The sequence below is a fragment of the Pseudomonas sp. UMAB-08 genome (assembly GCF_900095225.1).
Taxonomy (GTDB): Bacteria; Pseudomonadota; Gammaproteobacteria; order Pseudomonadales; family Pseudomonadaceae; genus Aquipseudomonas.
The window spans coordinates 226,870-283,367 of record NZ_LT607416.1 but is presented as its reverse complement, the minus strand read 5'-3'; the positions used below and the strand labels follow the sequence as shown (position 1 = coordinate 283,367).

The 56,498-nt window shown below is 58.6% G+C and carries 57 protein-coding genes and 1 tRNA gene (2 of these 58 only partly in view); 3 read left to right on the top strand and 55 right to left on the bottom strand.

Annotated elements, in window-relative coordinates; genetic code table 11:
- From hscA to trmJ, 8 genes are all read right to left on the bottom strand, one after another.
- A protein-coding gene (hscA, locus tag K0F75_RS06995) for a Fe-S protein assembly chaperone HscA (protein WP_219061128.1) crosses the window boundary here: on the bottom strand, window positions 1-1,178 show its 5' portion. 685 nt of this gene lie to the left of the window's left edge; 1,178 of the gene's 1,863 nt are visible here — the first part of the coding sequence; it begins with the start codon at window positions 1,176-1,178; its stop codon lies off the left edge, out of view.
- A 42-nt stretch (window positions 1,179-1,220) separates the two neighbouring features.
- Entirely contained in the window at window positions 1,221-1,742 is a 522-nt protein-coding gene (gene hscB / locus K0F75_RS06990) for a co-chaperone HscB (RefSeq protein ID WP_219061127.1), read from the bottom strand.
- 8 nt (window positions 1,743-1,750) lie between these two features.
- Entirely contained in the window at window positions 1,751-2,074 is a 324-nt protein-coding gene (gene iscA, locus K0F75_RS06985) for an iron-sulfur cluster assembly protein IscA (protein WP_219061126.1), read from the bottom strand.
- Window positions 2,075-2,118: 44 nt separating this feature from the next.
- Entirely contained in the window at window positions 2,119-2,505 is a 387-nt protein-coding gene (iscU, locus tag K0F75_RS06980) for a Fe-S cluster assembly scaffold IscU (RefSeq protein WP_219061125.1), read from the bottom strand.
- Between the two features lie 47 nt (window positions 2,506-2,552).
- Complete coding sequence (locus K0F75_RS06975) at window positions 2,553-3,767, bottom strand: IscS subfamily cysteine desulfurase (protein ID WP_219061124.1); 1,215 nt, start codon at window positions 3,765-3,767, stop codon at window positions 2,553-2,555.
- A gap of 44 nt (window positions 3,768-3,811) precedes the next feature.
- On the bottom strand, window positions 3,812-4,303 hold the full coding sequence (gene iscR, locus K0F75_RS06970; RefSeq protein ID WP_219061123.1) for a Fe-S cluster assembly transcriptional regulator IscR: 492 nt from the start codon (window positions 4,301-4,303) through the stop codon (window positions 3,812-3,814).
- Between the two features lie 177 nt (window positions 4,304-4,480).
- The gene (cysE, locus tag K0F75_RS06965; protein ID WP_219061122.1) at window positions 4,481-5,257 is read right to left on the bottom strand and encodes a serine O-acetyltransferase; all 777 of its coding nucleotides are present in this window, start codon (window positions 5,255-5,257) and stop codon (window positions 4,481-4,483) included.
- Window positions 5,257-6,030: a tRNA (cytosine(32)/uridine(32)-2'-O)-methyltransferase TrmJ gene (trmJ, locus tag K0F75_RS06960; protein WP_219061121.1), complete on the bottom strand. Its 774-nt coding sequence runs from the start codon at window positions 6,028-6,030 to the stop codon at window positions 5,257-5,259. Before trmJ ends, cysE begins: the two co-directional genes overlap by 1 nt.
- Before the next feature lie 143 nt (window positions 6,031-6,173).
- Between trmJ and suhB the strand changes: the two genes are divergently transcribed.
- A complete protein-coding gene (gene suhB, locus K0F75_RS06955) occupies window positions 6,174-6,989 on the top strand; it encodes an inositol-phosphate phosphatase (RefSeq protein WP_219061120.1) in 816 nt (271 codons plus the stop codon).
- Between the two features lie 106 nt (window positions 6,990-7,095).
- Here the strand turns inward: suhB and K0F75_RS06950 are convergent, their stop codons facing one another.
- The 6 genes from K0F75_RS06950 to queA all read right to left on the bottom strand — a co-directional run bounded on the left by K0F75_RS06950 (window position 7,096) and on the right by queA (window position 13,196).
- Window positions 7,096-7,638 carry a glycine zipper 2TM domain-containing protein gene (locus K0F75_RS06950; RefSeq protein ID WP_219061119.1) on the bottom strand — a complete coding sequence of 181 codons (543 nt, stop codon included), beginning with the start codon at window positions 7,636-7,638 and terminating at the stop codon, window positions 7,096-7,098.
- A 121-nt stretch (window positions 7,639-7,759) separates the two neighbouring features.
- The gene (gene secF, locus K0F75_RS06945; protein WP_219061118.1) at window positions 7,760-8,671 is read right to left on the bottom strand and encodes a protein translocase subunit SecF; all 912 of its coding nucleotides are present in this window, start codon (window positions 8,669-8,671) and stop codon (window positions 7,760-7,762) included.
- Between the two features lie 9 nt (window positions 8,672-8,680).
- Window positions 8,681-10,549: a protein translocase subunit SecD gene (gene secD / locus K0F75_RS06940; RefSeq protein WP_219061117.1), complete on the bottom strand. Its 1,869-nt coding sequence runs from the start codon at window positions 10,547-10,549 to the stop codon at window positions 8,681-8,683.
- Window positions 10,550-10,612: 63 nt separating this feature from the next.
- A complete protein-coding gene (yajC, locus tag K0F75_RS06935; protein ID WP_219061116.1) occupies window positions 10,613-10,948 on the bottom strand; it encodes a preprotein translocase subunit YajC in 336 nt (111 codons plus the stop codon).
- A 53-nt stretch (window positions 10,949-11,001) separates the two neighbouring features.
- Window positions 11,002-12,117 carry a tRNA guanosine(34) transglycosylase Tgt gene (gene tgt / locus K0F75_RS06930; protein WP_219061312.1) on the bottom strand — a complete coding sequence of 372 codons (1,116 nt, stop codon included), beginning with the start codon at window positions 12,115-12,117 and terminating at the stop codon, window positions 11,002-11,004.
- 14 nt (window positions 12,118-12,131) lie between these two features.
- Complete coding sequence (gene queA / locus K0F75_RS06925; RefSeq protein WP_219061115.1) at window positions 12,132-13,196, bottom strand: tRNA preQ1(34) S-adenosylmethionine ribosyltransferase-isomerase QueA; 1,065 nt, start codon at window positions 13,194-13,196, stop codon at window positions 12,132-12,134.
- Between the two features lie 108 nt (window positions 13,197-13,304).
- Between queA and K0F75_RS06920 the strand changes: the two genes are divergently transcribed.
- Both K0F75_RS06920 and K0F75_RS06915 read left to right on the top strand, forming a co-directional pair.
- Window positions 13,305-13,389 (top strand) — tRNA-Leu (locus K0F75_RS06920).
- Between the two features lie 175 nt (window positions 13,390-13,564).
- Entirely contained in the window at window positions 13,565-14,827 is a 1,263-nt protein-coding gene (locus K0F75_RS06915; protein ID WP_219061114.1) for a tyrosine-type recombinase/integrase, read from the top strand.
- 30 nt (window positions 14,828-14,857) lie between these two features.
- Here K0F75_RS06915 and K0F75_RS06910 read toward each other — a convergent pair whose 3' ends face one another.
- The 41 genes from K0F75_RS06910 to K0F75_RS06715 all read right to left on the bottom strand — a co-directional run.
- Complete coding sequence (locus K0F75_RS06910) at window positions 14,858-15,340, bottom strand: DUF1353 domain-containing protein (protein WP_219061113.1); 483 nt, start codon at window positions 15,338-15,340, stop codon at window positions 14,858-14,860.
- Complete coding sequence (locus tag K0F75_RS06905) at window positions 15,337-15,711, bottom strand: hypothetical protein (RefSeq protein WP_219061112.1); 375 nt, start codon at window positions 15,709-15,711, stop codon at window positions 15,337-15,339. The genes K0F75_RS06910 and K0F75_RS06905 overlap by 4 nt, the downstream gene beginning before the upstream one ends.
- A gap of 26 nt (window positions 15,712-15,737) precedes the next feature.
- Window positions 15,738-16,808, bottom strand: a complete 1,071-nt coding sequence (locus K0F75_RS06900; protein WP_219061111.1) for a reverse transcriptase/maturase family protein — start codon at window positions 16,806-16,808, stop codon at window positions 15,738-15,740.
- A gap of 315 nt (window positions 16,809-17,123) precedes the next feature.
- A complete protein-coding gene (gene avd, locus K0F75_RS06895) occupies window positions 17,124-17,474 on the bottom strand; it encodes a diversity-generating retroelement protein Avd (protein ID WP_219061110.1) in 351 nt (116 codons plus the stop codon).
- Window positions 17,471-18,040, bottom strand: coding sequence for a hypothetical protein (locus K0F75_RS06890; protein WP_219061109.1), 570 nt, complete (start codon window positions 18,038-18,040; stop codon window positions 17,471-17,473). Before K0F75_RS06890 ends, avd begins: the two co-directional genes overlap by 4 nt.
- Window positions 18,041-18,112: 72 nt before the next feature.
- Entirely contained in the window at window positions 18,113-20,719 is a 2,607-nt protein-coding gene (locus tag K0F75_RS06885; protein ID WP_219061108.1) for a hypothetical protein, read from the bottom strand.
- An 18-nt stretch (window positions 20,720-20,737) separates the two neighbouring features.
- On the bottom strand, window positions 20,738-21,118 hold the full coding sequence (locus tag K0F75_RS06880; RefSeq protein WP_219061107.1) for a phage tail protein: 381 nt from the start codon (window positions 21,116-21,118) through the stop codon (window positions 20,738-20,740).
- Window positions 21,111-22,391 (bottom strand): hypothetical protein, encoded by a 1,281-nt coding sequence (locus K0F75_RS06875; RefSeq protein ID WP_219061106.1) that lies wholly within the window; start codon window positions 22,389-22,391, stop codon window positions 21,111-21,113. Before K0F75_RS06875 ends, K0F75_RS06880 begins: the two co-directional genes overlap by 8 nt.
- The gene (locus tag K0F75_RS06870) at window positions 22,384-23,865 is read right to left on the bottom strand and encodes a hypothetical protein (protein WP_219061105.1); all 1,482 of its coding nucleotides are present in this window, start codon (window positions 23,863-23,865) and stop codon (window positions 22,384-22,386) included. Before K0F75_RS06870 ends, K0F75_RS06875 begins: the two co-directional genes overlap by 8 nt.
- Window positions 23,866-23,868: 3 nt before the next feature.
- Entirely contained in the window at window positions 23,869-24,162 is a 294-nt protein-coding gene (locus K0F75_RS06865; RefSeq protein WP_219061104.1) for a hypothetical protein, read from the bottom strand.
- A 71-nt stretch (window positions 24,163-24,233) separates the two neighbouring features.
- Entirely contained in the window at window positions 24,234-25,943 is a 1,710-nt protein-coding gene (locus K0F75_RS06860) for a glycoside hydrolase family 19 protein (RefSeq protein ID WP_219061103.1), read from the bottom strand.
- Between the two features lie 1,121 nt (window positions 25,944-27,064).
- The gene (locus tag K0F75_RS06855) at window positions 27,065-27,976 is read right to left on the bottom strand and encodes a hypothetical protein (RefSeq protein ID WP_219061102.1); all 912 of its coding nucleotides are present in this window, start codon (window positions 27,974-27,976) and stop codon (window positions 27,065-27,067) included.
- Window positions 27,963-29,516 carry a hypothetical protein gene (locus tag K0F75_RS06850; protein ID WP_219061101.1) on the bottom strand — a complete coding sequence of 518 codons (1,554 nt, stop codon included), beginning with the start codon at window positions 29,514-29,516 and terminating at the stop codon, window positions 27,963-27,965. Before K0F75_RS06850 ends, K0F75_RS06855 begins: the two co-directional genes overlap by 14 nt.
- Before the next feature lie 46 nt (window positions 29,517-29,562).
- The gene (locus K0F75_RS06845) at window positions 29,563-29,970 is read right to left on the bottom strand and encodes a hypothetical protein (RefSeq protein WP_219061100.1); all 408 of its coding nucleotides are present in this window, start codon (window positions 29,968-29,970) and stop codon (window positions 29,563-29,565) included.
- Window positions 29,971-29,977: 7 nt separating this feature from the next.
- Window positions 29,978-36,421: an SNF2-related protein gene (locus K0F75_RS06840; RefSeq protein ID WP_219061099.1), complete on the bottom strand. Its 6,444-nt coding sequence runs from the start codon at window positions 36,419-36,421 to the stop codon at window positions 29,978-29,980.
- Between the two features lie 13 nt (window positions 36,422-36,434).
- A complete protein-coding gene (locus K0F75_RS06835; protein ID WP_219061098.1) occupies window positions 36,435-39,494 on the bottom strand; it encodes a hypothetical protein in 3,060 nt (1,019 codons plus the stop codon).
- A gap of 140 nt (window positions 39,495-39,634) precedes the next feature.
- Window positions 39,635-40,111 carry a hypothetical protein gene (locus K0F75_RS06830; protein WP_219061097.1) on the bottom strand — a complete coding sequence of 159 codons (477 nt, stop codon included), beginning with the start codon at window positions 40,109-40,111 and terminating at the stop codon, window positions 39,635-39,637.
- A 12-nt stretch (window positions 40,112-40,123) separates the two neighbouring features.
- Entirely contained in the window at window positions 40,124-40,663 is a 540-nt protein-coding gene (locus tag K0F75_RS06825; RefSeq protein WP_219061096.1) for a hypothetical protein, read from the bottom strand.
- Window positions 40,660-41,550 carry a hypothetical protein gene (locus tag K0F75_RS06820; RefSeq protein ID WP_219061095.1) on the bottom strand — a complete coding sequence of 297 codons (891 nt, stop codon included), beginning with the start codon at window positions 41,548-41,550 and terminating at the stop codon, window positions 40,660-40,662. Before K0F75_RS06820 ends, K0F75_RS06825 begins: the two co-directional genes overlap by 4 nt.
- Before the next feature lie 8 nt (window positions 41,551-41,558).
- On the bottom strand, window positions 41,559-41,927 hold the full coding sequence (locus tag K0F75_RS06815; protein ID WP_219061094.1) for a hypothetical protein: 369 nt from the start codon (window positions 41,925-41,927) through the stop codon (window positions 41,559-41,561).
- Window positions 41,927-42,427 (bottom strand): hypothetical protein, encoded by a 501-nt coding sequence (locus K0F75_RS06810; protein ID WP_219061093.1) that lies wholly within the window; start codon window positions 42,425-42,427, stop codon window positions 41,927-41,929. The genes K0F75_RS06815 and K0F75_RS06810 overlap by 1 nt, the downstream gene beginning before the upstream one ends.
- Before the next feature lie 128 nt (window positions 42,428-42,555).
- Window positions 42,556-43,251 (bottom strand): glycoside hydrolase family 19 protein, encoded by a 696-nt coding sequence (locus K0F75_RS06805; protein WP_219061092.1) that lies wholly within the window; start codon window positions 43,249-43,251, stop codon window positions 42,556-42,558.
- Window positions 43,248-43,517 (bottom strand): phage holin family protein, encoded by a 270-nt coding sequence (locus K0F75_RS06800; RefSeq protein ID WP_219061091.1) that lies wholly within the window; start codon window positions 43,515-43,517, stop codon window positions 43,248-43,250. The genes K0F75_RS06805 and K0F75_RS06800 overlap by 4 nt, the downstream gene beginning before the upstream one ends.
- Entirely contained in the window at window positions 43,514-43,903 is a 390-nt protein-coding gene (locus K0F75_RS06795) for a putative holin (RefSeq protein WP_219061090.1), read from the bottom strand. The genes K0F75_RS06800 and K0F75_RS06795 overlap by 4 nt, the downstream gene beginning before the upstream one ends.
- 243 nt (window positions 43,904-44,146) lie before the next feature.
- Window positions 44,147-44,920, bottom strand: coding sequence for a hypothetical protein (locus K0F75_RS06790; RefSeq protein ID WP_219061089.1), 774 nt, complete (start codon window positions 44,918-44,920; stop codon window positions 44,147-44,149).
- Complete coding sequence (locus K0F75_RS06785; RefSeq protein ID WP_219061088.1) at window positions 44,917-45,705, bottom strand: hypothetical protein; 789 nt, start codon at window positions 45,703-45,705, stop codon at window positions 44,917-44,919. Before K0F75_RS06785 ends, K0F75_RS06790 begins: the two co-directional genes overlap by 4 nt.
- Before the next feature lie 57 nt (window positions 45,706-45,762).
- The gene (locus K0F75_RS06780; protein WP_219061087.1) at window positions 45,763-46,479 is read right to left on the bottom strand and encodes a hypothetical protein; all 717 of its coding nucleotides are present in this window, start codon (window positions 46,477-46,479) and stop codon (window positions 45,763-45,765) included.
- Between the two features lie 10 nt (window positions 46,480-46,489).
- Complete coding sequence (locus K0F75_RS06775) at window positions 46,490-48,124, bottom strand: hypothetical protein (RefSeq protein WP_219061086.1); 1,635 nt, start codon at window positions 48,122-48,124, stop codon at window positions 46,490-46,492.
- Between the two features lie 11 nt (window positions 48,125-48,135).
- On the bottom strand, window positions 48,136-48,720 hold the full coding sequence (locus K0F75_RS06770) for a hypothetical protein (RefSeq protein WP_219061085.1): 585 nt from the start codon (window positions 48,718-48,720) through the stop codon (window positions 48,136-48,138).
- Between the two features lie 13 nt (window positions 48,721-48,733).
- Window positions 48,734-50,407, bottom strand: coding sequence for a hypothetical protein (locus K0F75_RS06765; protein WP_219061084.1), 1,674 nt, complete (start codon window positions 50,405-50,407; stop codon window positions 48,734-48,736).
- Window positions 50,408-50,576: 169 nt separating this feature from the next.
- Entirely contained in the window at window positions 50,577-50,807 is a 231-nt protein-coding gene (locus tag K0F75_RS06760; protein ID WP_219061083.1) for a DUF2829 domain-containing protein, read from the bottom strand.
- Entirely contained in the window at window positions 50,804-50,929 is a 126-nt protein-coding gene (locus tag K0F75_RS25620) for a hypothetical protein (protein ID WP_257604275.1), read from the bottom strand. The genes K0F75_RS06760 and K0F75_RS25620 overlap by 4 nt, the downstream gene beginning before the upstream one ends.
- A 61-nt stretch (window positions 50,930-50,990) precedes the next feature.
- Window positions 50,991-51,257, bottom strand: coding sequence for a Gp49 family protein (locus K0F75_RS06755; RefSeq protein ID WP_219061082.1), 267 nt, complete (start codon window positions 51,255-51,257; stop codon window positions 50,991-50,993).
- A gap of 69 nt (window positions 51,258-51,326) precedes the next feature.
- The gene (locus tag K0F75_RS06750) at window positions 51,327-51,491 is read right to left on the bottom strand and encodes a hypothetical protein (RefSeq protein WP_219061081.1); all 165 of its coding nucleotides are present in this window, start codon (window positions 51,489-51,491) and stop codon (window positions 51,327-51,329) included.
- Window positions 51,492-51,956: 465 nt separating this feature from the next.
- Window positions 51,957-52,475 carry a hypothetical protein gene (locus K0F75_RS06745; RefSeq protein WP_219061080.1) on the bottom strand — a complete coding sequence of 173 codons (519 nt, stop codon included), beginning with the start codon at window positions 52,473-52,475 and terminating at the stop codon, window positions 51,957-51,959.
- Window positions 52,465-53,520: a hypothetical protein gene (locus tag K0F75_RS06740; RefSeq protein WP_219061079.1), complete on the bottom strand. Its 1,056-nt coding sequence runs from the start codon at window positions 53,518-53,520 to the stop codon at window positions 52,465-52,467. The genes K0F75_RS06745 and K0F75_RS06740 overlap by 11 nt, the downstream gene beginning before the upstream one ends.
- Window positions 53,520-53,861, bottom strand: a complete 342-nt coding sequence (locus K0F75_RS06735) for a hypothetical protein (RefSeq protein WP_219061078.1) — start codon at window positions 53,859-53,861, stop codon at window positions 53,520-53,522. The genes K0F75_RS06740 and K0F75_RS06735 overlap by 1 nt, the downstream gene beginning before the upstream one ends.
- Complete coding sequence (locus K0F75_RS06730; RefSeq protein WP_219061077.1) at window positions 53,858-54,343, bottom strand: hypothetical protein; 486 nt, start codon at window positions 54,341-54,343, stop codon at window positions 53,858-53,860. Before K0F75_RS06730 ends, K0F75_RS06735 begins: the two co-directional genes overlap by 4 nt.
- Window positions 54,340-55,074 (bottom strand): hypothetical protein, encoded by a 735-nt coding sequence (locus tag K0F75_RS06725; RefSeq protein WP_219061076.1) that lies wholly within the window; start codon window positions 55,072-55,074, stop codon window positions 54,340-54,342. The genes K0F75_RS06730 and K0F75_RS06725 overlap by 4 nt, the downstream gene beginning before the upstream one ends.
- On the bottom strand, window positions 55,067-55,909 hold the full coding sequence (locus K0F75_RS06720; RefSeq protein ID WP_219061075.1) for a hypothetical protein: 843 nt from the start codon (window positions 55,907-55,909) through the stop codon (window positions 55,067-55,069). Before K0F75_RS06720 ends, K0F75_RS06725 begins: the two co-directional genes overlap by 8 nt.
- A 144-nt stretch (window positions 55,910-56,053) precedes the next feature.
- Window positions 56,054-56,498, bottom strand: the final stretch of a protein-coding gene (locus K0F75_RS06715) for a BRO family protein (protein WP_257604274.1). The gene runs 545 nt beyond the window's last position; only the last 445 of its 990 coding nucleotides appear in the window; the start codon falls outside the window, past its right edge — the gene reads right to left on this strand; it ends in the stop codon at window positions 56,054-56,056.

Below are 56,498 nucleotides of genomic sequence, written 5' to 3'. Positions count from 1 at the left end.
ATCACATCAAGCAGCAACAGCTCTTCACCGTCACGCTTGTTCCCTGCCAGCGTATCAGCCTGGATCGCAGCGCCAATGGCCACTACTTGATCCGGGTCGATCTTGGTCAGTGGCTGACGACCGAACAGCTCGGCGACAGCCTCTCGCACACGCGGCACACGGGTCGAACCGCCGACCATGACCACAGCTTCAACTTCTTCAATCTCGATGCCGGCATCGCGAACCGCGCGCCGACACGCCTTCAGGCTGCGCGCCAGCATGGGCTCAATCAGCGCATCGAAGGCCTGGCGGGTCAGCACAGAATGCCAATCGCCATGCACGACTTCGACCGAATCGACTTCAGTCAACGCTTCTTTGGCCGCGCAAGCGGTTTGCAGCAGGCTGCGCTGCGCAGACGGATCGAGGTCGGCAGAAAGACCGGCTTCGCTCACGATCCAACTGGCAATCGCATGATCGAAGTCATCGCCACCCAGCGCCGTATCGCCACCGGTTGCCAAGACTTCAAAAACGCCGCCCGTCAGACGCAAAATGGAAATATCGAATGTACCGCCGCCCAGGTCATAAATAGCAACCACGCCTTCAGCGTGTTGATCCAAACCATAAGCCACCGCAGCAGCAGTAGGCTCGTTGAGCAAGCGCAGAACGTTAAGACCCGCCAACCGGGCCGCGTCTTTGGTAGCCTGGCGCTGGGCGTCGTCGAAATAGGCCGGAACGGTAATCACCGCACCCACCAGCTCGCCACCCAAGCTTTCTTCCGCACGCTGACGCAGGACCTTGAGAATTTCAGCCGACACCTGCACCGGGCTTTTTGGCCCCTGAATGGTGTCGATGAACGGCATGTGCGATTCGCCACCCACAAATCGATAAGGCAGTTGCTCACCGAGTTGTTTGACGTCCGACAGTCCACGCCCCATCAGGCGCTTGACGGACGATACGGTGTTGAACGGATCGATAGCGGCGGCGTTTTTGGCGCTCTGCCCTACTTCGACCCGATCAGCGTGGTAGCGAACGACGGACGGCAAGATGACCTGCCCTTCGCCATCGGCCAGCGGCTCGGAAAGTCCACTGCGCAATGCAGCGACCAGCGAATTGGTAGTGCCCAAGTCAATCCCAACCGCCAGACGACGCTGATGTGGTTGGGGACTTTGGCCGGGTTCGGCGATCTGCAGTAGGGCCATACTTATCGAAATTCACAGGCGTGCGGCCAGGGCAGCACGGGGTTAATCGTCGAGGCGCTCTTCAAGCTGGCGCACTTCGTAGGTGAGCTTGTCGAGGAACTGCATACGCCGCATCAGCCGTTCGGCCAATTCACGTTGTGCAGGATCATCCCAACAGGCAGCGAAGCTTTCGTTCAGTTCATCCTGAGCAACTTTGAGCCGGCGCTTGAATACTGCAACACCCGCCAGGTCGGCATCATCCTGCAAATCCTCAAGTTCTTCACGCCATTGCATCTGCTGCATGAGGAACTCGGGGTCTTGCACGGTGACTTCCAACGGCAACTCATTGCCCCCCAGCGTCAACAAGTAACGCGCCCGTTTCGGAGCGTTCTTGAGCGTCTGATAGGCCTCGTTGAGACTGGCAGAGTGTTCTAGCGCCAGCCGCTGCTCACGCTCGGAGGCGTCAGCAAAACGGTCTGGATGTACGCTGCGCGCCAACTCACGGTAGCGCGTCGCCAACTGATCGAGATCCAAACGGAAACTTGGCTTGAGCTCGAATAAGGCGAAATGACAAGGAATACCCACGATTAGCCTCAGATATTGAAGCTTTCGCCGCAGCCACATTCACCGCGCGCGTTCGGGTTGTTGAACTTGAAGCCTTCGTTCAACCCTTCCTTGACGAAATCGAGCTCTGTACCGTCGAGGTAGACCATGCTTTTCGGATCGATGATCACTTTGACGCCGTGCAATTCGAACACAGTGTCTTCGCTGCCCGCCTCATCGACGAACTCCAACACATAGGCCAGACCGGAACAGCCCGTGGTGCGAACACCCAGGCGAACGCCGTCACCTTTGCCGCGCCCATCAAGGGAGCGACGTACGTGTTGAGCGGCAGCTTCTGTCATGCTGATAGCCATCGAAACTCCTTACTTGAATCAAGCTTCGTTAAAAAAGGCTCTGTTCAGAGCAAGCCTTTCTTTTGCTTGTAATCGCGAACAGCCGCCTTGATAGCGTCTTCTGCGAGTACCGAGCAGTGGATCTTCACGGGCGGCAACGCCAGCTCTTCAGCCAGCTGAGTGTTTTTGATGGTCTCTGCTTCATCCAGAGTCTTGCCTTTCATCCACTCGGTCGCCAGGGAGCTGGAGGCGATAGCCGAACCGCAACCGTAGGTCTTGAACTTGGCGTCTTCGATGATGCCGTGCTCGTTGACCTTGATTTGCAGGCGCATTACGTCGCCGCACGCCGGTGCGCCGACCATGCCGGTGCCAACATCAGGATCTTCCGCGTCCATCTTGCCGACGTTACGCGGGTTTTCGTAGTGGTCAATGACCTTTTCGCTGTATGCCATGGTGCTAATCCTCTCTCATCAGGTAGCCGCTCTTGCAGGCGACTTAATTAGTGCGCAGCCCACTCGATCTTGGAGATGTCGATACCGTCTTTGTACATATCCCACAGCGGCGACAAAGCGCGCAGCTTGGTGACGGACTCGCATACTTTATGCGCGGCGTAGTCGATTTCTTCTTCGGTGGTGAAACGGCCGAAGGTGAAGCGAATCGAGCTGTGCGCCAGTTCATCGTTGCGGCCAATGGCGCGCAGGACGTAGGACGGCTCCAGCGAAGCCGAGGTACAAGCGGAACCGGACGAAACCGCCAGATCCTTGAGCGCCATGATCAACGACTCGCCTTCGACGTAGTTGAAGCTCAGGTTCAGGTTGTGCGGTACACGGGAAATCATGCTGCCGTTGATGTACAGCTCTTCCAGACCCTCAACCTGCTTGAGGAAGCGAGCGCTCAGAGCCTTGATGCGTACGTTTTCAGACGCCATGTCTTCTTTGGCAACACGGAAAGCTTCGCCCATACCAACGATCTGGTGAGTCGCCAATGTCCCCGAACGCATGCCACGCTCATGTCCGCCACCGTGCATGGTCGCTTCAATGCGAACGCGCGGTTTGCGGCTCACGTAGAGCGCGCCAATACCTTTAGGGCCATAGGTTTTGTGGGCCGAGAAAGACATCAGGTCAACCTTGAGGTTGGCCAGGTCGATTTCGACTTTACCCGTGGACTGGGCCGCATCGACGTGGAACAACACACCGCGCGAACGGGTCAGCTCACCGATGGCCGAGATGTCGTTGATAGTGCCGATTTCGTTATTGACGTGCATGATCGAGACCAGAATGGTGTCGTCGCGCAAAGCCGCTTCAACCATTGCAGGCGTGATCAGACCGTCTTCACCAGGCTCGATGTACGTGACTTCGAAACCTTCACGCTCCAGTTGGCGCATGGTGTCCAAGACCGCTTTGTGTTCGATCTTGTTGGTGACCAGGTGCTTACCCTTGCTGGCGTAAAAGTGCGCAGCGCCTTTGATCGCAAGGTTGTCGGACTCGGTAGCACCGGAGGTCCAGACGATTTCACGCGGGTCGGCGTTCACCAGGTCAGCGACCTGACGGCGGGCATTCTCCACTGCCTCTTCAGCTTTCCAGCCAAAGACGTGGGAACGCGATGCCGGGTTACCGAAGTTTCCGTCAACCAGCAGGCATTCACTCATTTTCTGCGCGACGCGCGGATCGACCGGGGTAGTCGCGGAGTAATCGAGGTAAATCGGCAATTTCATTGAATATCTCCTATCAGGCAGGCGCGCCGCGCATTCATCTGCGTTCATTCGACGGCGGACGTTTCAATCTTATCCAGCTGGGGCGTTCTGCATGTATTTCGACGCAGATCCTGGCGCTGAGCGACTTCTTGTACCTCACGGCGAGTCACAAGGTCAGCCAGGCTTATACCGCTAAGAAAATCGTGAATCTGCGAACTCAGGTCACACCACAAGTGGTGAGTCAGGCAGGTATCGCCCGCATGGCAATCACCCAGACCCTGGCAACGTGTTGCATCGACCGACTCATTGACCGCGTCGATCACCTGCGCGACCTGGATACCTTGCATGTCACGGGACAACTGGTAACCACCACCAGGCCCCCGCACGCTCGACACCAGATTACTGCGACGCAGTTTGGCGAACAGTTGCTCTAGGTAGGACAGGGATATGCCTTGCCGCTCGGAGATATCGGCCAGAGACACTGGCCCGTGCTGCGCATGTAATGCCAGGTCAAGCATGGCGGTTACAGCGTATCGGCCTTTTGTAGTCAGTCGCATGGCATGTACCACGGAGGTTCGGAATGACTGCGAGTATGCTATTCCCGAGTATTTAAGTCAACTATAAGACCGAGTAAATCAGTCGGGATTACCCGCAAACAACGGCGACATCATAACAAACGCAGGGGTGCATTGGCACACCCCTTAGGTCTAGTACCGGCGAGCCCGATCAGCCCCTCAGCCAGCCTTGGTTTCGCCGCCGTCTTTCACGCAGTCAAACACCTCGTCGTGCAACGCAGGCAGCTCTTTGGCGCAGTAATCACTGCCCAACGCGTTAAGCGCACCGCACATACCTTCCAGCCTGGCGTCGACCGCCTGCAGATGATCAAGCAGCTGACCAATCGCCCGCGCCACAGGGTCGGGCATATCTTCGCTGACGCCATAGGCATCGAAACCGAGCTTTTCAGCGATGGCTTTACGTTTGGCTTCCACGTCGTCGTCGGACTTGATGATGATCCGCCCCGGGATGCCCACCACAGTGGCACCGGCCGGCACCGCCTTGGTAACCACCGCATTGGAACCGACCTTGGCACCCGCACCGACCGTGAACGGCCCCAGCACCTTGGCACCCGCCCCGACAACCACGCCCGACTCGAGCGTCGGGTGGCGCTTGCCCTTGTTCCAGCTGGTTCCGCCCAGCGTCACCCCCTGATAGAGCGTGACGTCGTCGCCGATTTCCGCGGTTTCGCCAATCACAATGCCCATCCCGTGATCGATAAAGAAGCGCCGCCCAATCGTCGCCCCCGGATGAATCTCAATGCCGGTCAACCAGCGACCGAAGTTGGACACCACGCGCGCCAGCCACTTCCAGTCAAGGGTCCACAGGTAATGCGACAAACGATGCAGCCAGATTGCGTGCATGCCGGGGTAGCAGGTCAGCACCTCAAAAGCGTTGCGCGCAGCAGGATCGCGATGGAACACACTTTGAATATCTTCTCGCAAACGCTCGAACATCATTGATCCTTCCGCTTATGGGGCTCGCCGCGCGCCACTTTCTGCGTCTCGGTAAGTATGCCCCGCAAAATATTCATCTCCGACCGGTACACCGCACGACGACCGAACAGGCGACGCAAGCGTGCCATCAGGTGACGCGGGTTTTCCGTGTCGAGAAAACCGATATCGACCAGCGTGGACTGGAGATGGCCGTAAAACAGCTCCATCTCATCCATAGTGACTTCTTCCACACTGCGCGCAGAGGCTACTTCGACCTTCTCGACCTTGGTCGGCTGCCCTTGCGCAGCGAGCCAGGACATCCGCACCTCATAGGCCAGCACCTGCACCGCAGCCGCCAGATTGAGCGAACTGAACTCAGGGTCCGAGGGGATGTGGATGTGATAGTGACATCGCTGCAGCTCTTCATTGGTCAGGCCGGCATATTCACGACCGAACACCAGCGCCACCTCCGCGCCCTGCGCCGCCTGCTCGGACGCCATCACCCCGCACTCGCGAGGATCGAGCAGCGGCCAGGGGATTCGCCGATCACGCGCACTGGTGCCCAGCACCAGATTGCAGCCGACCAGCGCGTCTTCCAGGGTCGCGACGACCTGCGCGTTTTCCAGGATATCGCTTGCGCCAGAAGCCCGCGCATCCGCTTCATGGTTAGGGAAAACCAGTGGATCGACCAGCACCAGGCGTGAAAGCCCCATGTTTTTCATGGCACGAGCAGCTCCACCGATATTACCGGGGTGACTGGTACCGACCAGGACAACACGAATATTTTGCAGCAATGCAAGTTCTCACAGACGGGAGAAAGGGGAGCAAATCTTACAGAACCACCCCCATTAACGCTATGGACGCTATGCACGCTGGAAATAATTGATGCTACGCCCTACAATGTTCGGCTTTCTTTAACGACCTAGGTGAAACGTCCATGCAGCCCATGCTGAATATCGCGCTGCGCGCCGCCCGCAGCGCCAGTGAATTGATTTTCCGCTCCATCGAGCGCTTGGATACCATCAAGGTCGACGAAAAAGACGCGAAGGATTACGTCACTGAAATCGATCGGGCTGCCGAGCACAACATCATTGCTGCCCTGCGCAAGGCTTACCCGACTCACGGTATCCTTGGCGAAGAAAGCGGCATGCACGAAGGCAGCGGCGAAGGCACAGAGTACCTGTGGATCATCGACCCGCTTGATGGCACCACCAACTTCGTACGCGGCGTTCCGCACTTCGCAGTCAGCATCGCCTGCAAATACCGTGGCCGTCTTGAACATGCCGTGGTTCTCGACCCGGTCCGTCAGGAAGAATTCACCGCCAGCCGTGGCCGTGGCGCCGCGCTTAACGGTCGCCGTCTGCGCGTCAGCCAGCGTAAAAGCCTCGAAGGCGCCCTGCTGGGTACCGGCTTCCCGTTCCGCGAAGGGCAAATGGACAACCTGGAAAACTACCTGGGCATGTTCCGCAGCCTGGTCGGTCAGACCGCCGGCATTCGCCGCGCAGGCTCCGCCAGCCTCGACCTCGCCTATGTAGCTGCCGGTCGTTTCGATGCGTACTGGGAGTCGGGCCTGTCCGAGTGGGACATGGCAGCGGGCGCACTGCTGATTCAAGAAGCCGGCGGCCTGGTGAGCGATTTCACTGGCGGTCACGAGTTCCTTGAAAAAGGTCATATCGTTGCAGGCAACACCAAGTGCTTCAAAGCTGTGCTGACCTCGATCGCACCGCACCTGCCGGCCTCGCTGAAGCGCTAAGCCCCAGGGTCGACAACAAAAACCGGCGTTCGCCGGTTTTTTTATACCCCGCATAAACAAAAAAGCACCCGAAGGTGCTTTTCTTTGATGCCGATACTGACGCGTATTACTGAGCGCCTTGACCCAATACCAGCTGACCTTCTTTGTTGACCGGAATCTGGTTACCCGGATCACGGTCCATACGCACTTGACCGACCTTGTCGTTCAGTTTGTATTTCACGTCATAACCCACGACCTTATCGCTGATGTCATTGACCGTATTGCAGCGGGTCTGAGTCGTGGTGTACGTGTCTCTGTTCTGCATGCCTTCCTGAACTTTGTTGCCTGCGTAACCACCGCCCACTGCACCGGCGACCGTCGCGATTTTTTTGCCGTTACCGCCACCCACCTGATTACCAAGCAAGCCACCGGCCACAGCACCCAGCACGCTACCCATGATCTGATGCTGATCCTTGACCGGCGCCTGACGGGTGACCGCTACGTCTTTGCACACTTCACGCGGGGTTTTGACCTGCTCTTTGATGGGTTGCACACCCAACACCTCTGCATACTCAGGGCCGCTTTTCACCAAGTTATACGTGGCGACAGCACCCCCGGCAGTCACGCCGACAGCACCCAGCACAGCACCAATTAGCAACGACTTGTTCACTTGAACCTCCTGGTAACCTCGCGCGAAATTTCCCACGCTACTCCCAGCCTTGGAGTACGAAAAAGGGCGTGAGTTCAACACTCACGCCCTTCTGGGTCAAAACCGGTAAAGCATTCAGGCTTTACGGACGCTCATCAACCTTGTCAGCCACAACAGGAGGAATCAGATCCTCGGTGCTCAGGTTCAACCAGATCAACACCACGTTGGCGATATAGATGGAGGAGTAAGTACCCGCCAGTACACCGATGAACAATGCGACGGAGAATCCGTGCAGGCTGTCGCCACCGAAAACCCACAACGCCACGATTGCCAGCAAGGTGGAGATCGAGGTCGCCATGGTCCGCAACAGGGTTTGCGTGGTGGAGATGTTGATGTTTTCAATCAACGACGCCTTGCGCAGTATCCGGAAGTTTTCCCGGACCCGGTCGAACACCACAATCGTATCGTTCAACGAGTAACCGATGATCGCCAACACAGCAGCAAGCACCGTGAGGTCAAAGGTCACCTGGAAGAACGACAGGATCCCGATGGTGACGATCACGTCGTGAATCAGGGAGACGATTGCACCGACCGCGAATTTCCACTGGAAGCGGAAGGCCAGGTAAATCAATACCCCGCCCAGCGCCATCAGCATGCCGAGGCCGCCCTGATCGCGCAGCTCTTCACCCACTTGCGGGCCAACGAACTCGACGCGCTTGACGGTGACAGGGTTATCCGTGCCGCCTTTGCGCAAGGCTTCCGCAACCTGAGTACCCAACTGCGGGTCTTCGCCCGGCATACGCACGAGCAAATCAGTGGTAGCGCCGAAGCTCTGCACAACGGCCTCGTGGTAACCGGCAGTAACCAGTTCCTCACGCACCTTGCCAAGATCAGCCGGATGCTCGTAGGTCAGCTCGATGAGCGTACCGCCGGTGAAGTCCAGACCGTAGTTAAGCCCTTTGTGGAAGCAGCTAAACAACGCCAGCGCGGTAAGGAACATGGTAAAGGCGAACGCAACATTGCGAACGCCCATGAAGTTAATCGTACGTAACATGGCAGCCCCTTAAATCCACAACTTCTTGAAGTCACGTCCGCCGAAGATCAGGTTGACCATTGCGCGGGTCACCATGATGGCCGTGAACATCGAGGTAAAGATCCCGAGCGACATGGTCACCGCAAAGCCTTTGACAGGGCCTGTGCCCATCGCAAAGAGAATGCCGCCGACCAACAGTGTTGTCAGGTTGGCGTCGAGGATCGCGGTGAATGCCCGGCCGAAGCCTTCATTGATTGCCCGCTGCACCGTCATGCCCGCAGCGATCTCTTCACGTATCCGCGAGAAGATCAGTACGTTGGCGTCGACCGCCATACCCATCGTCAGAACGATACCGGCGATACCCGGCAGGGTCAGCGTTGCACCCAGCAAGGACATCAGTGCCAGCAGCATGACCATGTTCACGGCCAGTGCGACGGTGGCGATGACGCCGAAGAAACGGTAGATCGCCATGATGAACAGCGACACAAACAACATGCCCCACAGCGATGCATCGATACCTTTGGTGATGTTGTCAGCACCCAGGCTCGGACCGATGGTACGTTCTTCAGCGAAGTACATCGGCGCAGCCAGACCACCGGCACGCAACAGCAGCGCAAGCTCGGACGCCTCACCCTGACCGTTCAGGCCAGTGATACGGAACTGACTACCCAGCGGCGACTGGATGGTCGCCAGGCTGATGATTTTCTTCTCTTCCTTGAAGGTCTGGACCGGCACGTCTTTCTCGACACCGTTGACCATCTGCTTGACGTAGGTCGTCGTCGGCTTCTGCTCGATGAAGATCACCGCCATGCTGCGACCCACGTTGCTGCGAGTCGAACGACTCATCAGCTCGCCGCCATGACCATCCAGACGGATGTTCACTTGCGGACGACCGTGTTCGTCGAAGCCAGCCTTGGCATCGGTCACTTGGTCACCGGTGATGATCAGGCCACGCTCGACCGGCGCCGCAGGACGACCGCCCTCGCGGAACTCGAACATCTCGGTAGTGGCTTTCGAATCTTCAGGACCGGCGCCCAGACGGAACTCCAGGTTGGCAGTCTTGCCCAGAATACGCTTGGCTTCAGCAGTGTCCTGCACGCCCGGCAGCTCAACCACGATACGGTTGGCGCCCTGACGCTGAACCAAAGGCTCGGCGACACCCAGTTCGTTGACTCGATTACGTACCGTGGTCAAGTTCTGCTTGATCGAGTATTCACGAATCTCGGCCAGCTTGGCCGGCGTCATCGCCAGACGCAGTACGGACAAACCGCCGCGTTCGCTGGTGGTCACGTCAAAATCGTTGAAGCTCTTACGGATCAGGGTACGCGCTTGTTCGCGAGAATCTGCATCGCTGAAACCAAGCTGGATACCACCGTCGAGTTGCGGCAGGCTGCGATAACGCACACGCTCTTTACGCAACAGGGATTTGACTTCGCCTTCATACACCTTAAGGCGCGCATCCAGAGCCTTATCCATGTCCACTTCCAGCAGGAAGTGCACACCACCGGACAAGTCCAGACCCATCTTCATCGGGCTTGCACCAATGCTGCGCAACCACTTCGGCGTGGTCGGAGCCAGGTTCAACGCAACGACATAGTCGTCACCCAAAGCCTTGCGCACGACGTCCTTCGCTGGCAACTGGTCTTCTTGCTTGGTCAGACGCAACAAACCGCCCTTGCCCTTCTCGGCCAGGGTGGAGCCTTTGACCTTAATGCCCGCATCGGTAAGCGCTCGGCTCACACGATCCAGGTCAGCCTGGTTCACCTGCAACGCAGTGCTCGCGCCGCTGATTTGAATGGCCGGATCGTCAGGGTAGAGATTGGGTGCGGAATAAATAAAACCGACCACCAGCACCGCCAGGATCAGTACGTATTTCCACAGAGGGTATTTGTTCAGCATCACGCCGCCCGCTTATAACGCGGGGCGCCTTGCGCGCCCCGTCGATTGGTAAAAGACTGAAACTTAGATCGCTTTCAAGGTGCCCTTAGGCAGCGTGGCAGCGATAGCGGCCTTTTGGATTTTCAGTTCAACGGTGTCAGACACTTCGATGACCACGAAGTCGTCGGTCACTTTGTTGATCTTGCCCGCAATACCACCGGAAGTGACAACTTCGTCACCTTTTTGCAGGTTGCCCAGCAGGTTTTTCTGTTCTTTCGCGCGCTTGGCCTGTGGACGCCAGATCATCAGATAGAAGATGACCAGGAAGCCGACCAGGAAAATCCATTCAAAGCCCGAACCAGCAGGACCGGCGGCAGGTGCAGCAGCGTCCGCGAACGCGGTAGGGATAAAAAAGCTCATTTAGCACTCCAATTGCAAAATTTTGTTAATAGGGTAGAGAACTCAGTACTCAATCAATCCAAAGGCGGCGTTGGAAGCCCGCGTTTGGCATAGAAGGCATCGACAAAGGCGGCCAATGTACCTTGTTGAATAGACTCGCGCAAACCAGCCATAAGCACTTGGTAATGCCGCAAATTGTGAATGGTATTGAGCATGCTCCCCAGCATTTCCCCGCACTTATCCAGATGATGCAGATACGCACGCGAGAAGTTCTTGCAGGTATAGCAATCGCAGGTCGGATCCAGTGACGAATCGTCATGACGATGGAACGCGTTACGGATTTTCAACACACCCGTATCAATGAACAAATGGCCGTTGCGCGCGTTGCGGGTTGGCATCACGCAATCGAACATGTCGATACCGCGGCGTACACCTTCAACCAGATCTTCTGGCTTGCCCACGCCCATCAAGTAACGAGGTTTGTCAGCCGGCATCATGCCCGGCAAGTAGTCCAGCACCTTGATCATCTCGTGCTTGGGCTCACCGACCGACAGACCGCCGATAGCCAGACCGTCGAAACCGATCTGATCAAGGCCTTCCAGCGAGCGCATGCGCAGATCCTGGTGCATGCCGCCCTGAACGATACCAAACAGCGCCGCCGTGTTTTCGCCGTGGGCGATTTTCGAGCGCTTGGCCCAACGTAACGACAGCTCCATGGAGACCCGCGCAACGTCTTCATCAGCCGGGTATGGCGTGCACTCGTCAAAAATCATCACGATGTCCGAGCCCAGGTCACGCTGGACCTGCATCGACTCTTCCGGCCCCATGAACACCTTGGCGCCATCGACCGGAGAGGCGAAGGTCACGCCCTCCTCCTTGATCTTGCGCATGGCGCCCAGGCTGAACACCTGAAAACCACCGGAATCAGTAAGAATCGGCCCGCTCCACTGCATGAAATCGTGCAGGTCGCCGTGACGCTTGATCACTTCAGTCCCGGGACGCAGCCACAAGTGGAAGGTATTACCGAGGATGATCTGCGCGCCAGTCGCTTCGATATCCCGAGGCAGCATGCCTTTGACCGTGCCGTAAGTACCGACCGGCATGAAAGCAGGGGTTTCGACCACACCCCGAGGAAAGGTCAAACGACCGCGACGTGCTTTGCCGTCAGTGGCCAGCAACTCGAAAGACATACGACTGGTGTTGCTCATGCGTGATCCTCTGGGGCCGATTCCTTGGGAGCTGTCGGCGCGGGATTGCGGGTGATGAACATTGCATCACCGTAACTGAAGAAGCGGTACCCATGCTCCACTGCCGCCGCATAGGCAGCCATGGTTTCGGGGTAACCGGCGAACGCCGAAACCAGCATCAACAGCGTGGATTCAGGCAAATGAAAGTTGGTCACCAGGGCGTCGACCACATGGAACGGACGCCCGGGAAAAATAAAGATATCGGTGTCACCACTGAACGCCTTGAGCTGACCGTCGCGCGCCGCACTCTCCAGCGAGCGCACGCTGGTTGTGCCCACGGCAATCACTCGACCGCCTCGCGCACGGCACGCCGACACGGCATCGACAACGTCTTGACTGACTTCCAGCCACTCATTGTGCATGTGGTGGTCTTCTAGCCGCTCAACGCGTACCGGCTGGAACGTGCCCGCACCGACATGCAGGGTCACGAAAGCCGTTGAAACGCCCTTCTGCGCAATCGCATCGAGCAGCGCCTGATCGAAATGCAGCCCCGCAGTCGGCGCGGCAACCGCCCCGGCGCGCTCGGCATAAACAGTCTGATAACGCTCGCGGTCGGCGCTGTCATCGGGACGGTCTATATAAGGAGGCAACGGCATATGGCCGACCCGCTCCAGCAACGGCAACACCTCTTCGGCAAAACGCAGCTCGAACAAAGTGTCATGACGGACCACCATCTCAGCCTCGCCACCGCCATCGATCAGGATCATCGTGCCCGGCTTGGGCGACTTGCTCGACCGCACATGGGCCAATACCCGATGGCTGTCGAGCACACGCTCAACCAGAATCTCCAGCTTGCCGCCAGAAGCCTTCTGCCCGAACAGGCGCGCCGGGATCACCCGGGTATTGTTGAACACCATCAAGTCGCCGGGGCGCAAATGCTCCAGCAAATCGGTGAATTGACGGTGCGCCAGTGCGCCGCTAACCCCATCCAGGGTCAACAAGCGGCTGCCACAACGCTCGGCCAAAGGATGGCGAGCAATCAAAGAATCAGGGAGCTCGAAGGTAAAGTCAGCAACACGCATGATGGGGTTCGTCTAGCAGGGCCGGAAAGTTTAGCGGAAATAATGAACATTAACCACGAAACATGATTGACCAACGGTAATACCCTCTCTATACTCCGCGCCCATCAAGCCCTGATGGCGGAATCGGTAGACGCGGCGGATTCAAAATCCGTTTTCGAAAGGAGTGGGAGTTCGAGTCTCCCTCGGGGCACCAGATACATATTTCAACTTCACCCATCATGAAGCTGAAACACAGACAAGCCGGCCATTGCGCCGGCTTTTTTGTTTCATCTTGTTCCATCATTAACCATCTTGTTTCTTGTTGCCGTGTATGGGCTGGTGTATGGTCGCGAAAATACCGAACTTATCCATACACGCCCATACATACGATGAAGCGATCTGATATCAAGCGGCGCCCCCTGGCCGACACCGTCCTGGCCTCCCTTGAGCCAGAAGAAAAGGAATACCGGGAAGGCTACGGCATTGACCGGCTGTATTTCGTCGTGTCCCCGAATGGGAGGAAGCGCTGGGAGCTTCGCCACAAAAAAGCAGACGGGAAATGGACGTGGATAGGGCTTGGCGGCTACCCCGAGGTATCGGCCAAGCGCGCACGCGAAAAAGCATCAGAGGTGGCCGGCCTCGTCGAAAGCGGTATTGATCCGATCCAGCACCGGCAGTCGTCGAAGAAGGTAGAAGCGGCAACCGAAGAGAGCCTGTTTCGCTCGGCGGCAGAAGCCTGGTATCTAAAGAAGGTCAAGGACGGTCGAGCCGACGCCACCCTGTCGAAGATTCGCACCTACCTTGATAAGGACATTCTCCCCGCGCTAGGCGCAATGCCGCTGCTGGAAATCACTCGCCGCCACTGCGCAGCGCTCCAGTCCAGCATTGAGGATCGCCAGGCTCACAACGTGGCAAAGAAAACGCGGGGCTGGCTAAAGGAGATTTTCAGCCAGGCCATTGCCCGCGGACTTTGCGAAAACAACCCAGCCTCAGAGCTGCTCGCGATCGCAGCGGAAGCGCCTGAAACCGAGCAGCACCCTCACCTGCTCGAGCACGAACTCCCGGCATTCTTGAAGGCAATGAAGAAGTCGACCAGCAGGCTCGGCGCCCGAACGGCTGCCTGGCTGACAATATGGACTGCGAGTCGCCCGGGCATGATCCGCTGGGCAGAGTGGTCAGAGTTCGACTTGGATGACGCCACCTGGATCATCCCCGCCGCAAAGATGAAGATGCGCCGCGACCATCACGTCCCCTTATGCACCCAGGCGGTGGCCGCCCTGATTGAATTGCGAAACATGACAGGGCAAAGCCGCTACCTGTTCCCCGGCATCGGACCAAAGCAACCGGTAATGAGCGAGAACACCATCAATCACTCGTTTGCAAAGATCGGTTACGCCCGCAAGCTGGTTGGACACGGCACCCGGCATACCGCGAGTACACTGCTGCGCGAGCATGAATGGATCAAGGATCACGTTGAGTCGCAACTTGCGCATAAGGAGGACGGCATTAGCGGGGTATATAACAAAGCCCGTTACTTGCCACAGCGGCGATACATGATGCAGTGGTACGCGGATTACCTCGAAGCGCTGGCCGAGGGAATGACGAAAGAGAAGACTGATGACTTCGCATCGCGCGTGAACGCCTGGAGATAGGGCCGAGGCATTGCCCGGCCCTTTCTTTAATTACTGCGCCGAACTAGCGGCATGGTTGCTTCCCAGCTTATAAGCAGACTCGTACAGCAGAACTTCGTAGTCGCTCATTAACTCCCACGCAAAGTCCTCTCTCTTTGGCCCGCCCTTGCATTGGCCGTAACGATACCAGCCACCCGCGCGAACGCCGGCATAGATAAGATCGCAGCGGACATCGCCAGGCTTTGACCGCTCCATGATATCGCTGAGCAGGTTGTCACAGTCGGCGCGTGACTTTTCATTCAGGCAGTACGCCCAGTCGTGAGGTATGAACTCAAGCAGCATATCCAGCGAGTTGAAGATCGGCTGAACAACCCAAGGGATGGACGCAAAGTCGGTGATGAAGTATTTCGGGACGATCATCACGCCATTCAGCGTAAGGTCGCTCATCATCACCCATTCGCCGGGGCCGTAGGGTAGGAACTGGGGGACTGAGGCGAACTGACCAATCCCTGGGCCGATCATTTCCTTTCTCATTGCTCACCCGCCACGACAGGAGAGATGATCTGCGCGGCCTGGCTTTCCGTGATCGAGCCGTCAGCCACAGCGCTTTCAATCGCGCCATTAACCACGCCAGCAGCCTTATCCTGAGCAACTTCTGCAAGCTCAGCTGCAATCGAAGAATCCCCATTCACGATGGGACACAACTCGCTCGAGTAGGCGTGACCGGAGATAACCAGCTGAATCGCCGCCCGCTCCACTTCGGGCTTTGAGCAGTACACCGTCACAGCGGCAGACGCGGTTGAATAGACCGCGCTGCCCACGGTAGAGACGACTTTGCCGGCGGTGGAGCAGCCCAATAGAGCTGCTGCAACCACTGCCGCAAGCAGAAACCTTATAACTAACATCTGTAACCCTCCCCATTAATGAGGGCTTAGGATGCAGTTACAGAAAATGCCTCCCTGGCCGCTTTTTCCGGGCACCGGACCAGACGTAGCTCGCCGAGAATGGCCGCCACCGTCCTATTCGCGTCGCAGTGCTTTGTGTAGGCCAGAAAGCTGCAGACCCGTTGCCGAACGTGGATTTGGTCAATAGCGCGCCTGGCATACTTGCGCGCAAGAGATTTGAAGTTTTTGCGAGCCCGTTTGATATTTCTTTTTCTTGGGAGGATGTGTGTCGGCCATATTCGATAACCGCAAAAATCTAGCCCACGCTGCCATGGGTGAATGGCGGTCTTAGGATTAAGCGCGAGGGAGAGCGAAGTAACTTCAAGTCCAAGGCTTTCCAGAACTTGCAGGGCGGATTCTTTATCAGGCAGTACCGCTATAAAATCATCCATGTAGCGAACATAGTATTTAATGCCCATCTGATCCTTCGCTACATGGTCAAGGCGGTTGAGCATGATATTCGCGCCAAGCTGGCTCGTCAGCGCGCCAACTGGTAGACCTACGCCGTCCTCGTGGCCGTAACCTTCAATGATCTTCTGCCAAAGCCAAATCACGTCGGGGTCGGAGACCGTTCGCTTGATCTCACCTAGCAACACTTTGTGTTTAATGCTCGCGAAGAACTTGCTGATGTCTGCTTTTAGCACGTAGACCTTATCGCCGTGGTTGCGCTTGGCGATACGCATGAAGCGCTGGGCGCGGAATACGGCGGCCTGAGTGCCCTTGCCGATTCGGCATGCATAGGAGTCATGGATAAATTTGCGCTCGAATAGCGGGCCGATAACGCGCACAAGAGCGTGATGAATGACTCGATCAATGAATGGCGGCGCTTGGATAAGCCTTAGCTTTGGCTCTTTGACCACGAATTCGCGCGGGGCGCCTGGCGTCCAGCTCTTCCAAATCAGATGATTCTGAATATTTACGATGTTTTCTTCGACGTTTGCCGCAAACCGCATAACGCTTGCGCGATTGCGCTTTCCTTTACGAGCCTCAAGAAAGGCTTGATACAGATTATTGAAGTCGGTTATTTGACCCCAAAGACCCGATATTGTGGTAGGCACTTCATAAGCCTTAGACCTAAATATATAGGAGAGTTGGTGATAAGAAGGCGAGCGCAGCCACTTTCCCCGAAGGTACTTGCCGCTGCGCTCTGTAAATCTTTGACAACATGGTCTGGACAATGGCCCCAAAGGAACCGCGCTGGGAGGAGGCCCGTAAGCCGCCAACTTCTGGCGTTAATCGTTTGCGAGGCGGCCGCCGATGTTCGTGTTCGAGTTCGACGAGGCGTTGTTGACGTTCAAATTGAACAGGCCGGCGTTCGAGCCGTTGCCATAATTGCCACCGTAATAAACCATTGCCCAATGTCTTGCAGAGTTTTATCGCTTAACGGCCGCCTCGCTCTTAATCCAAGCGCCGACAATCCGTCCAATTTCGTTTACATGCCGCATCCATACGTCAAGCCTGTGCGTGGTGATATAAGTTAATCGGTGGGCTTTGCGGACCAAGCCCCGGCAAACTTCGATCTCCACATCAAGATCAAAGAGCGCCGCCGTCTTCTGCTTACGCTTCCACGATACGACCGTAAGCCGCAACAGCTGATTCATGGTGGAGCGAAGTTCAGCACACAATAGATGCCGCTCAATCTTTGGAAACTGGTGGAGAACTGTATGCGTGTAAGCATCCAGCTCCTCCAGCTTTGTCATGAGCATAAGGTGGGCTTCGCTCACCAGGTGACCTCAGCGACCTGCTCAGGCGTTGCCGCCAAGGAAAGCGCGTCTTCCGCAGCAAGGCGGCGACCAATCAGCGCGCCAGAAGCGGAGCTATAGGCGATAACGTTCGCGGCGACACGCTCCGCCATTTCAGCAACGGTCATGCCTCGGGCATCCGCGATCGCCGAAAGCATTGGCGTTGCAACTGTAGGATCTGCCGCGTAAAGATCAGCCTCTTTGGCTTGCTGGCTCCAGCTCTGCATTTCGCCAGACGGATAGGTCGATGCTAGCTCGCTCAGCGCGTCGTCGCACAAAGCATTGATTTCCATGAGCTTTGCCGCTTTCGAGGCATTCAGCTGCAAGGAATCGTCAGCGTCATACTCAAGCTCGCCCAGGTACTCGGTCGCTGCGAGAGAGCAGGCCGGGACTTCGGATGGCTGGCCAGCAAGATCAACCGCGACAAACAGGCCGCTCTCGCGGTAGGCAGCAGGCACCCGCCACACTCGAACCTTGGCGGCAGAAGCCACCAAGCCAAGGGGAATGCTGACTTCCCCAACAGTTAGAACATTGTTCTCGATCTTCATCAAAATCCCCTAAAAAAAGCAGGGCGCCCGCTCGGCGGGCAGCCCAAAACAAGACTCAAGCCACAGGGCTCACTACACCTTTGCGAGGCGGCCGCCGATGTTCGTGCTCGAGTACGACGAGGCGTAGAGGACGCTCAAATTGAACAGGCCGGCGCTCGAGCCGTAGCCATAATAGCCACCGTGGTAAGCCACGCAGTTCGGGTTCTGATAGAAGATATCGCCCGTCGAGCCGTTTCCGGCCGTGGCATCCCCAGTGGCCGGCAGGAAGCTGACACTCAGGTCATGGTTGGCGCCGCTGTCGGTTGAGAATGTGACTGGGTACGTGCCGCTGGCCGGAGCGGTCTGGTTTGTCGTGATGTAGCTTTTGTTGCCCGACTTATCCCAGATCTTGAACTTGCTGCTGGCATCGGTTTGCAGACCATCAACCATCTGCCAGACGTTGCCCCAGAGACCAACGATCCCGCGCCAAGTGGCCTGGGCGACTGTGGTGCTATCAACAGCCTGCACGGCGCTAGTGCTGACGTTGCCCTGGCCGATAAGTGCCTGGCTGTCCGCTCCGCCCATTTCGATGGCGCAAAGCAGCTGGATTGCCTCCAGCTGGTAGTAGTTCCACAGTGCGAAACCGGTAACGCCGGAGACGTTGCGAGCAGTGGCGCGGGCCTGCATGGTCGGAAAGTCGATACTTACCAGCGGAGTCAGGCCAGCCTTGGAGCCCAGCTTGGCGCTATCGGTCGTACCTTGATATTTGCCAACCCAGAACTGAGCGATCGGAGCGCCTGCTTCCATAAATGCTGGGTGCAGAACGAATCCGGCCGCCGGCTGGTCAGAGATCCACCAGGCGCGCTTGCCAGCGTTAACTCCACTGGCGATAGCCGCTGACTTCACGTAGAAGGCAGGGATCTTGACCATGGCCTGGGAGTCGATAGTGACATCCTGGATCTGGCCATAGGTCTGATGGCTGCTGAAAAACGCGGCATCCGTAACTTTGGCAGCGCCATTCTCATCAATGCGCGACCAAGTGCCGCTGCCGCCGCCAGTCGTCAAAAGAGCCAGGCCGATAATCGTAGCGAACGCCGATTTAGTGGTGAATTTCACCTCGGTTGACCACTCGCCGAAGCCCTTTGTGGCGCCCTGCTGGCGAACGCGAGCATAGTAAACCGATTGGCCCGCGAGCAATTTACCCGCCGGGACAACAATTGACAGCTTGTTGACGGTGTCGGTGCCGCTATCAAAAACCGGCGCGGTGTAACTGCCGGCCGCCGCCCGAACCTGGAACTGGCTGGCGGAGTGCGTATCCGTACCGCCAACCATGGCAAAGGCGCTGCAAGACAGGGTTGGCTGCTCGGGAATGTCCGTTGCGTTGTTGGCAGGCCCGGTAATGCTTGGCGCCGCGACGTAGGCGAATGAAGCCGCAGTGGTAAATGTGGTCACGACGGACCAATCAGACCACAGTCCAGCAACGTCCTGGACTCGAGCGCGAAGCTTATAAGCAACGTTCACGGCCAAGACGCCATCCGGCATCGGGTAGGAGAGCCCGGAACCCAGCGCGCCCGAGTCATGCAAGACCGTTGCAAACGCAGCATCAGTCGAGATTTGAAACTGTACAGCTGCCTGAGCCACCGACGCCGGGCTGGAGTAGCCAGAGATCGCCAGGGTTGGGCGCGCCATTACGGCAGTTGCGGCAGCGACAGGCGAGCTGATTGCCGGCGTGTTTGGGCGCAAATCTGGGTTGATAAACCCGCCCAGCCCGGTTGCTGTGCCGAGGGCAATAATGTGCTGAGTGACGAACGCTTCGCCCGAAGCGTCAAGGCGAAGCCATCCCTCGCCACGCATCGGCAGGATGTACTCGTAGTCTGCGAAACCGGCCGGAATAGTGCCACCAGTGCGGCGCATCGACCAGCCGGTCTCTTTCCAAGTCTTTTGATAGGCGTCGCGATAGTACAGACGAGCCAGGCCGGCGTTCAGCGAGCGGCGAATAACGACAGCGCCGCCGATTGCATCATCACCAATGGTAATGGCTTTGCTCAGGTAGATATCGCCAGGAACGAGCGAGCCCGCGCCAGTGACAGTGTTAAAGCTAGAGCGAGCCAAGAAGGCAGTGGAAGTCCAGCCGGCAGTCAGGTTTCCGGCCAGGCGAACACGGGTAGACGACAGGATGGAGACGATCTGAACCAATACCGGCACAGCAGCGCCGCCGCCAATGCCGCCCTCGCCGGAGCCTACGTTGGTCCGGTCATACAGAACATAGTATTCGCCGGCCTTGAGATCCGCAGTGCTAGCCACGTCAATGGAGTCATCGCCGCTCACGCCTTGAATGACGGCAACTGCCAACGAATCAATGAGCGTGTAACCCGACACGAACAACTCGAAGTTGATCGCATTGCCGCGATACAGCCAATCCAAGTTCACCGCACGGGAAACCATGGGCGCCGTGGTCGCCTGCAGGCCGCCAACGTCACCAGTCAGGTCGCCGAGCGCCTGAGCAATCGAGTCAATGCGGTCGCCAAGGGCTGGGAATTCGCCGCGGGCCTTGAGCAGGTCGGCTTCGGACAGCTCCTGGCGGCCATCAAGATTGTTGAAGTTGGCATCAATCTCTTCATATCGAGTGTTCCAAAGAGATGGAACTGCATCAGGCTCATTGTTGGGCAACGGCGTAATGCTTGAATGTGGAAGCGGCATGCTCCCTCCTTAAAAGAGTTAGTAACGAAGCTTGATTTTTACGAGATAGCTCTCGTCCGATTCTTTAATCTTTGGCCGAAAGTTGCGGATGCCCAGCAGGTTGCCCTGAGAGTCAAGGAGCGCAGCTTCGGAGACGAAGACGTTGATCAGATCCTGTGATTCGAGGCGCCCTGAGCCTGTTACCGAAAAGAGATCGTCTTGACTAACGGCGCTCAGAGGCTTGCGTATCAGCTCGTTAACCAGGCCATTAGCCTCCGGGTCTACAGCCTTCGCCTTGAGCTCGGGCGTGTGCCCGCCATTACCGAAAGCCATGAACGCGGCAGGGTGCAATGCCTCCCCGCCCGCCATGGCAGCTGCAATCCGCCGCCTGTGGTTATTCGCTGTTACGCCCTCAGCCATCGCTGGAACCCTCTTTAATCACTTGAATGCTGAAATCTGGATGCAGCTTCGATCCGAGCTTCCAGCGGCCCGACAAAGTGAGTCGTGCGCCTGGGGTCGGTTTTGCCACTGCCGACTGCATATTCAGGAGCTTAAAGGAGCCAAGACGGGCGCTAATCGCCATTTTCCTACTTCGCAACCGCTGACCATTCAACTTGAAGGAGCCCAGTCGCAGGGTTCCGCCAAGCGACCAAGCACCATTCAGTTTCCGGTTTCTGCGATAAAGCTTTTCGGGCTCGGGAGTGAGCTCGTACTCAATGACGGGATCGGGAGGCAGGGTTTCAGTTCTCCAAAAGCCAATCTCCATGCTCTTCTCGAGATAGGCCTGGGTCTGCACTCGCTCGTTCTTGAGCGCCCACTTCGACAGCCCTCCCCGCATTTCGCCCAAAGCAAACTGGCCGAATGGCTGGGGCAGGGTCACAAACTCGGCGTCACGGCCCAGGGACCACCTGCTATCCGGGTTGTCGGTGATTACCCGCCCGCCCCACGGATAGCGGATGGAAACGGCCTTCTCCATTGAAAGTGAGTGGCTGGTTCGGATGGTTACGTCCAGGACGGTGTTCAGCCAGAACACAAAGGCCGGCACCAAGCGAGCCGGAATAACAGCACGAATGATCTGCAGGAGCCGAGAGACAGACTGAATTTCAATACCCAGATCCAGCGAAATCTCTATTCGGCTGGTGAGCCACATTCCTTCCATGCCCTCGCGGCGAAAGCTCCGCTCCTCGGTCGCGCCCTCGATGTGCCTGCCTAAGCCCCAGGAGCCATCGAGTTTTAGGCCTGGCTCGCCCACCTGGTGGAGCCACCAAGCGAATATTGGCTTGTCGCTGAATAGCGCCGTCGGGTATTCGTACTGATCGCTATGCCAAAGCTGAGTCACCTCGCACGAGTTCGGAAACAGCATTTGCAGGTAGGTGCGCAGGAAATGCAGGCCGCGCTTCTGTATGTCGCCAGACTTCCATGCCCGGTACAGGTAGCGGGTAGCGGCTTCCTCTCGATCGCCAGGCAGAAGCACCAGCCCGTCGCGGTTGACGGTTTTACGCACCAGATCGAAAGAACCGAGGTGCGGGGCACCCATGACGCTGGCATCAAAGGTTCCCGCACTCAGCAGATTAAAGAGCTCGAGCGTCAGGCTCTTCATCTCGCGCTCGAAGGCGAATGTGTTCAGCTCATGACTGTTGCTGAGCGGAGCGGCTTCGGGATTCAGCGCGCTTGAGAAGTCATAATCACTCAAAGCCAGCCCCCCAATTCGGAGAGGAGACGTTGCCGACCGTGACGGCCACGGTCATCGACTGCTCGGTGACGTAACGCCATAGCTCGGGGCGCGTATTGGTAGTGGACTGCTCGCCAATGGATAGGATCAGATCGGCCTGGCCGACGGCCAGAGCCGGAACCTTCTCCCGCAGCAGCTTATATATCTGCTGATAGAGCAGAACGCTTCGCCCGGATGACTCACCAAAGGCATCGAGCATTGAGCTGACAATCTGCTGCTCTACAGTGGTTTTCTCGTATGAGCTCGACACGCTGGCCGTGATCGATACGCCGATTGGCGCCCGGACCGCCGTAACGAACTGCACCCGATAGCTGTCGTCAGCAGCAAGGATCTTCGCTTTGATCGCCTGCTGAGTGCCGGTCAGATCGGTTATGCGATATGGGGCCACGACCTCTCCGGGCGCCTGGTACAGAACAGGTTCATCCTCGAGCGCGGAGAAGCAGGCAACGAACAGCGAATTGATATTCGTGAAGCTGACTCCCCTTGCCCTTTCCTCCGCCGTCTCGTTCCAGACACGGCAGAATTTAAGGTCCGGGAAGTTTCGGCGCACCAGGTACTCGAACTCACCGAGGAACACGGCATTGTCGTTATATATAGAGGGGTACTTGGCCAGTTCGCGTAGCGTCTGAATGCCAATCGGGTTAGAGCCGGCCTCTGACACTTCCTGAATAAGCAACTCTATATTGGTCTCGTAAGGGTCGCGCATCTCAGAGAAGACGACCGGGGAGCCATGCTTGAACGTGGCGTCTCCCGCGCAATAATGGGCCGTAATGGTAATTTCAGAGCCTTCGATAGGCTGAATGCCGACCACGCCGGCAAGTCCAAAGCGGATGTAGATCCGCTGCCGATCGTCAGCCTCGATGTGATAAATGCGATCGCCTACGCCGCAATTGACGTACCGCTCCCGGCACTCCATTTCCCCCTCGACGTCTGAAACGCTGAGGCCGCACAAATAAGCATCGTCGTCAGCAAGATCAATCTCGACCTCATAGAAAGGACGGCTTTCAGTCACGGAGTGAGTGGTGGTTTTTGTGTAAATCTGGGTAGCAGGCAGCGCGACGGTAGCCCCAGCCGGAACGCTTACAGTGGCGTCGCCGCGAATATCAAACCCTTGGTTGTCAGCAAAGCCGCGAGAAGCGTCGATCTGGAAGGCATTTCCACCCTTATTTGTTACCGCCAGCACCAAGCGAGCCGGAGTCGCTTTTGGGATGATCCCGCGCATGGCCGCGTCAGCAAGCACCGTACTGTCCCGAACCTTCTCGAAAGCCTCAGCCGTTGAAACTTCCACCTGCGATGAGTACATGGCCAGCATGCCTGCGACGGACTCAAGGTTGTGCTTGAGCCTGGGGTCGCCGACTTTCGACAGGATGCTTAGAGTTGGGTACTTTGAAATAAGGCGCTCGGCCTCTTTCATGAAATCTTCGCGCGTGTACATGGTTTATCCCATATCCGACAAGTTATAGGTGCGGCTGCCAATATCCAGGTGGATGCTCAGTCGCTCGAATCCGTCGGGCACCGCATAAAGCGACATGGCGCCGTCCGGAAGGGCGGCAACTACCGGGACATCGGCTCGAAGCTTTGCCAGGAAGTCATCGGCCGCACCCTCGGAGTTAGGACGCTGCAGGAGGGAGGCGATATCGTGCCCATAGTTCGACCCCAAATAGCTTCCGGTTGGGGTGTGCAACCAATGGTCGATCATTAGGACGATATCCTCGCCGGTTACTGTATTCATGGCCGTCACCGCTCAATTCATTGCAGCCATGCTAGGCCCGGCAGCATTGCGCTACCGGGCGTCTTTTCCGGTCAAACCGCGCCGCTGTAGGCCCCAGTGACGATATGAGCGATTCGGCGATCTTCCAGGTCGCGCGGAATGCTGGTGGGTGCCGCTGGCGCCGTGGCCTGTCTCCGTCCGCCGCCTCCCAGCGCCACGGGCTCAACGTCAGGAGCTTCGGCGATACCTGCGATGGCTGGTGCTGGCATCACCGAAATGGAAGGCGCTGGAGGCACGACCGCCATAGTGGTGGGGGTCATGCTAGAGGCCATCAAGGCAGGCGCGGCCGCTGCCGGGGATACTTCTGTCTTCTGGCTGTTCAGGCTGCCATTTTGAGCGTCAGCCAGGTACTCGCTGTACTTCTCCTGGCGATCTGCCAGGCCGTTCGTACCTCCGTTGATTTTCTTTGTGACCGCAGTTACATCGCCAGCCTTTGCAGCGTCGCCGAGCTTGTTCTTCTTCCAATACCAAGCTGCGATCTTCCCAGCGTTGTCAGGATCTTTGGCGAGGTCCGGGTTTTGAAGCAGATCCAGCCCGAGGTCTTTCCCCGCCGCCGCATAGTTGTCCTTGCCCGTTAGCTGTATTGCGCCACGACCACGGAACTTGTAGCCGTCGCCCGCCTCTGTGTTGCCCATCCGGCCGCCATACACTTTGTTGGCAATTGCCTCAGGATTGCGCGCATCGGCTTGCGCCTCAGCGTCGGTTTTGTAGTATTTGCCAAACGTCTTTCTCAGTCCGGAAGCGCCGTAGCTCAAGTTCTCTTCGTCGGACTTGAATCCGCCGGACTCATGATCCATCTGAGCCATGAACATCGCCTGCTCTTTAGGGTCAGTGATGTCCGAGTCGGCCATGGCGCGGCGCAGGCCTTGCTTAGCATCGGCGACCTTCCCTGCTGTTTTGAATGCCCCAACAACCCCTGAAATACCGGTGGCGTCCGCCGCCCGACTCGCGCCGGACTTAACCGCCGCCTTTGCGCTGGCCGCGACATCAGTAACCTTGCTCCACGCACTGCTTACCGCCTCACCGGCCCCGCCAACAATCTCACTGGCCTTAGCTCCGACGCCGTCATAGACCTTTTGCAGGTCTACGCCCGTCTTCTCCTTGAGCCAGTCTTTGGCGGACCCGGCCAGACCAGAGAGCGCCTCCCAGCCTTTTGAGGCAAGGTCCACGGCACCAGACCAAGAAGCCTGCATTTTTTCGACGGCAGCCGTCCAAGCTCCGGTCAAAGCAGAAGAAACACCGCCCCAAAGTGCGGTTGCCTCGGTAGAGACGGTCGCCCACGATGCGCTCGCAGTGTCAGATACCGTCGTCCACATGCTGGACACGGAAGCACTGACAGCCGTCCATTGTTCAGATATGCCGGCCGTCGATTGGCTCCACAGGCTGCCCATGAAGTCAGTCGTGTAGTTCCACTTATCGGTAATTGCGCCGCCGATATTGGAGTTTCTAAGGTCGCTAACCCAGCCGCCGACCGTTTCGCCGATGATATCGCCGGCCTTGTCGCCCATGAAGCCGCCGACAACCCCGCCAATGATGCCGCCGATGGCGGTACCGAGGCCTGGCACGATCGAGCCCAGAGCAGCACCGGCGGCAGCACCGGCAGCCATTCCACCTATGCTGCCGACGCCGCGACCGACAGCCGACCCGGTAGACTTGTCCTTTTCTTCCCGGGTGCCTTCTCCGCCCTCGCTGGACATGACGTCGCTTGCCATAAAAGCAAGACTGAGCAGCGATCCCAGCATAGGAATGCGCTTAAGTAGGCCTCGGCCAGCACCGCCGCCACCAGGACGCGGACCTCCGCCAGGACCGCCTCCGCCGCCGGGACCTGGGCCGCCGCCTGGGCCCGGACCTGGACCACGACCGCCACGCCTGCCTGGGCCGGGGCCGCCGCCACCAGGACCGCCGCCGGGACCTGGGCCGGGGCCGCCACCGCCGCCCCTCGTCCTACCTGGGATCAGGTTTGAAAGCGCCTTGACGCCAGGAATAGCGCCTAGAAGCTTGAATATCTTGCTGAAACCCGCGAAGAACTTAGCAAACATCGCCAACAGCGGACCAAAAAGCAGGGCCATGATGCCCATGATGCCGCCGCCACCAGATTCTCCGGCTCGACTGCCCAGCACCAGGTCGCGCAAGCTCCGACGAGTCCCGCGATTGTTGACTTCGTCATCTCGACGTTTTTGGGTCATCTCCCGCCAAAACTTGCGGTACCAGCGGTCTTGTTTCTTGTCCTCGCCACCACCAAAGATTTTGCTAAACCCGCGAGAAAGGGGTTGGGCTATCTCATTGAATGCCTTGACCGACGGATCAGCCTCGTCGCTACCTTGCCCAACTTCACGAACCGCTCCAACCAGTCGCTCTCCGATGCCGCCAAGAATCCCAGCGGACCGACTGTCAGAATCATCGCCAGAGCCGCCGCCGCTACCGCCGCCACCACCGTCAGGATTGCCCGGATCGCCGCTTCCGGCTCTGCGACGGAAACGGCCGCGCTCATCCCGTCCGCCAGGCGAGGCTGGCGGAGATCCTGGCGGCGTAGGTCCTGGAGCTGTGCGATCGTCGCGCGAAGGCGGAACAACCGTTGGAGGCGGTGTATCTGGCGCTGGAGGCGGCGTGTCTGGGCGAGGACCACCGCCCGCCGAGTCTGGCGCGGGAGTGGGAGTAGGTGCGGGCCCGCTGTCGCTTGGGGCTGGCGGAGGGCTCGAGCTGCTGTCGCGAGAGGGTGGCGTATCGACAGTGGGTGCCCGCACTGAATCACCGAGAGCCCCCTTTATGGCTCGCAGCTCGCTGTAGATATCGTCAAGTTGATCGCCCAGCGCCTCAATCTTGGCGCCGAGTAAAAACCCGTCGGAGTCGTGTCTAATATCCATCAGGGCACCATAAACGTGTCAATTTGCGTGAACGACATTTGCAGCTCTTCAAAGCCATCCTCGCGGCGCGAAAGCCCCACCTCGCAGCTCACCGGACGGTAAAGACCGGCGCTCTGAAAACCGCCGCCCTCCGTGATGTAGGCGTGCAAAACCTTGAAGGTGATTGCGTAACTTGCAGGAACTCCGAACGTCCCATCCCGCTTCGCCACAGCAGAGGCGTGCTCTTCAAACCAGCGCTTTATGGTCCCGTTCTGGTCATCCAGAGTCGTGAAGCGCAGGTCAACCGCCTCGCTCGATGTCGGACAGTCAACTGACGCTCCGCCAACTCTTCTCTTGTCGCCGGAAATGTTGACCAGGCTTATCTCGGCGTCCGCACAGAACAGGTTGAAGGTTTCCGAGAAGTCGCCGCCCACCTCGCTCGTCGCGCTGATCATGTAGAGGTTCTTTTTACTGCGACGGATGCTGATAATTTCGTCATGGATGGCAATCGCCTCTGTTGGCGAAATGTCAGCAAAGGCCCGATTTGCCGAGCCCATGAATCGGCCTTGGCTCATTGTCCGGCCTAGGACATTGCCCAGCAGCTTGCTCCCAGCGCTAGACGAAAGCCCTGTGAGGACGGCCCCCTCCCAGTCTCCCTGCAATAGCTGCCCACCAGCCTGCGCACCAGAATTAATAAGGCCGCGCACCTGAGGAGGGATGTAGGAATTGATTTTGCTGCTGATTATCCCGGCGCCCATGGTGGAGGCCGCCTTTGTCGCGGCGCTGGCCAGCTTGCCGCCGCCGAGAGCGCTGCTCGCAAATGAGCCCAGGCTATTAGCCCCGGACTTGATGCCGCTCTCTACGCTGCCTAGAAAATTCTTGGTGACGCCGATGCCTGCCAGGCTGTCTTTGACGCTGCTATACAAACTCATCCCCGCCTCCTGCTGGCTTGGCGTCAACAATCTTCGCGTAGAGCACGGCCTGCTCTTTGTCGAGCATCATCGTGGTAGTGAGGAATGACTCCATGAGCTCTTTGGTTGCGCCCATATCCTTGAGCTGCTGCATGGTTTGAGCGAGCGTCATGCCGACACCCATGGCGTCCATGCGAGTGCGCTGTTTCTCGGCTTCCAGCGCGCTAATGCTGCCGAAGAAATTGATATTCCACGGGCGATCGGACGGCTTAAACACAACGCCATAGCGGTGCATCGTGTGAATATCGATCACGTTGTTGAAGCATTGAGCCAGGGCAACGCGCAGGATGCGGGCGCGCTCGGCCGCCTGGGCGCTGGTGCGGAAGAAGCCGCCATCCCCTAGGCCGCCAGATAACTGGTCAGCAAAGCCAACCATGGAGAGGTCAACGCCGATCGCCCCGGAGGTGAGGCGGGCATGAAGCATGACGTCCTCGATGCCGATGGTGCCGGTTCGCCCCGGCTGCTGGCCAAGGCCCTGGAGCGCGGTGAGCTGCTTATCCCCATTCACTGGAACGATATGGCGGATCTTTTCAAAGATGGGCTTTCCGCCCTTTACCGCCTGCTCGGCAATGTCCTTCGAGCGCTGGAGCATTCGCGTAATGCTGCTGGCGAACTTCTCCTGCTTATCCTTGCTCATGTCGTTCATGTTGAGCGTCATGATCTGTTCGTCGATGGAATCCAGCCATCGCTGGCCGACGAGCCCAAGAAGGCTCGCGCTCAGATTCTGATAGGGCTCTTCGGCGGCATAAATCAGCGAGCCGCCGACCATTGACGGCATTAGCGGGAGCTTATCCATGTCGTCCTCGCGCAAGGACTGCTTGAGGCTCTTCTCGATTACACCGAACTGTGGCACCCATTGAGTGCGCGGCATCTTCATACGCACCATTTGCAGCCCGGTCATGGGCTCAAAGTTGCGCTCCCCCACCGAGACGCTGTAGCCGACCGTCCGAGATCCGCGCTCGTAGGGCTGCACCAGTGGCGGCCGTATCAGCTCATCCACCATCATCCCAATAACGCCATCCTTAGGCTTGGAGAAGATCCGGGCGTACGAGTCGCCGAAAATGCCGGCCAAGTAGGACATCTGGAAGGCGTGATCGTTGAACATTCCAGAGAGGTCGCTGGCGATTTCATCCACCATGTTGGCGAGCTTGCTGTCCTTCTCGACCGACGCCTTTTTCTCGATGAAAACGAGCTCGCCACTGGTCTCGTGCCCGCCAAGAGCGGAGGTGACAAGTAGGCCAATGGACGTAGAAACAATGGGATCGGACTCCATTTGAGCCCAGTCGCTGTATATCTGGTCGCGCGACCGCGCGCCGCGCTTGCCTGAGGACATCAGACTGGCAACTGTGGTCATCCCAGAGCCATACATGACACTGAGGTTTTGGGTGATGTCGCTCGCTGGCACTACATTCTCGGCCTCCCACTTCTTGGCGGGCGTGCCGCCGAAGAGGTTTAGCCTGGAAAGCAATCCGCGCCGCTGCGCTTTGGGGGTAGTAGTCATGGCACGACTCTATGTCACGCCATGACTGGGTCTTGCGGGGGTTTTCCTAGCGGGAGTGCATGTCTTCATCGTGCAGGGTGTAGGCGTCTCCAGCATCTACATCCAGCACGAACTGACAGGTTCCGACAGCCTGCGTTGCAAGGTACAGCGTCCGAAACTCGTCAGCCATTACGATGGTGAGGAGCGGCGTAGCGCCCTGATAAGTTGCGCGCACCACCGCATCATCCCGGCCCCCGTAGTCGCGATCGGACTTGCGCAACTCATCCTTGAGCGCCCACCAGTACGGGCCGTAGTCCAGATAGCGCAGCGGATCACCAGCCAGACGACGCTCCATCACGCCGAGCGCATACCCGGCAAGATCGGAGAAGCCTTTGTTTGCCTTTAAGGCGGCGGCCCTTTCGCTGGCCGCCTCCTTTATCAGGGCTTCATCAAACAAAAATTCAGTAAAAGCCATGATGTCCTCAGCCCTTCAATTCAAGATCTTCAGCGGCGCGCGGGAAGTCGCTCACCAGTTGTTCCCATGCGCCGCGGCGAATTGCCCAGCACTCCTGCCGACCATTCCACTTGGCCTTCTGGCCGTCTTTAAGAGCATAACTCTTAATGCGGTCCTTCCATTCCATGGTTTTACCAGTCACGTTCACCAGGTCAGTTGCGCTTGCATTGCTGGCCAGTGGCGTCGCTGTCTCTCCGGGAGCATTGGTAGCGGCAGCCTCCCGGATCATGATTTGGACGGAAAAGCTAAGGTAGGCGGAGACGTCACCCTCAAGATCAACCCACGGCACCAAGCTCTGAACGTAGGCAGCTACGCGAGCGCGAAGCTGATCGCCGTCACCACCCTCGTCAATCAGAGCCTGAATATCCTGCTGCAGCACGAGCGGCTTGATTATGCGCTCAAGATCAAAGCGCCCAGACACGCCCAGATCCACAAGCTTGGCCTGCAATCCATTGGCGACCGCGTAGTCGCGCATGGCGTCAACTTGGCGAAGGCCCGGATCCTTTGCTTGAACATCGAGCGTGTTAGAGACCACAAACGACGACCCTTCCCAGCGCTGGATAACCTTCGCCTGCTCCGCCTGAATGCGGGCATTGAGCTCGCTATCGCCTTCTGTTTGGGCGACGACGATCGGGTAATACGGCGCCGGGAGCTGGTACCCGTAACACGAGTACGCCACCAGAACCTCGGTCTCGCGAAAGCTGGCAACCTCAGGGCAATGGCTGCTGAACAGGCTCATCGTGCGGCCTTCGCGCTCAGCCCCATCTTCCATGCGCGCAGCTTGGGCGAGACAGTTGTCATATTCAGGAGTGCCTGGATATACGACCTCTCCCATCAGCACGATAGCCGACAAGCTGAAGTTTTCACGCTCCGTACCCTCCCAAACGCCAGAGCAGGTTGAGGAATAGCCCGCGAATGACTTAGCAGAAACCACGGCCAAACCGTAGGTCTCACCCTTGCCGCGAATGAAGCAGCCCGCGACCACCGGGGTATCGCCGATAATCTCGCCCTCGCCATCACTGATCGCTTGAGCCACGCCAGGCGGCATGCCGCCAACCTGGCCAGCTTGGCGGTCGTAGGTCTGAATCGCCTGATCGCGCATAGATTTGGCGGTACTTACCTCGGCATGCCAGTCACCTACCAGCTCGGAGTCTTCGACCGTCACAACAACAAACGCAAGGCTGCCAACGCGGCCATCCTTAATTGACCGCACAAGATCAGAGCCTCGCGACTCGCCCCGCTTTGCCTTGGCCAAGAACTCCAGCACCAGCGCGCGAATATCGATAGGAGCGGAGCCCTCTTGGCGCACATAGCCGCGCTGGGTACTGCTGTAGTTCGCCGGATAGAAGCCTGCAGCCTCGGTAATCATGCGCTCGATGCCGCGCTCCTTTACCTCGAGCTCGGCCAGGAGAGCCTGATTTTTCGCGCGAGCCGATTCCGAGGAGCGCTCATTGCCCAGACGATTACGCACCTGCTGGCTTGCAGCCATGGCCGCCATTAGTGCGGCTGTGCGGCGAGCGATCCAGTCAATTGCGGTCGAGTTGTCGGCAAGGAACTCATTCTGCTTGACGATAGTGTCCAGGTTGATGCGCTGGCGTCCGCGATTGCTCGTCGCGCGCGCCTCTGCTTCCTTGGCCGCCATCGCCGCCTGAATTCGGGTTACCGCGTCCACATCGCCAATCACGTCGATCAGTGCATCAGCCTGCTCATTGCTGATATTGCCCTTGATATCGATCGACTCACCGCCTTCCTTGCTCATCAGGGAGCCGATCCAGTCTGCCTTGCTGGCAACCAGGCTACGCTTGGCGGTATCGAACGTGCCGCCAGCGTCATATTGATAGATCGCTACCTTCTGAGTCTGATTGCCCTGGCGAACCCCTCGCCCATTGCGCTGAATCAGGCTGTCAGGCGTCCAGCCAATCGTAAGGTGATGGATAGCCTGTGTGCCCTTTTGCAGGTTGATCCCCACCTCCGCCTTTTCGTTAGCAATGATGACGCGGTACTTATTGTCATCGCCGGCGGCATTGAACCCGTTCTGAATATCCATGATCTGCTCGGGCGTGTTGTTGCGCTGCCCGGTGATGATGGCGATCGCTGCAGCCGGAACGCCGGCGCGCTTGCTCAAAAGGCGACGAACCTTGTTATGCAGTGCGATCGCATCACAGAAAACAATCTGTTTGGCGTAGGGGATCTTGTCGCCGTTGTCGTCGATGCCGCGCGGAGTGGATGCTTCGGCCTGTACGTTGGCCAGCAGCGCTGCAAGCTTAGGCGACAAACTCACATCCAGGCCCACGCCCATGGCTTCGGCCATCGCCTCGAACTTATCCTGCATGTCGGGCGATTGGGTATCTATGGCTACGGCAGGACCGTCAATCCAAGCGCGAACCGGGATTTTGAAAGTCTGGCCAACCACTTCGCCATCGGCATTGCGGCGAGTTTTCACGCTCAGGGCGCTCTCGGCTGTCGCATTCGGCCCCGGGCGATCCCGCTCCTCGGTAAAGCCCTTGGCATTCCACGCATCCACCAGCTTTTGGGTAGCATCCTGCTCGCCCTCGGCAGTGAGATAGCGCGTCAGGCGCCGGTCTAGATCCGGATCAAGGATCAATGCCGACATTTTGCGCACCAGGTTGAAGGGATGACCAACCAGATTGACGGGCTCGCCAAAGTGACTTGATACCTCCTCAAATGCATCCAGGTCGCCGCGATTCTCGCTACGGCCCGACAGTTCGTCGGCGGCGAATCGGTACGCTTCCTTATAGAGGTTAAGGCGCTCAACAATCGCGGTCGGCAGAGTAATGCTTGTCGCCTGCTCGGGAGAATCTGGAACAGTGATCTGGCCGCCTACATCCTTGGCGCTTTTGATCGTCGCCACCGAGCTCAACGACTGGCGAAGGATGTCGGCATTGTTGAGCCCGTGGAACACGTTGACCGCACGGGTCTGCCCATCTATCGATTCGTCGTCTTCGTTCTCGATATGGCATACGGCGTTCATAAACCCATCGGCACCGCTGGTACCGGCAAACATATCGTTTACGCGGTTGTGGCCAGCTGCAAGGCTCAGCATTGAGTAAATTTCAAGCGGGCTGTTGGTGATCGGCGTAGCCGTGAGCAGCATTACTCCGTCGCCACGGTCAGAGCCGCCACGGATTAGCCAGGCCTTTGCCTGGGCATCGAGACCGCAACGGGCAGCGGGACTGATCGACAGGTATTTGCCCCCTTTGAAGTCAACCGTAGTGGCCGAGTTCTTGAAGATATGAGCCTCATCCACCACCAGCGAATCAATGCCCATATCTTCCAGGTACGGCGCTGCGCCAGGCTTATCGCCAAGAATGTCCAAAATGGTCTTGGCCTTACCCTTGGCCCGCTCGTCTGTCTTGCGATCCTCGCTCTCGGCAAAGGATTGGTCAGCTGAGCGCATGAAGGCCTCATAACCGGCAATCGATTCGACTTTCAATCGGATGCGCTCGAAGGCCTGCATGGTCATGAAGATTTTGCTGTGCCGGTTCTCGAGCACCCGGTTGAGATCCTCATCATAGTTGCTTGAGCTAACGGAGGCGCCGCCCTTGCCGTCTTCGCGCAAGCCGATAAATAGGCAGTCATCCATGCCGGTGTACGCGCGCTGAGCCTCCTTCCTCCAGTTCGACAGCACGCTGTTAGGCACGATGATGGCCGTCTTCTTCTTGACACCGATCGACTGCACGTATTGCACCAATGCAAGCGCGGTGAAGGTCTTGCCCAGGCCAACGTCAAACCCATTGATGCCGCTAAAGTCGCGACTGCGCTTGCGCACCTCGGCATTCTGGTAGCCATGCAAGGTCAGGTCTGGGTTCATGCCGGGAATCACCAGCGGGCTTTCGTCTTCGAGCTGGGTAAAGCGCAGCTTGAACGGATCGGATACCTGGGCCTCAAGACGACCGATAACGGCGGCATTGCCCCGTGCCCAGCCGTTGAACTGTTCGTTTGCAGTGCCAATCAGCGTGCGCAGCTCTTTGATAGCGTCCGCGTCCTTCATGCTCAGCTTCACGCCGCCCAGCGTGAGGGTGCCGTTCTTGAGGTATGCGCCGACTCGACGGATCAGCTTTTCCCGATCGGTGAGATTGCTTCCTGGAATGTCAAAGCCGATTTCCTGCTCGGAGGTCTTGTCGTTGAACAAAACCACCGCGCCGGGATGGACGAAGCGGCGCAGGAACTCCGCCTTCTCCTCGATCGTGACGTAAGGGCTGAACAGGTTGAAGGTGATTTTGCTCACGTCCACTCGATCCAGGCGCGACGCCGCGACCGCCCTTTGGCGCATCAGCCTGGCGCGCAGAGCCTCATTAGGAGCAGCGGCCATCTGCTCGTCAATGCGAGCGCAGAACTCACCGTAGTTGCCGACGTAGTAATCGTCAGCTCGGCTCACCTGTTGGCCATCGCCAGAAATCGCCCAGGAATCGTCCGCCATCGGGTCAAAATCGGCCCCGTAGACAGTTCGCGCCTGCTCCAGGGTTGCCCAGCTGGACTTGTTCTCATAGAGGACGCCTTCAAAGCCAGACGCGGCAGCCACAGACGTGATTGGGGCCGACTGGATGTCGCCTCGCCATACAGCGCTGAAACCAGTTTTGCGATTGTAGTGATTGGCGATTTCGCCCAGGCCAACCCGCGCCAATCCAGACAAGCCCTTGACGCGGCGTGCCGGGGCGGACTGGCTGTTGAGGCCTGCGGACAGGAATGGGTACTCTTGCTCGAAGTTGGTACCGCTATCGCGGCCCACCTCATCCAGGACCTGAGACACGGCCAGCCCGACCAGAACAGGCGACCATGCGGCAGCGCGAGCATCCTCGCCAAGCTTGTCCAAAGAGGACATGGTAGACGCGAGCCAGCCAGGAATATCAAGAGCTTGCGAAGTGCTCGTCATGTATTGCATGAGGGTTTTAGCCTCGTCGAATGACTTTGCTTTTCGGAAAGCAGCGTAAGCGTCCGCGAAGTCCCCCAGCAGGGCCGCCCCGTTGACGTCCGTAGCCGCAGCAGCAAGCGCAAGCCACTCACCATCCTTGAGCTGCAATGTCTGGCCAGCCTGGGTGATGGTGTCGCCTTCGGCATAAATGATCGGGGCCGTTTCGGAAGCCTCAAGCAGATTCCAGTCAACGCGGCTCTTTGGCAGTTTGCGCATGAGCTTGGCGATATCCGGTACCGACGCAGGATTCGTCACCCGGTCAACATCGCGGAACTTGGTTGGATCCTTCGGAACGAATTCACCCAGCACGAACCGTCGGCCATCGCCGGCGAAGTATTTGCCGTCAAGGTACTGATCCCACAGGACATTGGCCTCGCTGAGCTTGGCCGGATCTTGCTCCTGCAGCTCGGCGATCTTCTCGGCAGCCGCGCGCGAGTATTTGCGGAAGAAGATAACGTCGGTGATGGTGTCAGCACTTGCCGAGCCGAACACGGAGTTTGGCAGCCGGAAAGCCCCAAGGAAGTCAGCTTTGAAGCTGGCACGCAGGCGCAGCTTGGCGTCGCCGCCGTCACGCCCACTGGTGCAGCGAGGCGGCACGAGGAAAGCTGCCAGGCCGCCTGGCTTCAACTTGTCCAGGGAACGCAGGATGAAATAAGCCTCCAGCGTCTCGCGCTGGTATTTCGGGTCCAGGTTCTGGTTGCCGCCGCGATCTGCCACGGTGCCAAACGGCACGTTGGTAACCACGGCGTCATACATTTCATCCGGGGTCGCCGCCGCCACACGCTCGAACGGGCTGATCGTGGTGGTGTAGCCTGCCCCGTCGTTAACCAGCGAGTTAATGCCGCCCGACACGGTGTCGAGCTCTACAGCATCCACTGCCGCGCTGGCCGGAGCTGTTGCGCCAAAAATGCCCGTGCCCGCGCAAGGATCGAGCACCTTGCCCCCCGAGAAGCCCAGTCCTCGCATGGCGTCCCAAATGCCCTCGGCAATCGGCTTGGGAGTGTAATACTCGTAGGCCGACCCTTTCTTGCCATCAGCACCGATCAGGGCGCCGCCGTTGCCGGTGTAGCCCGCCAAGATCCGCCGTGACTCATCGGTAAGACTGTCCTTATCGATCTCTCCCGACTGAACCTGATTCAGCAGGCTGACAGCGGCATCATTGGCCTTTTGCCGCTTGCCCCGCGTCGCCTTTTCGTTGAATTCGTACAGGCCGCCATTGCGCGTGCGCGGTGAGGCGTTGATCTGGATTGGCTCGTCACTGAGCCGTAGGGATGCGCCCGGAACCTCGGTCGCCAAGGCCCCAAGGTCGGTGCGGATCTGGTTCGCTCGCTTGATAAGGCCCAGCCGCTGCATAATCGCAGCGGCCCCTTGAGCCAATTCCAGCAGATCCTTTCGCACTTTCGCCAGCTCGGTAACAAGCCTCAAGCGGACCATGATGGTCGCCGTGCTCATTCCCGAAACATCGTCAAAAAACCGCATATTGTCCCCTTACTTATAGGCTGGCGGTTGCTTGTTCCATCGCCCGCTGATAAGCCATGACGGCCTGCTCAACCAGCGACAACATTTGCTCGTCTTCCGAGTTCCGCTCGAACACCTCGCCGATCTGATCGCCAAGCTCTGGCGCCAGGATGTCGGGCAAGGTGTTATTGAGGATCGATTCTAGGAAGGTGCGGTCTGCCGCCTGGCTCGAACTTTCCTGAACGGACGCTTGAGGGGGCAAGTCGTCAGCCTTGAGGGGCTCTAGGTCGGTGACTATCGGTATTTCTGGGGCGGTCGGCACTTCTGGGATTGCCGACACTTCCGCCACGGGCAGTTCAACTGGCGCTGCCGGAGGGGTGGAGGCCGGCTCTTCGCTGATCGCAAATAGGTCAGGCGTCACGATGGAATAGGCGCCCTCGCCATACTCTTGGTCGAGCTTGCGGTTGGCTGCCTCAATGATCTGTTGCAGGGTTGCCGATTCCGACTCTCCGAACATATCAACGGTCTGGCCGCGCTCAGCCTCTTTGCGAACGAACTCAGCCATGGCCTTGAAAGCCACGCCCAGGCGCTTGGCGGAGCGGTTGTTCTCGCTGATAAACAGGGCCATCGCGGCAGTTGCTGGCGGGATATCACCAAACAGGCCGAGCTGGCTGATGGCTTCCTGCACACTGGTCCCTTCGGCGCGCGCTTTACGCACCAGGTTTGTGGCCTCGATGATCGCCTCGACCGCCTGACTGTTTAGCGAGGTCACGACGCTATCGACTAACTTGCCAGTCAAACCCTTGGCGCTGTCCGCATCTGCCGCTTGAGCGAGAATGAATTCAGGAGCGCTCACGTTCAGCGCCTCGAGCACGTTGGCCACCTCTGGACGGCTGGTGTCGGCGGTCAGCTCTAGCAGGCGGTCGTCGTTGTACGCTTTGGCAAAGATGGCCGCTTGAATACGGGCAATGAGTGCGCCAGTAGGCTGGCCGCCGGACGTCATGTATTGCGCCGCCTCGGTGTCACCAAGGGATTGCAGGAAGCCGTTCACGAAGTCGCGATTAGAGGCTGCCAACAGATTGCCGTCGTCGCCCAGCTTGTTCAGAAGTGCGGAGTCCAAACGGTCGGCGTCGGCCTTGGCTTTCTCGGTACCGGTCAGAGAGAGCTTGTCGTCCTGATTGGCCTCAATGGCGAACATGCGACGATCAATGTCCATCGATGTGCGCACGCGAACCAAGACCGGGGCCTTCATGGTCTTGATATGCTCGGCATCCAGGCCGAAATAGCCAGCCTCAGCTATCAGCCACTCACGATATTCCTCAGCATTACCGGAGCGGTAAGCTTCCTGGAGCGCCATGGTTCGGCCGTTTCCGGACTCGACCACGCGGTCTGGACCAACGATGGGCGCGCCGCTGTCGGCCCGCTGCGTGCGGCCAAGGCTGTCGGGATCAATGTTCCCAGCCGTTTTCTGCACCCATTGAATCGAGCTGTCACGGCTACGATCGCGGGGCTGGAACAATTGTGGATAGTCAGGGTTTACCTTGCCGTTGATGTCGTGCGAAGCGATCAGCTGGTCGGCCTCGACCACGGTGAAGCCCGTTTCGACCTTGGTACCCTTGGCGGTTTTGACCGTATTGATCACGCCCTCAGGAACAAGCATTTTCGCCTTGCCGGATGCTTGAAGCGCTTTCCATTCCGGGGTTACCTGCATGTTGGCAAAGGCCGCCTCAGGCGTCTCGGCTGTAGCGCCGCCGACAATGCTGCCGTCCAATGCCACGAAGTACGCCATCTTGCTTTGGCGATCAAAAGCCCAGGAGCCGAACTGGGTGACGTTCAGCGCTTGCGGGATTGGCGTGCTGGAGCCCATAAAGGCAGGCTTGGTCTTGCCGAAAACGTCAGCCTCTTCACCCCAGGCCACCACGGCGGCGGCTGCTTTGGTGTCGTCGCCCTGAGTGCCAGCCGGTGGATCTTCTGGCTCCAGCGGGGCAGGAGCAACAACCTCGGCTTTAGACACACTGGCTAGCGTCACTGGCGCGAAGTAAAGGTCGAGCTCGACGTTGTTGCGGGCCAGCTCGTCGATGCTGATATAGCCCAGCTCGGCACCCTGGCCAAGGTCGGCAGAGCCAAACGCCTGCTCGGTGCCCTTGCCGCTGGCGTCCTTCTCAGTGATGTACCAGTCAGCCCCGCCTTTGAAGTAATGCAGGTAGGCGGTGGCTTGGTCGCCCTTTCCGTCCTGCTCGTAGGTCTTGGCCATGCCGTCAATAATCCGGGCGAGTATCTGGGCCTTATCAATGAACTCTGCCCCTTCTTCGCCACGCATCGCTTCGGCAATGGCGCGATATTGCCCGCGACTCAGGAACTGCCGGAAGCCATCGAGCGCGGCCAGTCCATCGGCGGAGGTCGCGGCCTTGATGGCTTCGGGAGCGTTCTCGGCCTCGATGTCGGCGATCTCAATCTGGCTTTGCAGGGATTGGAGCTGACCTTCAAGGGCCACGATCTCGCCGTTAAGGGCGGTGATGTTCTGGAGGCGCTCTGTACGCTTGGCGTTCGCTCGGCCAAATGCCGCGCTATTGCGGGAGGCCAGCTTCATGATGCGGCGGCCGACTTCGCGCACAGCCAGGTCGGTGCCGCGCTCGGGGGCGACCACGATGGTGATGTCTTTCTTGTTGAGCAACCACTTCCACGAGATCATCTCGTCAGTCGGCAGGATCTTGCCGGGGGTGGCGTCAGGGTTGTGGAAGTAGACCGAAACCGTCTGGCCGTCACTCAGCTCGAACAGGGCGACGACGTTGGCCACGCCTACCTGCTTGAACGGAGCCGAGACCTGATTCGCTACCACGGTCAGGCTTGGCGTTGAGCGGTTCATGACCGCCATCAGGGAGTTGACCTTGCGAGCCAGGCGTCCGAACGGGGAGATAATGGCGTCGAAGGTTACGGACGGCTCAATCGCCTCGCTGCCGTCCATGATTTCAGCCATGGTCACGCTATCGAACATCAGGCCATCCGTGTCGTTGTGGCGGACGCGATACAGAAGCTGGTCGAGGGTCTGCCCTTTAGGCATGGCCTGGTCGTTCCATTGGATATTGGAGCCCATTACGTTTCCTCTGCCCCGATGGGCATGGCGGTTGATATGAGCTCATGGTAAGCAGCCGAAAGGGGCTGATTTGGCGCGCTTTTCCGGTAGGCGGGCACAAAAAAAGCCCCAGTGAAGGGGCTCCCGAATACCTGCCGCAGTTACGCGGCCTTTCGCTTCGATAGCTCTTGCTCGGCCTGGGCGATCGCGTCTTTGAGTGCGTCGCGCTTCTCGGTAAGCACTTGCTCCATGCGCGGGGCCGCCGTGCGAATGCTCGGAGGCAGCTTCACCTTGGTTCTGGCCAGCTTTTGCTGGAAGGCTGTCCGACTGGCATCCAGCTGGCCGACCACTTCGGCGATCGCCTTGGCGTGGTCGTCCTGAGCTCTCACGGGAATAACCTTGCCATTGAGCAGCACCTGGAAGATGTCGCCCGTCTGCTTGATCCGCAGAATCACCTTCTGGGAGTCTGCAAATACCAGCAGCAACTCGCGATAGCTGACGTCGCTGGTGCGGCGAACCTGAGGGCTCACGTCAACCTGCACAGGTGCTGCGCCGGCGCGGGTGAAATACTTGGCCACTTGCTTGGTGGCGCGATCCTTGGTGCTCAGATCGTCAAACGAAAACAATAGATTGGCCATTGTGGCTCCTGATTACTTTATTGGTGCGCTCGTAGGCACGTTGAGGTTGCCCGTGTGTTTATGCAGCTGGACACTTACACCATCGCTCGTCATGTCGCCGCCGGTCTGGGTAACGGGGCCTTTCGCTGCAATTGCCGCCGCTGCCATGGCTAGCTGCTCAGGTGTGAGGGTGATAGTGGTACCGCCCACCTGCAGCAGCAGGCTCTCCCCGGCAATGAGCCGTATCTGCTTGTCTGCCAGGATCTCGACGTTGGCGTGATGCCACCGACGCCAATCGACGGAGTTACCCTGGGTGGGGTTGCGCGCGCCGGTGATGATCGGGAACCTCGGGTCGCCCTGGATGAACTCAATCCACACGGGATCGTTTGGCAGTATCTCGATCTCGGTAGGGGTTCCCTGACGACTCTTATCTCCTATCGGGTACTCGATCTCAGCAATAAGACCGCTTTCGGCACCCTCGGTCACACCAGGCACATTGATAATGCAGGTGCGACTGATCTGGTCATAAGAGGTGACCACAGCAGGCCAGCGCCCAGCCAATAACCCGCTCATGACTCAAGCCTCCCAAGCCACAACTGAGTGCTTTGCTCAGGCGGGTCGCCATCGACTCCGGCGGCAAACAGGGTCGCCCCTGTCATTATCACCAGCGGATCGCTACCCGGGATCTCTGCAATGTCGCCAGCCGCTAGCCTCTCGTCGTACTTGACCTGGGCCGTCTTGGTCAGCACCAGGCAGGACGTCATGTTACGCAGGGATATCTCCGAAACGCCCGGCTGGAAGCGCGCAGACCGTTCCTTGGCCCGATTCCCGTACACAAACGCTCCGTCAGCATCCAGCGAATAGAAGAACGGTATCTCGTGGCGCTCAAGGAAGCCGCTTTGCACGTCCTCCGTGGGGCCGCTGATCGTGGTGGCGGGCTTCTGGGTGAACAGTCCGCGCAATGTCATGAATTCGAGCCTGCCGCTCTTCCAGCGAACCACGCCGCCCCCTTCTTGCAGGGCGCGGGCGATGTGATAAGAGGGAACCTCGCCGGCCAGGCAGACGAAGCGAGATACGGGGAAGTCGCCCTGAATGCCTTTCAGCTTGGCGCCGGTACTGCGATAGACCTCCGAAAGCGCGGCGTTTGCCTTGATGATTGCCTTGGTTTTGACATAGGCGATTTCGCGCACGCACCGCAATACAGCGATGAAGGTCGTGAACTCCGCCTGCTGTCCGCCCTGAACATTGCCAGATCCGCCGCTCTTCGACTTGATGATCTCAAGCTCGTAGCCCGAATAGGTGTTGATGATGCTGCCGACAACGAAGTGCTGCCTTGAATCGCTGTCCACTCGAATAGTGGCCTCCAGCGTCACCGGTACCGGGGCCAAGTCAGTGCGCAGGATGGCCCGCTTGATGAAGTCGCCCCGAACCAGCTTGTCTTTGTTGTAGTACAGCTCCATAGCCCCACCTAAACCGTAAAGGCCTCGAAGAAAAACACCCGGCGAGCGAAGTCCGCCTCGTACTGATTGATATCGCCAGCGACCTCGGAAGAAGATCGGCCAAGCCCGGACGCGCCAAGCATTGCCGTTGCCTCCATGTGCAGGGCCGTCTCTCGCTCGACATACAGCAGGAACAAAGGGCGAATCTCCGCCCATTCCGAGACTGTGATATCCAGGCTTTCGTCAATCTCGGCCTCGCCCGCCGACAGCTTTGAATATCCCGCGTAAAGGCTGACAGCCGCGACGGCCTGAGCCGTCACAGAGTCAGGTGCGAGAATGTTGGCCACGCCGCGCTCTTTATCCAAGAAGCGCCCAACGAGACTCGACAGGGCTGCCATTAGCGATAATCCGTCGAGTTGCCTTCGCTCACTTCGCCGTAGTAGTGATAGAACATGGTGCCGGAGAACAGCAAAGGCTGGGAACGGTTCTCCCAGTCGCGGTCGGTGTCATCGATTTTCATGAAGCAATCGCGAATCGACTTGTAGCGCAGGTATTTGGAGGGAGTGCCTTCATAGATCTTGGCGTTGAACGTGCCGCCGTTAGTGATGATATCCACCAACATCTGATCGACGAGGCCCGCAGTCGGCTCCAGAAAGGAGACCTGGCCCTGCTTTGCAGACTCGATCTGTTGCGGCTCGAACATCTTGCCGCCCAGTATCGACGGGATCTCGATTTCGCCACCGACACTCGTTACAGGCCATGGGCACTGCTTGGCCAGAAGGTAAAGGCCTTCAAAGCCCTCAATCTCGAACGTGAAGTCCGAGTTGATGATTTTTTTACCCAGTGCCTTCGATGCGTCATAGAAGTCGCTGAGGTACTGTTGATTAGATACAGTCATGACTGTCGTCCTGATCGGATGGGTTGCTTGTCTTGGCCATACAGCCAACTCAGACAAAGTACCCATCCGCCAGGGTGCGACTTGCTCGGCTTTTCCATTTAGGGCGCCGGGCATCCCGATACATCATTTCAGCCCATAATGACGCCCATCTGAGCGTTTTTAAGGGCCTTTAGAGCTCGATCGTAACGCTTTGCGCGATCGGCCAGGCCGGTATCACCGCCATTGATGATCTTGGTAGCCGCACCAACATCCCCTTTGTCGGCTGGCTTGTTGAGCCCATATTGCGACCAGTACCAGCCGGCGGACAGGGCCGCATGCTTCGGGCCTTCGAGCAAGTGCGGCTGTGCAACCAGATCAGCGCCGATCCCACGACCACAGGCGACATATTGCTCCCGGCCAGTCAGCTGGATCAGTCCGCGCCCGCGAAAGCCCCAGCCATCCCCGCTACCGCTCGACCCGTTCCCCATGCGATTGGCGTAGCAGTTGTTCGCAATCTTCTCAGGGTTTCGTGCCAAGGACAGCGCAAGCGCGTTCGGTTTGTACTTGCCGTCAGCGCCACGGACGTAGTTCCCGGCGCCGTCCTTCTCGGCGTAGCGCGACCGCCAGGTAGCAGCAAGACCTTCCGCGCCGTAGTTCAGATTCTCCACCAAGGCAGAAAAGTCACCCGACTCGTGGCCCGTCTGCGCCAAAAACATCGCTAAACGCTCAGGACTGACCGCCAGGCCAAAGCGGTCAACTGCCAGGCTGATTGGCTCAGCCCATGCCTGGGCGACACTGGCACTACAGCCAACAGCCGCCTGCAAAACATTCGCGTTAAGTTTCATTCTCTTCCCCGGAACAGATCAGCCAGATTGCCGCGACTCCGCACGAACAGCAGGCATGCAGCAACCGCCAGCACCGCTTGCGACGGGGAAGGATGCTGGCGATAAAACAGGATCTCGACTGCGCCGCACAGGCACGCGGCAATGATGGCGGCGGCTGCCAAGCTGATCAGGCGCCGGTACCGAGCCCCGTTACGCTGGTAGCAGATCAGTCGTAGGCCCCCAAGCAGGTAAGCAGCCAAAGTGATTCCAGTTAACCAGGCCGTCATGGTCTACCTCCTAGATCGTCGTCACGGCTACGGCGGCCGCGAGCCCCGAAAACCCCAAGAACTGACGCAATGTCCAGCTGCTCCGCCATCACAGACAGGCGCAGCGCAACAGGAACGGCGCAGACCGACGCGAAGAAGGCAGCCGCCGCAATAGAACGGATGGGGGTTTGATTGATGACTTCCGAAGCCAGCACATAGCCGGCCCCAGCGGAAATAAACAGCGACAGCAAGCGCTGCCACCACCGCAAGTCTCTTTTTGTGCTGGCGATAAGCGCGGCGCCAAGGGCTGCCCCGAGCAATGCGTTGCCGTCGATAAACGGCATTGACGCTGCCACGCCTAGTCCCGCTGTCACAGCAAGCGTTGTGCTGCTTGCAGGCTCTGCCATGTCTGTACACCTTAAATTTAGCGGCCGCCCAACACCTTCGATAGTTGGCCGATCGCTTTGGCTATGACGCCACAGGCCCTAATGACTCCGTTCAAACGGTTGCCAATAGCGGCCTGCACCTTGCCCTCTGACTCCTTGTTTTTCCGCCAATCCCCGAAAGGCTTGCCTTCAAAAAAGTCACCGATATCACTTGCTTGCATATCGAGTGCGCTGCTCAGGGGCGTAGCCGAATATAAGGCGAGGCTATGCGCCAGATTCTTGTGGTTTTCCACCCAGGTATTTCGCAACTGCTGTGACTGTGGAACGAGCTGGAAATCGGGCGCACTGCGCTGGCGCGGTGCTCTCCTTGCGTGCTTTTACAACGATGCCTGCCTTGTCAAAGCCAAGACTGAAAAGATGGTGGAGTTTCTCGCGCCCAACCTCGAAGGCGTCCAGCAACCTGACGAAGGCGCTTTCCGGGAAGCCAGCGATAACCTGCATGCGCTCGAGCAGCAGGCGGTCCAGGTCGGAATCACTCAAATCGGCGTCAGCTTCTTCGTTCGGGACGAGCTGCGCTGCCATCAAGGCGAACTGCCAATAAGCAAAGCCATCGATGTCGTCCAGAGAGCCGCTTAAGCGCTCCGCAGAGCAAACGAGCCGGCCAGTGAGCTGGCGCACGCGCCAAACATCACCCTCAAGCTCGATACCTTCAACGTCGTCTGCCGGATAGCTGGCGCTACCATCGAGGTAGTCCCCGTAGTGGGTTTCGACGTCGCCGACTTTGCAGACCATGAAGTTCGGGCCGTCATCGTAGGTCGAGGCCATGTAGTGCGTAACAGCCAGGGTTCGCTCCTGGACTGTCCACTGATCAACGTCCAACATGCTCTCGTCGGGGATCACGGCACTACGCAGGAAATAACTGTGCGCCGCCTCGATTCGATGCTCAGGCATCGCGGCCAGGGCAATCGCATCGCGGATCGGCAACTCGCGAAGCTGAGCGGTAAAGCGCGCAGTCCGCAATGGCGGGAAATGGATCATGCTGATGTTCCTCGGTTCTTGAGCGCCATCCAATCGAAGCGATCCATGGCGGTAAGCGTGCTAAAGGCAACGGGCAGGCTCAGCTGCACGAAGCGGCCAAGCGCATCAATAGGCGAGCCAAGAGGTACGCCGACGCTTTCAAGGACCAGCGGGCCATAGGTTCGGCGCTTATAGGTGATGGCGATGAGCGTTGGCGCAATAGAGGGAAGGGCAGCCTGGACAAGGGTCTTATCCCCTTTCGCAAAATCAATGGCAGCGGTCACCATTGTTCCTTCCGGCGCGAGCTTTTGCGGAAGGCCCCACTGCATTAGCTGGTCAAGCGGACGCTCTACTTCAACGTCCGGATCTCTCCAGGCGCGCAGGAGCAACGTTGCCGTGAACTTGACTGGTGGCATGCCGCTGAATATCTGGGTCGAGTTCAGTTTGGTGATACCTGTTCTACCCTTCGCAGCATCTAGGCCCCCGCCAACGGCGTTCTGGATAGATTTTGGAGCCCGGTCCACGATCGGCTGCAAGGCCCCTGACTGGAGCATTGCCATTAACGCCGGAGCCTTGCTGTCCGGGCCGGACTGCTCGAATGGGGACTGCCAGTTGAATACAAAGTCCAGCGTGGTTTCGTCAGCCATGGCCGCCTTAACCACAACATCTCCGATCCGCTTGCACGTATGGTCCACCTCAAAGATGGAGGCAACCAGATGCGGATTCAGGCCATCCCACATAGAGGTAATTTCGTTCAGCGGATTGAGCGACGCCGCGCCCGTTCCCGTACCTGTATCTATCGGCATTGCCGTTCCCCATAAAAAAGGCGGCCGTATGAGGGCCGCCATTTGCCTAGGCTTGAGTTACAGGCCCATGCGACGGCTGATCTTCATCGACTTCATGCGACGAGCCTTTGCACCAGCAGAGCGGGACTTCATGCCCGCCTTGCGGATCGAGGCTTTCTGCTTGGCCGAGAGGCGGACCACGCCAGAGACGCGCTTGTTGATTCGCACCTTCTTGCCGCCACGGATAACCATCTTCTTGCGATAGGTGGCGTCCATGGTTGCGCTATCGAAGGCCGGCTCTTGGTCGGTGGAGTCATTGAACGCGAAAGCATCAATGGCCTTGGCCGCCTCGTCGTCACCATCCGGGAGGCTGGTAGCAACCAGGTCACGGATACGAACAGCGGCGTCCGCGTCCCAGTCGTTGAGCAGAGAGCTGATATCGTCGTCCTCAGCGCCGCACAGGGACAGATAGTCCCAAGCTGCCTCGAGTGCGACCTGGATAACTTCCTGCTCGTCGTCGTCAAGCTCGCCATCTTGATTGCTGTCCGCAATACCTACGAACAAGGCCAACAGCCGGTCAGCACCGCTTTCGCCGTCGTCCAGGTCGTCGTCGCTCACCCAAGTCAGGATTGCGGCTACCGCATCCTTGCGGGCCTCACGGATCTCGCTTTCGGCTGCGCTGTCGAGGGTAAAGTCCCCGGCTGCAGCGTCGAGCGTGATACCGGCAGTCTTCTCAGACTTCGCCGGCTCAGCGGGCACGTACATCGCGCTCCGCAGGTTGTTAATAAGGTTCATTGATCGCTCCTTAGCGGCTCAGGGTTTGAGTGTTTTCGATCTGGCGGGTGGTGCCGTCGTATCGCAACTTGTACTGGACGACCATTTTTTCGTATGGCCGGGTCGAATCAGGCACCACGACAAACTTCCACGCGGCTCCGCCCATCTCTGGGTCATCGCTCGGAACCAGCCAGTCAGATGCCTGGGCATCTTTGAAAAGCTGGGTCAGGTAGTCCTTCATGCGCTTGAGGGCAATCTTCATCGGCAGTTGCAGAATGTCCTTGCCGAAGCGAGAGATCGCGTCGTCGATGGAGCAGGACATATCAGCTACGGCGATCAGCTTTTTCAGGCTGGAATCGACCATTGCGCAGGTCAGGGAGTCGCGCCAGACGTAACGGCCGCCGCCGCTGTACACCTCATAGGTAACAGGGTTGATCTTCGCGCGGGCCAGGGCGCTCAGTTCCTGCTTGGTAGGGGTGTAGGTCTGGACGATGCCGGAGCGGTTGACCTTCCATTCACGACCAGCAACCGGGTAGTTCTTCTTGGAGAAGCCCTTGCTGTTCTTGATGGCGTTACGTGCGCAGCAGAAAGCAGCATTCAGTGCCGACGTGCCGAGATAGATCTTCCCGTTGGTGCCGGTCGGATCAGAGGCCTTGGCCGGATGCCAGAAGGCGTGGATCAAGTGCGCAGTAGTGCTCGCGCCAAGATTCAGCTGCTCAACAAAGCTGATCGCCTCTTCGGCGTTCAGGCCGCCCGGAATGTCGACCTTGAGCTGAATGTTCGTCTCATAGGCCAGTTGGACGAGCTGGGCAATCAGCGCTGGCGCCTTGCTGCCGGCGGAGGCGATATAGCCGTAATCGAACTGCGTACCTTGAAGCTGCTCGCGCGCTCGAACGTAGTCGTCAGTCGTGTAGGCGGTACCGCCCTCAACGAAGTAGATCAGCGTGGCCGACTCAGCCCACTTCTCCTGGTAACTTTCGTTGTAGCCGTAGGCGTCCGAAGTGACTGCCACGGACTCAATGGCGCCAGTGATCAGCTCCAGCGAGTCGGTACGCTTTTCGATCACCTCTGGCAGGTAGGTCGATTTGCCCGAATCATCCTTCGCGCCGCGAACCAGCGAGCCGGTGTATTCGGACAGCTTCTCGTCATTTGCATCCAGGATCTGGAGCGTAATGACGCTGTTTGCCGCCTGAACGCCAGCGACGCGATTCTCTTCGGCGCGGAAGCGCACCTTGATACCGTCGTTGAAGCAATCCAGGTGGCGCAGGGCCAGGAAGAAGCCAGGCTCAGGCTCGTCATCCGATACGGAGAAGGTGAAGCCCGGCCCCTCGGCGGCCGGAGTTACGACAATCCAGCTAAGCACGGCCGCCGAGGTCGAAAGACGCGAAACGACAGCCTCATAAGCGCCATTGTTGAGCGACTCAACAACCTGCACCCACGCCTCGTTCAGCTCGCTCGCGCGCAGGCTTTCGCCCTTGCCCAGCAGCTTTTTGACATTGCCGGAGTTGACCTTGAACGCCTTGTCGATGCGGCCACGGGTAGCGCGCAACATGGTAGCGATGATCTGGTCGGAGTTTGTGCCTGCCGGCAGCTCCGAATCATCCTGCAGCGGGTTGGTCTGGATGCCAGACTCAGAGCCCAAGCTGCGCACAAAAGATACGCTCATGCTTTTATCCCTTATTCAGCGGCTTTGGCGGCGGGTTCGCTGCCTTCTGCCTTGTTGTCGCCAGTCTCGGCAGCGGCCTTGGCCTTAGCGGCGGCCTTGGCATCGGCGTCAGCTTTGGCTTTGTCGGCCTTGGCTTTCTCCGCCTTTTCCTTCTCGGCCTTGTCAGCGGCGGCTTTCTCAGCGGCAGCGCGAGTTTCCTCGGCGGCTTTGTCAGCTTTGGCCTGCTCTTCCTTTCGGGCCTCCTCATCAGCCAAGGCCTGCTGAGTCGCGAGCGCTTCCTCGGCCGCTTTTTCAGCCGCCTCCTCGTCGCTTTCCGCCGCTTCGATGTGCACCTTTGCCAGGCCGTCATTGCGGTTCATGTAGGCAATCGCCGACAGGCTGCTCAAGGAGCGGCTGAGCACGGCGAATGACTTGAATTCGACAGGGCTAGTGCTGCCTGGCTTGAGCGTGAAGCCAGCCTCTGGAAGCGAAAGGTGGGCATAGGAGAGGTTTTCAACCTCTGTTTTGAGCGGGTAGTCGAGCTTATCCAGCCCTTCCAGCAGCCGCTTGATGGCGCCCTTCCCGTGGGAAGCGGCGCCGATGATGATGATTTTCATCGGCGCATATTCCTTACAGGTTGGTGATATTCAGCAGGGCCCAGCCATCAGCCGACGGCTCATGCGGGTTGATCGCAGTGAAGCCGCGAGCGTAGAAAGCAGCGCCGGAGTTGAATGCCAGTTCAGGCGACAGGCCCGGGTTCAGCGGCATGACGATCGGCGCAACCGCGTCACCCAGGATTACCGGGTTGCGGGTCACGTCGGTGGCGCGGCCTACGCACAGGATCTGAGCGGTGGTCTCGGTTTCTTCCACAACTTTCGGGCTGTAGTAGAAGTTGTAGCGACCATGCAAGCGACCGAGACGGTAGAGGCCTGGACGCTCGAACACGCCGGACGGCTCCCACATATCGTTTGGCAGGGCTACCAGGTAGGAAGCCAACAGCGCGCCAACGTAGCAGTCGCTGATACCGTGGTTAACGGTGCGCAAAGCCATACGCTGGCTGAGCAGGTTCAGCGGGCCGCCCATGTCGCGGAAGATGTCTGCGCGAACCTTGAAGTCGCCGGCGGTTTCCCACTTGAAGTCGAAGGTTTCTTGGTTGCGTTGAGCAATACGCTTGCCCTTGCGCAGCAATTCGTACTGGCGCTCGTTGGCGAACTGAGCCTGCACAGCGATGATTGCTTCGCTGTGAGGGTCCAGGCCAAGTTCGTTGCTCATCTGAGTGCGAGCATCGATGGTCTGACTGGTGATTGCGCGCCATGGCTTGGCATGCAGGGTGTAGGTTTCGACGCCGGTATCGATCGATGGAACGAGCTTAGGCGAGCGCTCGTAGTCGAGGAAGCCTTCTACAATCACTGCGTTGCTGACGGGCAGCGGAGGCGTGGAAAGCAGGTTGATATCGCCGGTATCCGGGTTAACGGTACCGCTGATTTGGTAGTCGATCTTCGTGCCGTCAACAGTGATGGTCGCGCGACCGCTCACGGTAGATGGCCCAGTACCGCTCGAGGAAACTTCACGAGCACAGATAATGCCGTTGACATAGACCAGAGCGCGGCCGCGCAGGGTCTTGATAGGCGCGCCATCGGGGTCGCAGGTGTCGTCCGTCTTCTGGATAGCGGTCAGCTTGCCAGTGAGCGCGCCGGTGGCGAAGGTGTTGGTGCACTTGTGCTCGCGCGAGGCGGACAAGTAGGTATCGCCGGACGATGCGCCGTCCATGGTCTGGCCGACGGTGTAGCGGCCGTTATCGTTACCTGCTTGGTGAGTCAGGATCGCCAGTGTCGCTTCGTTGGAGCCCAGATCGACCGGCAGGTAGTGAGCGTAAGCCACGGGCTCAGAGGTCACGGCCATGATGGCTACAATCGTGCGGTTAGCCTGCAGACTGGTCGGCTCCGAGTGGGAACTGGATGCCGAGTCGAGCGAGCGGCCCTCTTCGGTGGCGCTGTAGGCCGAGTGAATAGCCTGCTCCAGCAAGTCGGCAGGCGCCGGGCGGCCGTGCGCGTACTCGTACTGCTTGCAGCTGTCCAGGATTGCTGCAATGACGCGCTTTTGGCCCTTGTCGTCATGCTCATCGAGCACCTTGAGCAGCTTCTCGGGAATTTCAGCCGCGTTCTGGTTCTTGGCGCCAGACACAAACTCGCCAGCGGCAGCGCTGTCGAAGGTCTTGCCGTTACCGCTCAGCGCAGCCTCTTTGAGGCCCTGAACGAACTTCCCCACCACTGCGGTGGAGGATTTGTTTTGGGTTGCCGACATAACAGTCTCCAGATAAGTCGTCGCTAATCCCGGCGCATGCCGGAGTGATGACCAGTCTGTTTCGGTGGAGAGCTGCCTTCGGGTCTGTTTTTCCGGGTTTGGCCAATAAGCGCAGGCGTAAAAAAGCCCCGTCATTGACGAGGCTGGCGGATAGGTCAGATCGGACGCCTTAGTCGAACACTTGCCAGTCATCGGCGAGCATGTCGGTCTGGCTCGGAGCCCAAGAAACGCGAGCTCCGTTCGGGTATGCCTTGCTGTGCACTGGATAGCTCAACCGGATGAATGCCAAATCGACGCCGCTTGCGGGTCGGTATTCAAGCCACATGCCGGCGCCATTCCACCCTGACCGGGTAACGCGCTTACCCAGCTTCAGCGCCTCGATGGCCTGGCCGAAGTTCATGCTCGCGACTGGATGATCTTGGTCTGGTCGAGGCCGGCCGGAAGTTTCTCCAGCGCCTGGCACAGGTCGCGGGCTTGTTGCAGCAGCTCAGGGCCGCCGAATGGCAATGCCTTGTCGTTCATGCCTATCTCCAATTGAATTAACCCGCGCTACGTCTTGCAAATCGTCGTTTCGTGTCTCGCGTTACGCGCCGTTGCTGAGATCTGTCAGGATGGTCCGGTACTCGCTGACAGCCAGCGGCCAGATCTCATTAATGGCGTTACGACGGGCTTCGACTTTCCCGCGCAACTCGTCGAACTCAGCAGTATCCATCGGGCAGCTTTCGCCGGTGACGACGTGGCCGTTCTTGAGGATCAGCGCGCAACTGATCATGTCGGTGCCTGGCCAGCGGTGATAATCCTCACGGGCGATCATGGCCGTGACGCTCGCCTGGGTTGGTTTCTGTGTCATATCAAGTCCGTTGTTTGCAGTGAGAAAAAGAAAGGCCGGACAGTGCCGGCCTCGCCGCTTCGACAAGGCTTAGCCCTGCGCTTCCAGCACCAGGATCGCTTCGCGGTAGGCGGTGGCGTTTTCGCGCTCCAATGCCGCCTGCTCGAGACTGCCCTCTGCCTCATTGATCGGAGCGTTGTTTTCACAGATCTCTGCGCTGATCTTGAGTTGTTCGATTGCGGTCAGGTGCTTCATGACGGTTCTCCATTGCTGGTTGCTGTTACGAAAAAAGCATTGGTGGACTGCCTGGCTGTACCGTCTGCCAAATAGCCCAACAATGCCCTTTTGGATTGCGCAGCTCTTTTAGCCGTGTCGGCTGCGCACCATCTACCGATCTTGTACCGCGCTGCCCAATCGGTACGGCTATGAAGTTTTTTTAAGCTGCTCCAGTGGTCTTTGCCATTACACGGCCGGTGAGTAGTCCGGCACCACCTGGTACAGCTGCCCGAACCAACATAACGGGGCAAAACATCGCGTCTTGATGAATGACCGCGACGGCCATCCCTTCACTTACTCCATCAAGAGAGCTTTTCCACTCCACTTAGAAGCACAAGCAACCACTGACGGGTCAGTCCATGGACGCTCTCGAATCAACCTAGCAATAATTAGGTGCGCCACGCTACAGGCTCAGGATGAAAGGTAGTACCTGTTTTTTGTACGCTACTCGCCGGACTCTTCACTGGTGATACCTAAGTCCAGGTCGTCGCGGCGGGTAACTATGTAGATCGGGACATAGGGGGGCATGTTGACGGCGGCGTTAACGTCGATCACTTCATAGGCAATGCTTGGCGCGTCGTCGCCATCCCCCAGCACGAGATAGAACACGTCATCCTTCTTGATATCGAAACGCCCCTCCTCTGCGAACTGAGGCTCAGGCTCCATCAGAAAGCGCAGCTCCATGGCGCCGTCGCCGTTTGCCGCGTCTCGCCGGTCCATCATTGAGCCGCCAGAAAAAGCCTCAGCAGGCAGCGCAAATGCCCAGCCTTGCAGTTCCCACGAGATCTCGGATTCATCGTTCGAGCTCAAAACCATCATGCCGCCCATGGTTGGAGCGCCGCCGGCGGCCGGATCACTTCGCAAAAGCCGCCGGCGGTACACCCGGGCGTTGAACGAGTTGGGGTGGCGCATAATTACCGATCGCGCCATCGCGTTGATGCCCGTGGGCACGTTATTTAGCATTGCTTGCCCCTTTCAAAATGGCGATTGCTTGCTCCCGGCTGATTCCGAGCTGCTTGATGATCCCCAGGAGTGTTTCCTGCGCCGAAGGTTCTCCGACCAATACCGCTACTCGCTTGCTGCCACCCGCGACAGTTTTTGGTCTGGTGGTGGTGGCGCGACTCGCCTTACGCAATGCAGCCCTCGAGCGGTCGTAGTCCCGATCACCGGAGCGCGCGCCTCTGGCTGTTGGCCTGGCCGATTGTTTCGCCGCCTGGGCATCAGCCTCTTTCTGGTTCGCCCGAATGCTGCCCGCCCCGGTTTCGGACGAGCGCCCTTTCTCGATTGCGCGCTGCAGGAACGACAGCACCAGACCGGCGCCCTCAATTTCAGCCATAACACGCAGGACGTGCTTGCAGGCCACGCCGACCAAGTTCGGGTTGCGGATCTTCGGATAGCCATTCTCGGGCCGTCCGGCATGGTAGTTGCCGACCGTGGCCACATAGCGATACCAGTAGGTGTGCCGACCGCAGTCACAGTCGAAGCGCAGCTGCTGCTTGCGCATGAGCGCGGCCGCCTTCACGGCTGTCATTGCCCCGGAAGCGACGGCAGTCGAGTAGCCCATGAATTCAACCAGCACATGGTGGCGACTGGCACCGTACTTCTTCGATGCGTTGGTAATGAAGCGCACCTCAAGGCGATCCACCTTGCCACCGGCCTTAACGCCGCGCGCGGAGGCTGGCACCGCAACGGTGATCTCCTCCCTCGCCCGCTTGCGATCGATCATGTGGGACATATCGACCACTTGGCGCGCGGTTATCCCACCCTTGAATCGCTTGCCAAGCACTCGGACGTTCTGCCTGAAAGCCGCCAGATCGTCGGCAGTAAGCGGGCGTTTTGCGCCATCCGTACCCAGGGTCGTTGTAAGCACCGTGGTGGCGTCGATATTGTCCCCGCGCAAGCTGGACGGACTGAGTATTCGCGGCGCGCCATTGCGGCGGGTGGCGTCGTCCTGGGCGAGCTGTTTCGCCTCGGCTGCCGCTCCAGCCAATTTACCAATATCAGCCATCAGTCAGTGCTCCAGGTCGGCTTTCCGCTCTCGCGATAGTCGGTGCGCGACTCGAACCCTGCCGCCTGCTTTAGGGACCGTAGTTGCGCCTCAGTTGGAAGCGCAATGCGGCGCTGACCTAGCGGCTCGTCTACCGTATCCATCCCAGCGGCAGCCATGACGCACAGATGCTCATCCGGGCGGCCGTAGACGCGCAGCGAGACCTTAATCAGATCGAGCACCTCATCCGGGCCAGTGTCGTAGTAGGTCACCACGTCCCACGGCTTGATGGAATTAACGAAGTCGCGCACGAGCCGGTAAAACACGCGAGCCGCCTGGGTGTTCTGGTCGATATCGCTCATATGGTCATCGCTCTGCCGGACAGGATGCCGGCCAGCGCGTCAGTCATATCGACAAGATCCCCGCTCACCCCCTCAAGCAGCACGAACCGACAGATAGCCAGCGCGGCGACGTTCGCATTCGTGGCGCCTGCGTTGATTCGATAGATCGGGCCGTTCATGTCTACGCCGTCGCGCTCAATGGCAATGGCCGGGTCCGCACGGCTACCGCTGTCACTAAAACGCAGCAATGCGCTACGCCCATCCTCGGCCATGCCGGTTTTGAGCCGGAAATAGGCGTCGATGCCTCCGCGCAGCTGCTCGAAGCCGAAGACGCCGTCGTTGTCTGCGCGAGTGTCGGAGCAGAGAAGCACACTGTCCTCGTGGCGCGGCATCAGATCTAAGGTCCGAGCGATCACAAGAATGCCGGTCTCCTCGTCATAGGCCCCCATCACGGAGCATGGCTTTCCGTGATAGCCGCTGATATTAGCCTGGATCTTAATCATGGACCCACCTTCGCCAGGCCAACGGTATTGGTCGAGAATTCGCGGACCAGTTGGAACCCGGCGGGATCATCGGTACCCGGAACGCCCTTGCCGTCATTTGGCTCGCCTGCCTTCGGGGCAATGAACATGGGCACGGTCGCCTTCAAGGTCATATCGACGGCCAGGCAAGTCATGTTCTTCGAGCCGATATCGATGCTTGAGGCCGGATTGTCTGGAGCCTCAAACTGCACCGGGTAGGCGTGCTGGAGCCCGGCAAACGGATACAGGCCATAGAATGACCGACGGCTTGGCGAGTCCATGTAGAGCGAGAATTGCGCCGCGATACTCTTGGCTGTCGGCTCGTCACTGGCAATTATCACTAGCTGCGCTCGGATATCACCGGCAATCATCTTCATCTGAAAGCAGCGGCCCTTGGGATCCTCGGGGAACTGGACCTCTATCGGGTCAGATATCTGAACGCCGAAGTCGTGCATTACCGGGGTGTAGTCCTTCGAGGTCGCCACGATGATGACGGGCAGTTTGTGAGGCTTGGTTGCAGCCTGATCGGTATCGTTCTTCTGCCATGCTTCAAGCATCTCGCTTACCTGGTCAATCATGCGCGACGGCGCCCAGGCAAAGCAGTACGGAAAGCCGCGATCAACGAACTCGTGCATGTCCTTTGTGGTGGGGACCAGTTCGGCATAGAAGCCTTGCAGGAACTCACCGAGGCCGACTTTCACTGGCTCAAACATGATTGAAGAACCGCCCTGCCAGTTGTTGATAGTCGCGATCCACGGGCTCGGCCTTTTCTTTCGGTCTGTCGATCAAGCCCTCCAAGCTGCGCGCATGGGTGGAATCGAGGAATTGCTGACTGTCAGCGAGCAGCTGGGCCGCCAGGTCTTTACTGCCACCCGGGACGTACAGGTCATGACCAGCCTTGTGGCCGCTGGCGATCATGCCTAGTAAGTCTTCGTTCTCCGCAAATAGGCGATTGGCGGTGTCCAAGGCGAACCCTGCGTTGCCTTCCGCGACGTCGAGCAGGCGCTGCATGATCTGCATCCGCTCGGCATAGCTGGCCGCCACGATATCGCTCAGCGTCATACCGCTGGCCGCGCTATCCATGGTCAGCTCATAGCCGCGGTTGGTGGAGAAGTTCGGGTCGTTCACCCAGTCGAAGCCGTAAAACTCAGGCACGCTGTGATCGATCACGCTGGAGAAGCCGCCGATCTTGCCTGCGAAGGCCCGCGCGGCGATCTTGCCGGTATCGCTCTCCAGCAGGAACTCGGTTTTGTGCTCGATCGTGCCGTCGGGGTGGCCGCGCAGCAGGACCGTGACCACGGCCGGCTCAATGGATTGGGTCTTGCCCTGGGAAATACCGCCCTCGGATGGCTCCATGCCAAAGGCGATACGCGGCCAGTGGCCGAGAAAGCCCAGCATGCCCCGGTTGCGCACACGCTCCTGGCATTTGGGCGAATTGATTAGCGCTATCGTGCGCGGGATATCAAAGTTGCGCTTGATGCCGGTGTGCTCACGGCCGCGCTCCTTGAGATTGAAGGTGATAACCGGTGGCTGCTGTAGCTGCTGCATTTGGATGCCCTGTAAGTGCTTGCTTAGTGGGTCATCGTCGCTTGACAGCAAGGGCCGTGGCCGGGCCTTTTTCCTGCCGTGACCTTTTCATAGGCGTAAAAAAGCCCGCGCTTGGCGGGCTCCCCTTCGTCTTTCCGGCAGCGCCTAGGCCAGTCTTTTAATCGGCGCGTCACAAACCCGACTAGCCCAGGCGGATGCCGCCTCAAGGGCAGCGCCAAGGCTATCGCGTACCTGATTGCACGACATCTGCGTCTCCAGCGTGCGGCCTGTCATACTTGACGCGATAGGCGATCCAACCTCGCGCAAGTGATCGCAAATACCGTGCTGCACTACCAGTCGGCTCAGCTCTTCGGCGTTCACAATCAGCGAATTAATCCACAGCATTTCGCCCTTGCTAACAATAGTCCCGGCGGGCGCTGTCGCACGCCCCAACCACTCCCCCTCAAGCACATATGCAGCAACGAAGTTACGTGCAGCGTCGAGCTGGGAGGCGGGAATATCAGCCGCAGAGCGAACCCCGAAGGCGGCATGGGTCTGGGACCAGATCTTGGCCGTAGCTTTCCGATGATGTGCCGGTGGAAGACTCACA

Bases quoted from the DNA above. Each gene is read 5' to 3' on its own strand.
- iscA (WP_219061126.1), bottom strand. From the start codon at position 2,074: ATGGCTATCAGCATGACAGAAGCTGCCGCTCAACACGTACGTCGCTCC.
- iscU (WP_219061125.1), bottom strand. From the start codon at position 2,505: ATGGCATACAGCGAAAAGGTCATTGACCACTACGAAAACCCGCGTAAC.
- K0F75_RS06975 (WP_219061124.1), bottom strand. From the start codon at position 3,767: ATGAAATTGCCGATTTACCTCGATTACTCCGCGACTACCCCGGTCGAT.
- iscR (WP_219061123.1), bottom strand. From the start codon at position 4,303: ATGCGACTGACTACAAAAGGCCGATACGCTGTAACCGCCATGCTTGAC.
- cysE (WP_219061122.1), bottom strand. From the start codon at position 5,257: ATGTTCGAGCGTTTGCGAGAAGATATTCAAAGTGTGTTCCATCGCGAT.
- suhB (WP_219061120.1), top strand. From the start codon at position 6,174: ATGCAGCCCATGCTGAATATCGCGCTGCGCGCCGCCCGCAGCGCCAGT.
- secF (WP_219061118.1), bottom strand. From the start codon at position 8,671: ATGTTACGTACGATTAACTTCATGGGCGTTCGCAATGTTGCGTTCGCC.
- secD (WP_219061117.1), bottom strand. From the start codon at position 10,549: ATGCTGAACAAATACCCTCTGTGGAAATACGTACTGATCCTGGCGGTG.
- yajC (WP_219061116.1), bottom strand. From the start codon at position 10,948: ATGAGCTTTTTTATCCCTACCGCGTTCGCGGACGCTGCTGCACCTGCC.
- tgt (WP_219061312.1), bottom strand. From the start codon at position 12,117: ATGTCTTTCGAGTTGCTGGCCACTGACGGCAAAGCACGTCGCGGTCGT.
- queA (WP_219061115.1), bottom strand. From the start codon at position 13,196: ATGCGTGTTGCTGACTTTACCTTCGAGCTCCCTGATTCTTTGATTGCT.
- K0F75_RS06915 (WP_219061114.1), top strand. From the start codon at position 13,565: ATGAAGCGATCTGATATCAAGCGGCGCCCCCTGGCCGACACCGTCCTG.
- K0F75_RS06910 (WP_219061113.1), bottom strand. From the start codon at position 15,340: ATGAGAAAGGAAATGATCGGCCCAGGGATTGGTCAGTTCGCCTCAGTC.
- K0F75_RS06905 (WP_219061112.1), bottom strand. From the start codon at position 15,711: ATGTTAGTTATAAGGTTTCTGCTTGCGGCAGTGGTTGCAGCAGCTCTA.
- K0F75_RS06890 (WP_219061109.1), bottom strand. From the start codon at position 18,040: ATGAAGATCGAGAACAATGTTCTAACTGTTGGGGAAGTCAGCATTCCC.
- K0F75_RS06885 (WP_219061108.1), bottom strand. From the start codon at position 20,719: ATGCCGCTTCCACATTCAAGCATTACGCCGTTGCCCAACAATGAGCCT.
- K0F75_RS06880 (WP_219061107.1), bottom strand. From the start codon at position 21,118: ATGGCTGAGGGCGTAACAGCGAATAACCACAGGCGGCGGATTGCAGCT.
- K0F75_RS06870 (WP_219061105.1), bottom strand. From the start codon at position 23,865: ATGTACACGCGCGAAGATTTCATGAAAGAGGCCGAGCGCCTTATTTCA.
- K0F75_RS06865 (WP_219061104.1), bottom strand. From the start codon at position 24,162: ATGAATACAGTAACCGGCGAGGATATCGTCCTAATGATCGACCATTGG.
- K0F75_RS06860 (WP_219061103.1), bottom strand. From the start codon at position 25,943: ATGCTGGGATCGCTGCTCAGTCTTGCTTTTATGGCAAGCGACGTCATG.
- K0F75_RS06855 (WP_219061102.1), bottom strand. From the start codon at position 27,976: ATGAGTTTGTATAGCAGCGTCAAAGACAGCCTGGCAGGCATCGGCGTC.
- K0F75_RS06850 (WP_219061101.1), bottom strand. From the start codon at position 29,516: ATGACTACTACCCCCAAAGCGCAGCGGCGCGGATTGCTTTCCAGGCTA.
- K0F75_RS06845 (WP_219061100.1), bottom strand. From the start codon at position 29,970: ATGGCTTTTACTGAATTTTTGTTTGATGAAGCCCTGATAAAGGAGGCG.
- K0F75_RS06840 (WP_219061099.1), bottom strand. From the start codon at position 36,421: ATGCGGTTTTTTGACGATGTTTCGGGAATGAGCACGGCGACCATCATG.
- K0F75_RS06835 (WP_219061098.1), bottom strand. From the start codon at position 39,494: ATGGGCTCCAATATCCAATGGAACGACCAGGCCATGCCTAAAGGGCAG.
- K0F75_RS06830 (WP_219061097.1), bottom strand. From the start codon at position 40,111: ATGGCCAATCTATTGTTTTCGTTTGACGATCTGAGCACCAAGGATCGC.
- K0F75_RS06825 (WP_219061096.1), bottom strand. From the start codon at position 40,663: ATGAGCGGGTTATTGGCTGGGCGCTGGCCTGCTGTGGTCACCTCTTAT.
- K0F75_RS06820 (WP_219061095.1), bottom strand. From the start codon at position 41,550: ATGGAGCTGTACTACAACAAAGACAAGCTGGTTCGGGGCGACTTCATC.
- K0F75_RS06815 (WP_219061094.1), bottom strand. From the start codon at position 41,927: ATGGCAGCCCTGTCGAGTCTCGTTGGGCGCTTCTTGGATAAAGAGCGC.
- K0F75_RS06810 (WP_219061093.1), bottom strand. From the start codon at position 42,427: ATGACTGTATCTAATCAACAGTACCTCAGCGACTTCTATGACGCATCG.
- K0F75_RS06805 (WP_219061092.1), bottom strand. From the start codon at position 43,251: ATGAAACTTAACGCGAATGTTTTGCAGGCGGCTGTTGGCTGTAGTGCC.
- K0F75_RS06800 (WP_219061091.1), bottom strand. From the start codon at position 43,517: ATGACGGCCTGGTTAACTGGAATCACTTTGGCTGCTTACCTGCTTGGG.
- K0F75_RS06795 (WP_219061090.1), bottom strand. From the start codon at position 43,903: ATGGCAGAGCCTGCAAGCAGCACAACGCTTGCTGTGACAGCGGGACTA.
- K0F75_RS06790 (WP_219061089.1), bottom strand. From the start codon at position 44,920: ATGATCCATTTCCCGCCATTGCGGACTGCGCGCTTTACCGCTCAGCTT.
- K0F75_RS06785 (WP_219061088.1), bottom strand. From the start codon at position 45,705: ATGCCGATAGATACAGGTACGGGAACGGGCGCGGCGTCGCTCAATCCG.
- K0F75_RS06780 (WP_219061087.1), bottom strand. From the start codon at position 46,479: ATGAACCTTATTAACAACCTGCGGAGCGCGATGTACGTGCCCGCTGAG.
- K0F75_RS06775 (WP_219061086.1), bottom strand. From the start codon at position 48,124: ATGAGCGTATCTTTTGTGCGCAGCTTGGGCTCTGAGTCTGGCATCCAG.
- K0F75_RS06770 (WP_219061085.1), bottom strand. From the start codon at position 48,720: ATGAAAATCATCATCATCGGCGCCGCTTCCCACGGGAAGGGCGCCATC.
- K0F75_RS06765 (WP_219061084.1), bottom strand. From the start codon at position 50,407: ATGTCGGCAACCCAAAACAAATCCTCCACCGCAGTGGTGGGGAAGTTC.
- K0F75_RS06760 (WP_219061083.1), bottom strand. From the start codon at position 50,807: ATGAACTTCGGCCAGGCCATCGAGGCGCTGAAGCTGGGTAAGCGCGTT.
- K0F75_RS25620 (WP_257604275.1), bottom strand. From the start codon at position 50,929: ATGAACGACAAGGCATTGCCATTCGGCGGCCCTGAGCTGCTGCAACAA.
- K0F75_RS06755 (WP_219061082.1), bottom strand. From the start codon at position 51,257: ATGACACAGAAACCAACCCAGGCGAGCGTCACGGCCATGATCGCCCGT.
- K0F75_RS06750 (WP_219061081.1), bottom strand. From the start codon at position 51,491: ATGAAGCACCTGACCGCAATCGAACAACTCAAGATCAGCGCAGAGATC.
- K0F75_RS06745 (WP_219061080.1), bottom strand. From the start codon at position 52,475: ATGCTAAATAACGTGCCCACGGGCATCAACGCGATGGCGCGATCGGTA.
- K0F75_RS06740 (WP_219061079.1), bottom strand. From the start codon at position 53,520: ATGGCTGATATTGGTAAATTGGCTGGAGCGGCAGCCGAGGCGAAACAG.
- K0F75_RS06735 (WP_219061078.1), bottom strand. From the start codon at position 53,861: ATGAGCGATATCGACCAGAACACCCAGGCGGCTCGCGTGTTTTACCGG.
- K0F75_RS06730 (WP_219061077.1), bottom strand. From the start codon at position 54,343: ATGATTAAGATCCAGGCTAATATCAGCGGCTATCACGGAAAGCCATGC.
- K0F75_RS06725 (WP_219061076.1), bottom strand. From the start codon at position 55,074: ATGTTTGAGCCAGTGAAAGTCGGCCTCGGTGAGTTCCTGCAAGGCTTC.
- K0F75_RS06720 (WP_219061075.1), bottom strand. From the start codon at position 55,909: ATGCAGCAGCTACAGCAGCCACCGGTTATCACCTTCAATCTCAAGGAG.